The following is a 50,426-nucleotide window of genomic DNA, read 5'->3' on the forward strand; positions in this document are numbered from 1 at the left end:
CGCTCGGCGTCCTCGCGGGTGATGCCGACGACGCTCATCACGCGCTCCTGGATGTCGCGGCGGTGGATCCGGATGGACCCCGACGCGAGCTCGACCCCGTTGCACACGAGGTCGTACAGCCGCCCGTAGACCTTCCCGGGCTCCGTCTCCAGGCGCGGGAGGTCCTCCTCGCGCGGCATGGTGAACATGTGGTGCTCGGCCTCCCAGGTCCCGCGCTCCTCGTTCCATGCGAAGAGGGGGAACTCGGTGACCCACGCGAACGCGAAGCGGGACGCGTCGGCGAGCCCAAGCTCGTCGCGGAGGACGAGCCGGAGCTTCCCGAGGACCTCGCTCACGTGCCTCCGCCCCCCGGCCGCGAAGAGCAGCATGTCGCCGTCGGGCGCGCCTGCGAGCGACCGCACGGCGGCCGCCTCGTCGGCGGTCAGGAACCTCGAGATCCCGCCGGCTAGCCCTTCGCCCTCGACCTTCGCCCACGCGAGCCCCTTCGCGCCCCACCCCTTCACGAGCTCTTCCTTGCGGTCCACCTCGCTCCGGCTCCAGCCGCCGCACCCCGGGGCGCACAGGCATCGCACGACCCCGCCCGCCTCGATCGCGCCGCTGAAGACCTTGAACGCGCTGCCCCGAAGGACCTCGGTCAGATCGACGATCTCGACGCCGAACCGGAGGTCGGGCTTGTCGGAGCCGAACCTGTCCATGGCATCGTCGTAGCGCAGGCGCGGGAACGGCACGGCGATCTCCTCGCCCCGGACCTCCCGCCAGAGGGTCTGCATCAGCCCCTCGGCGACGTCGAAGACGTCGTCCTCGGAGACGAAGCTCATCTCGAAGTCGATCTGCGTGTGCTCCGGCTGCCTGTCCGCGCGCAGGTCCTCGTCTCGGAGGCAGCGCGCGATCTGGAAGTACCGGTCGCAGCCGGACACCATGAGGATCTGCTTGTAGAGCTGCGGCGACTGCGGAAGGGCGTAGACCTTCCCGGGGTGCACGCGCGACGGCACGATGAAGTCGCGCGCGCCCTCGGGGGTCTTCTTCGCGAGCATCGGCGTCTCGATCTCGAGGAACCCGCGCGCGGCCAGACAGCGCCGCGTCGCCTGCAGGGCCTTGTGGCGCGCCTCGAGGAGGCGCTGCATGTGCGGCCGCCGGAGGTCGAGGAAGCGGTACTCGAGTCTCAGCTCGTCGCTCGCCTTGATGGGCTCCTCGAGCACGAAGGGCAGCGTCTTCGCGACGTTCAGGAGCCTCATCTCGCGCGCGTGGACCTCGATCTCCCCGGTCGGGAGCTCGGCGTTCGCGGAGCCGTCGGGGCGGGCGGCGACGACGCCGCGCACGGCGATGACGTGCTCGAGCCCCAGGTCCGCTGCGGCCGCGTGAAGGGCTCGGTCGTCGTCGGGGCGAAAGACGACCTGCGTGATCCCGTGCCGGTCGTAGAGGTCAACGAAGAGGAGGCCGCCGAGGTTCCGCCTCTTGCGGACCCATCCCATGACCACGACCTCGCGCCCCACGTCGGTCTTCCTGAGAGCGCCGCACGTGTGTGTCCGGCTGAGCCCTTCCATGTGCCCGAGCGTCCTCTCCACCCGCGTGTCCTCCGACGTGCCCCTGCCCCGCCTTCGGCCGCGGCCCGGCCCTCACGCCGCCAGCAGCCGCGCGACCTCGCCCACGACCTCGCCGACGGGGAGCGACCGCTGCTCCCCGCTCGCCATGTCCTTCACGACCGCCTCGCCGCGCGCGACCTCGTCGGCGCCGACGATGACCGCAACCCGCGCCCCGAGCCGCGCCGCGTCGCGGAGCTGCGCCTTGATGCTGCGGTCCTGGTAGTCCATCTCCACCGCGGCGCGCTCGCGGAGCGCCGCCGCGAGCGCAGCGCCGGCCAGCGACGCTTCGTCGCCCATCGTGACGACGACCACGGCCGGTCCCGGCTGCGCCTCCGGCAGCGCGCCCTCGCTTTCGAGCGCCGCGATGAGCCGCTCGACGCCCGACGAGACGCCGCACGCCGGCGTGGGGTCGCCCCCCGCGTCCTCGACGAGCTGGTCGTACCGGCCGCCGCCGCACAGCGCGCTCTGCGCGCCCAGCCCATGGTAGTGCACCTCGAAGACGGTCTTCGTGTAGTAGTCGAGCCCGCGCGCCAGCGAGGTGTCCACGCGGAACGGCACCGACATCCGCGCGAGGTAGGCCTGGACGCGCTCGAAGTGCCGTCGGCACCCATCGCAGAGCGACCCGAGGATGGACGGCGCGTCCTTCAGCACCGTGAGACACGCCTCGTTCTTGCAGTCGAACATCCGGCGCGGGTTCCTCTCGAAGCGCGCGCGGCAGTCCTCGCAGAACTCCGGCAGCCGCACCGCCAACCGCTCCTTGAGCAGCGCGTTGTACGCCGGCGTGCACTCGCGGCAGCCCGCGCTGTTGACGCGGGCCTCGGTCCCGCGGATGCCGAGCCGCGCGAAGAGGCTCACCGAGAAGTGGATGATCTCCGCGTCCACAACGGGCGAGAGCGAGCCCAGGGACTCGAGCCCCCACTGCCAGAACTGGCGGTAGCGACCGGCCTGCGGTCGCTCGTAGCGGAACATCGGACAGAAGTAGAAGAGCTTGGTGACGCGGCCGCCGCGCCCCAGCGCGTGCTCCACATACGCCCGGACCACGCCGGCGGTGCCTTCGGGGCGCAGGGTGAGGCTCCTGCCCTTCCTGTCCGCGAACGTGTACATCTCCTTGCGGACGATGTCGGTCGAGTCGCCGATGCCGCGCGCGAAGAGCTCGGTCTCCTCGAACACCGGCGTCCGGATTTCGCTGTACCCGAACCGCGCGGCCGTCTCGCGGAACACGCTCTCGACGCGCTGCCACTTCCAGCTCTCGTCCGGCAGGATGTCCCTGGTGCCCCTCGGCGCCCGGTACTTCATGTCGTCACCCGTCCCGTCGTTACCCTCTCTCCAGCCGCTCCGCCACGCGTGCCGCCCACGGCACGACCCGCCTGTAGCAGTACACCATGATCAGGCTCCCGAGCACAACCCCCGTAGCGTCGGCGACCCAGTCGTGGAACTCCACGGCTCGCCCCGGCACCGTGAGCTGGTACGCCTCGTCGGCCACGGCGATCGCGAGACCGGTCGCCACGGCCAGGAGCGCCGCGGCGCTCAGGCGGGCGCCGCGCGGCAGCGACCCGCGATAGGCGATCGTGAGGAAGATCCCGAGGCCCGCGTACTCGATCGCGTGCGCGAGCTTGTCGAAGAACTTGAAGCGAAAGATGATCGGGGCGATGCCGGGGATCGAGGACACGCAGAAGATGAGGACGGTCCACGCGACCGCCGGCACCCACGCGCTGAGCTTTCGCTCGAGTTCAGGGCTCACCCGGCCTCCCCGTCCGTCGCCGCCCGCCCGGTCAGCGTGCCCCGCCCCGCGCTACGCGTACGCATGCAGCCCGCCCAGGAACCTGCTCCCGAGCATGGTGAAGATCGTCGCGGCGAACCCGATGATCGAGATGATGGCCGCGGCGCGCCGCATGCCGCGGACGAGCCGGGCGTGCAGATACACCGCGTAGATGATCCACACGACGAGCGAGCTCGTCTCCTTCGGGTCCCACGACCACGGCGCGCCCCACGCCCGCGCGGCCCACACGGCGCCCGCGAAGAGCGCCCCGATGGTGAAGAGCGGGAACCCGATGCCGATCGCACGGTACGCGATGGCGTCGAGCGCGTCGCGGCCGGCCTCGTCGCGCTCCTGCCCCTCGCTCCCCGCGTTCGCACCGGCCCGCGGCCGGCGGCGCAGGTACAGCACCGACGCCACGAACGCCACCGCGAACGCCGCCTCCGCCAGCACGGCGAGCGAGACGTGGATCCACAGCCAGTAGCTCTGGAGCGCGGGGATGAGCTGCGTCTCGATGTTCTCCGGCACGAGCGACGCCAGCACGATGAGGCCGAAGGCGATGGGCGCTCCGAAGACGGTCATGAGCTCCGCGCCCCGCCGTCGCCACAAGAGCACGAACCCCAAGACGGTCGCCCACGCGAAGAGCGTCATGTACTCGAACAGGTTCGTGACCGGCGGGTGCCCGGAGAGGGCCCACCGCACGCCGAGCGCCACGGTGTTCGCGGCGAGTCCCGCGACCGAGAGCCAGAGCACCACGGCCCGCAGGCGCGGCGACCGCAGGCCGGCGTACGCGCACGCCGCGACGGTGGCGGCCAGGTAGCACCAGAACGCTGCCCAGAAGAAGGGCATGTCGACGGCGGCGACCGGGGTCATCCGTCCTCCTTCCGTCGGCGCGCGGCCGAGGCCGGCACGCGAACCCAGTAGATCAGCGCGAGCCCCGCCGACATTGCGGCGAACCCGACGAACAGGAGCGGCGCCCCCGGCTGGCGGGAGATCTCGAAGCGCGTGAGCCCGCGCCGGAAGTCCGGCCTGTAGCCGAGGAGGAGCAGCCGGCACGGGAGCGCGGCGGCGTCGCTGTGGCCGGGGAAGGCCGCGAACACCCAACGCTCCCCGGCGAACCGCCCGGCCTCCCACACGTGCACGAGGACCGCCGGGTTCTCGTGCCTCACGGACTTGAGCGCGGCGGCCCCCGCCTCGATATCGTAGGTGAAGTCCGAGTAGAACGCCACGACTTTGACCGAGAGGTCGGTGCCGGGCACCGGCGTCTCGACGTCGAACGGCGCCTCGACGCGCACGACGCGCCCGCCGCCCTCCGGCAGGACGACCTCGAGCGTGGCGCTCGCGATCGTCGTCGGCGACGGCAGCATCTCGTGCTGATACACGCCGACGCCGCGGTGGACGAGCGGCCGGTTCACCTCGATGCGGTGGCGCTTCACCTCGCGGCCGCCCTCGAGCACCGTGACGAGCGAAACGTACTCCACGGGCTTTTCCGTCTCGGACATCGTCGTCCATGCGTCGTCGACCCGAACGGTGAACCCGCCGGCGAGCACGTCGAGCGTGCCGCCCGCCGCGAGGTACGCCGCGGATGGATAGCGGAACGAGGTCGCCGCGGACAGGAGCCCGCCGGCCACGATGACGAGGATCGAGGCGTGCGTCACGAGCGACCCGATCCGCGCGACCCGCGCGCGGCCTCGCGTCCTGGGAATGGCCGCGAACCGCCTCCACGTGCATCCCACTACCCACGCGCAGAGCGCGAGGGACACCACGATGAGAGTCAACGTGACGGCGTGCGCGCGGTCCACGTCACGCCCCCCGCTTGGCGGCCAGCCGCGCCGTGATCCACGAGATCCAGCGGTCCATCCCATCCCCCTTGAGCGCCGACAGGCGGAGGATCTCGCACCGCGGGTTCAGGACCGCGACCTCGCGCTCCGCCTTCGCGATGTCGTACGCCAGGTGCGGCAGAAGGTCGATCTTGTTGAGCACCGCGAGCGAGGACTCGTGGAAGACGGCGGGGTACTTCATCGGCTTGTCGTCGCCCTCGGTCACGGCGAGCAGCACCACCTTCGCGTCCTCGCCGAGGTCGTACGTGGACGGGCAGATGAGGTTCCCGACGTTCTCGATGAACACGACGTCGGCCGACGCGAGGTCGAGCCGCCCGAGGACGTCGGCGACCATCTGCGCGCTCAGGTGACACCCGCCGCCCGTGTTGATCTGCACACCGTCGCCCCCGCGCGCCTTCACGCGGTCGAGGTCGCGCTCCGTGCTCACGTCGCCCTCGATGACGAGCGAGCGCAGGCCCGCCGCCGGGAGCCGGTCGAGCGTGGCCTCGAGGAGCGTCGTCTTCCCCGAGCCCGGCGAGCTCACGAGGTTCAGCACGAGCGCGCCCGCCTTCGCGAACGCGGCGCGGTTCTGCGCCGCCACCCGCTCGTTCTCCGACTGGATCCTCTCCTGCACGCTCACCTTCGCCATGCGCCCTCCCTAATCGTCGATCTCAAGTTCCCTCACCGAGAGCTCCAGGCCCGACTCGATGTCCACGCTCGCCGACCCGCACGCGGGGCAGCCGAGCGCGATCTCGCGGTACTCGAAGGCCCGCCCGCACGAGCGGCATCGCCCGGCGAGCGGGATGTCGTTGATCACAAGCTCCGCGCCCTCGTACGGCCCGCCTGTGACGAGCACGTCGAACGCCTCGCGGAGAAGCTGCGGCTCCACCGTCGAGCCGCGACCGACGTCCGCGAAGATCCGGAGCAGCTTCGATCCCTCGTGCGCCTTCATGGCGCCGTCCACGACGCGCAGCATGCTCTGGCAGATGGAGAGCTCGTGCATCAGCAGATCCTCGGAAGCTGCGCGCCCTCGAGCATCACGAGAGGTCGCACGCCGCCCACCGCGGTGCGGACGTACACGCCGCGCCGCCCGCCGACGCGCCCGATCACGGCCGCCTCGCGCCCCAGCGGGTGCGCGCGCATGGCCGCGACAACCGCTTCGGCCGCGTCCTCCGGGACGATCGCAACGACCCTCCCCTCGCACGCCATGTAAAGCGGGTCGAACCCGAGGATGTCGCAGACGGCGCGCACGCACGGCCGCACGGGGACCGCACGCTCGTCGAGCGTGATGCCGACGCCCGCCGCGCCGGCGATCTCGTTGAGCGTGGTCGCAAGGCCGCCGCGCGTCGGGTCGCGCATCACTCGCGCGTCGGGGCACGCCGCGAGCGCCGCGCGCGCGACGCCGTGCACCGCGGCGCAGTCGCTCTCGATGGTCTCCGCGACCCTAAGCTCGCCACGGGCGATGACGATGGCGGTCTCGTGGTCACCGACCGTGCCCGACACGACGACCGCGTCGCCCTCGCGCACGCGGTCGGCACCGAGCGAGACGCCGTCGGGGATCACGCCGATGCCCGCCGTGTTCACGATGAGCCCGCCGACCGCCCCGCGCTCGACCACCTTCGTATCTCCGGCGACCACCGCGACGCCCGCCCCGCGCGCGGTCGCCGCCGCCGAGTCGAGCGCGCGCTCGAGGTCGGCCACGGCGAACCCCTCCTCGATGACGAGCGCGAGCGTGAGGCACGCGGGCTCGGCGCCTTTGACGGCGAGGTCGTTCACGGTGCCGGCGACGGCGAGCTTCCCGATGTCGCCGCCGGGGAAGAAGAGCGGCTGCACGACGTACGAGTCCGTTGTGAACGCGAGGCGCCCCTGGTCGAGCCGGCGGCCGGCGATGTCGGGAAGCTCCGCGGCGTCCTCGAGGCGCTCGAGCGTCTCGCCTCCGAACCTCGGCACGATGACGCGCGCGACGAGGTCGTGCATCGCCGCCCCGCCGCTTCCGTGCGCGAGCCTGATGCGGTCACCTGCCATCCGCGCCTCCGGACATCTCGTACCTGTGGAACGCCGCGCACGCGCCCTCGCTCGAGACCATGCACGGGCCGACGGGCGTCCGCGGCGCGCAGCGCGTCCCGAAGAGCGGGCAGTCCGGCGGCTGCCTGAGACCGAGCATGATCTCACCGCAGACGCAGCCGCTCTCGTCCGGGACGCGCGTCTCGGGAAGCCCCAGCCGCGCGACCGCGTCGAACGCGCGGAAGCGCTCGCGGAACGCGTACCCGCTCCGCGGGATCGCGCCGATCCCGCGCCACTCCGCGTCGCAGACCTCGAACACCTCGTCGAGCAGCCGGAGCGCCGCGGGGTTCCCCTCGGGCGTGACGGCGCGGCGGTACTGCGTCTCGACCTCCGCCTTTCCCGAGTCGTCCCGCGCGCGCTGCGCCTGCGCGAGGAGCATCGCGACGCCCGCCAGGATGTCCACCGGCTCGAACCCCGCGACGACGCACGGGATCCCGAACCGCTCCGCGACGGGCTCGTACGCCCTCGCGCCGATGATCACGCTGACGTGGCCCGGGCAGAGGAACCCGTCGAGCGGGCGCCCGGGGACGCGCGCGAGCACCTCGAGCGCCGGCGGCACGAGCTTGAAGAGCGGAAGCACCGAGAGGTTGCGCACGCCCTCGCGCTCCGCCCGGACGACCGTCGCCGCGATCGCCGGCGACGTCGTCTCGAACCCGACGCCCACGAGCACGACCTCGCGCCCGGGCTCAGCGCGCGCCGCGGCGAGCGCCTCGAGCGGGCTGTACACGATCCGGACGTCGGCGCCGCCGGCGCGCTCGCTCTCGAGCGAGGACGACGAGCCGGGCACGCGCATCATGTCGCCGAAGGTCACGACCGCGACGCCCGGGAGCCTGGCGGCCGCGATGGCGCGGTCAATCCCGGAGACGGGCGTGACGCACACCGGGCACCCGGGCCCCGACAGCAGCCGAAGCTCCTGCGGCATGAGCGAGCGGAGCCCCCAGCGCGAGATGGCGACGGTGTGGGTCCCGCACACCTCCATGAGGGAGACCGGCCGGTCCACGAGCGCGCGGATGCGCTCGACCAGGGCGCCCGCGACCTTCTGCGAGCGCAGGACGTCGAGGCCGGCGGGCGCGCGCGTCACGGGCCGTCGTCCCCCAGAAGACCGGTCATCTCGTCGAGGATGAGACCGATCTCCTCGGCGTCCTCGGTCTCGATCTCCTCGATCGCGAAGCCGGCGTGCACGAGGACGTAGTCCCCCACCGTGACGTCGGGGACGAGCGTGACGTCCACCTCGCGCGTCACGCCGTTGAAGTCGGCCTGCGCCGTGGTCCCCTCGATCGAGACGATCCTCCCCGGAATGGCGAGACACATCAGACACCCCCGTGCGCGAGCTTCCACGCCGCGACCGCGGCCTGGCCCAGGGACACGCCACCGTCGTTCGCCGGAACCTGCTTGTTGAGGAGCACGCGGAACCCGTCCGACTCGAGCGCGCGAACCAGGCTCCGCAGGAGGAACCGGTTCTGGAAGACGCCGCCCGCGAGCGCGACGCTCCCGATCCCGCGGGGCCGCGCGATCGCCGCCGCCGCCTCCGCGCAGAACGACACGACCGTGTTGTGGAACGCCGCCGCGCACTCGGCGACCGCCGCGCCGGCGAGCGCGTCCTCGGCGAGCGCGCGCACGGCGGGGGCCGCGTCCACGACGAGGCGGCCGCCCTCGACGCGCGTCTCGTGAGGATACGCCCGCGTCGTCCCGGCGTCCACGAGCGACTCGAGCTCGATGGCGGCCTGCGCGTCGTAGGTCACCTCGCGGCACACGCCGAGGATCGCTGAGGCCGCGTCGAAGAGCCTCCCCGCGCTCGACGTGTCCACGCAGTTGACGCGCTTCTCGACTTGCTGGCGCACGAGGTCAAGCTCGGCCGCCGGGACGTCGCCGAAGAGCGGGAGCGCCGCACCGATCAGCTCGTCGCCTCCGGCCGCCCGCAGGTGCGAGAGCGCGACCCGGTACGGGCGCCTCACCGCCGCGTCGCCTCCGGAAAGCGGCACCGACGCGAGATGCCCCGCGCGCTCGAATCCCACGAGGTCCGCCACGAGGAACTCGCATCCCCAAATGGTCCCGTCAGTCCCGTACCCGGTGCCGTCGAGCGCGAGCCCGACGACTGGTTCGGTCACGCCGTTCTCCGCCATCACCGACGCGATGTGCGCGTGGTGATGCTGGACGCCGACGGCCGGGACGCCGCGCTCCTTCGCGAACGACCGCGCGAACCTCGTCGCGAGGTAGTCGGGATGCAGGTCGCACGCCACCGCGCGCGGCTCGGCCCGCAGCCACCCGATGAACTTCGCGACCATCTCCTCGTACAGCTCGAGCGTCGCGCGGTTCTCCATGTCGCCGATGTGCTGGCTCACGTGCGCGCGGCCGCGCTGCAGGAGCGTGAAGGTGCACTTGAGCTCGGTGCCGCACGCGAGGATCTCGGGCGCGCCTTCGACGCCGCAGTCCAGGTCCACCGGATACGGCGCGTAGCCGCGCGACCGCCGCGCCATCATCGTCAGGCCGTCCTCGACGAAGACGACCGAGTCGTCGTTGCGGTTCTCGATGCCGCGGTCGTGGGTCAGGAAGGCGTCCACGATGTCCCCGAGCTTCTCCCGCGCCTCCGGGAGCTCCGCGACGATGGGCTCGCCCGAGGCGTTCCCGCTCGTCATCACGAGCACGGCGAGTTCGTCGTCGAAGAGAAGGTGGTGCACGGGCGCGTACGGCAACATCACGCCGAGGTACGCGTTCCGCGGCGCGACGGCGGGCGACAGCGCGCGGGCCGGGCGCGCGCGCCTCGCGAGCAGGACGACGGGCGCGGCCGCGCTGAGAAGAACACGTTCCTCCTCGGGGCCGATCTCGGCGATCTCGCGCGTGACCTCGACCGAGCGGCACATGAGCGCGAACGGCTTGGCGGGGCGCCGCTTGCGCTCGCGGAGCGCGCGCACCGCGGCGTCACTCTCGGCATCCGCCGCGATGTGGAAGCCGCCGAGCCCCTTGACTGCGACGATCCGTCCCGCCTTGATGAGCGCGCGGCCGCCCGCGGCCGGGTCGGACGCGGGATCGGCCGCGGCATGGCCGACCAGCATGAGCGCAGGCCCGCACACGGGGCACGCGTTCGGCTGCGCGTGGAAGCGCCTGTCGAGCGGGTCGTCGTACTCGGCCCGGCACCGCGGGCACATCGTGAACGAGCGCATCGTCGTGCGCGGGCGGTCGTACGGCGTCCCCTCGATGATGGAGAACCTCGGACCGCAGTTCGTGCAGTTGATGAACGGATAGCGATGGCGGCGGTCGCGCGGGTCCAGGAACTCACGCAGGCAGTCCTCGCAGACGGCGGCGTCCGCGCAGATGATGGTGCTCTCGCCGGACTCGTCGAGGCTCGGGCGGATCGCGAAGTCCCGGGCGCCGGCGGGCGCGACCGGCTCGCGCCGCACCTCGTCCACGCGCGCCAGCGGCGGGGCCCGAAGGACGAGGTCCCGCTCGAACGCGTCGAGTGCCTCCGCGGCCCCCTCGGCCTCAACGACGACGCCCCGCGCCGAGTTCGCGACGAAGCCCGCCAGCCCGTGTTCCTGCGCCAGCCGGTGGACGAACGGCCGCATGCCCACGCCCTGGACCACGCCGCGGAGGACGAACAGCGCGGCGTCCGCGGCGGTATCCCGAGTGTCAAGTGCGCCGGCCTCTGCGCCCTTCGAGGCCGGTCCGCGGGCTGTGGGTTTCGTCGGCATGAATGTATAATACTACGCGCCGACGTCACCCCGGGCAACCGTCACACGGTCAGCGAGGCGCGTCTGCCGTGCGCCGTCCCGCCGGACACGCCGCCTGCGGCCGGCCGGGCGCACAAGGGTCCGGTACGAGGTCCGAGAGGGGAAGAGGGGAAGCGAGGTCTTGAGGGTGAGGTTCGTGATCTTGCGAAGCACGCGGGCTCCAGCGCCTACGATCCGTGTGGACAACCGCTACCGACAACTGCCCGAGTGACCTCGCACTTCGTACCCACGTCCCCGACTGCCTCCTGACCTGCGCACCCGAATCCTCGTGCTGCTGCCGCCCGCGCCTTCGACACGGCTCTCGCTCGTACTCGCCCCCGGCCTGCGCTTCCTGCCAGCGGAGTGTTCGCCGTGCCGTCTGTGGCCGGGGCTCCGTGTCTGCATCCGGGCCCAGCTCCGTGGATCGGGTCAGATCGACAGGAACCAGCAAGAGCACCCTGAGTCGTCGTTCACGATACACCAGTGAGTGCGGCGTTGAGTTGATGGAGAATCGGGAACGGAGTACACTCGCTACAGAGAGGCGTGTAGCAGTGCCACGCGAACGGCGAGTCCGGTGGTCTGCTGGCCCGCCTCACCGGCACGTTCAGGGCGGTTCGCAGATCATCTTGGCCCGCGAGATCCGTCGCGAGATCGGAGGGGGGCGACATGCACTGGCGGACTCACCCTGCGTACGCTGTCCGCACCTCAGCACTCGCAGTTCTCGTCGCGCTCGCAGCTGCGGCGATGGGCCACTCGGCCGAGGTGGTCTTCAACGGCCTGGACTACTTCAGCGAGGGTGGCCAGTGGTTTGTCGCGTACGGTGGCGACACATTCCGAGTTGCGCCGCATGCGATTGACGTGAGGTTCCGCGATGGCGTTTCTGCGGCTGCTATTGACTCCGTGCTGGCAGTCGCTGGCGTCACGCGCATGCGTTCCGACCGGCGGGGGTTCCACTACCTGCGGCTCCCGGAGAGAATGGACGTCATGCAGACGGTCATGGGGCTCTCCGAGTTGCCCGAGGTCGAGCTGGCAGAGACTGGATTCGAGATCAAGCTCCTGAGCAATCCGAACGACTCGTTCTTCGACTACCAGTGGTACCTTCACAACACCGGGACGGTGCGCGGCGACACGACCGCCACGGAAGATGCGGACGTCGATGCCCCTGAAGCTTGGGAGATCGAAACGGGCGACACGACGGCGATCATCGCCATCATCGATACGGGGATCGATCGGTCCCACACCGACCTGTCCCGGAGCGTGTGGCGCAATTGGGATGATCCGCTCGGCAACTGCATCGATGACGACGACAACGGCTATGTCGACGACTTCTGGGGCTGGAACTTCGATCAGGGGAACAACAACACGCTCCCTGACTCATCGGACAGGCACGGGACGATCGTCGCGGGTGTGGCAGGAGCGACCTCGAACAACTCCAGGGGTATCGCCGGCCTGGCCGGTGGCGAGGGGAGCACTCCTCGACGGTCCTGCCTACTGATGGCGATTCGCTGTGGTGTAGACGACTCCGGCACCATCGCAGGTGCGATCGACTACGCAGCCTTCAACGGGGCCCGGGTCGTGAACATGAGCTGGTACACGGCTCCGTCTCAGTGCGTGTCGGAGGCCATCAGTCACGCTTACAGTCACGGGGTCCTGCTGGTTGCGGCTGCCGGGGCCCCAGGCGAGTCGTGGCCCGCGGCGCACAAGGACGTCATGGGTGTCGGCGGAACGAACTGGAATGACGGGTACGGCGGCTACCAGAAAGGCGCTGAGATCTGGGCGCCAGGGTTTGCGGTGTCTGGCCATCCATACTCGAGGATCTACACGACGGACTACTCAGGAGGGCCTCCTGACCAGTACGAGTACTACGAAGGCACCTCACTGGCGGCTCCTCAGGTCGCAGCCATGGGCGCCCTCCTGTTTTCGAAGCACCCTGAGCTGACAGCCGAGGAGTGCCGGCAGTTGATCATTGCCGGGGCGGACAGCCTGGGGACCATCGGACGCATCACGGTTCGCCGCGCGAACGCGAGGGGTGCGCTGGATGCTCTCTGCGATGCGTCACGGATCGATCCCCACCTGTCATCGGTCACGTTGTCCGATAGCTCATGCGTGGTGCTTTGTCCGGCCTCGGACCTTGACACGCTGGTTGTTCAGATCACCCTCAGGACTGGCTGCGGGGAACCCATCGCGAATGTCCCCGCGAACAACATCACCGTCTCTCTTCTGTTGAACGCGCTCTACGACTTCCAGCTCTGCTGTGGAGGCAGCCCGGGCGAGCTGAATGCGGATGCACCCACGGATACCAATGGAATGACGACCGCGACCATAACGGCGGGAGCTGGTGTTGATCCTGCCGTGGTCGTCAGAGTCACAGCTGCCGGTGTGGTTCTCGATGATGAGCCAGTCGTCGATCTCCGATCGGTCGCTTACGACGGGCAGTGCGTCGTTCCGGATCCGGAGGAGGACGTCTTGCCGGACCTGGACTGCGACGGGATTCCGGATGGTCTGGGTGACCACGCACTGGTCGAGGCGCACTACAATCACCAGTGCCCGTCCCGCGGTGAGGGCGACCGCGCCGTTGAACCAGAGAGGGTCGCCAAGAGGCTCTCGGCATCGCATGCCTTCCCCAATCCCCTCTCGTCCGCGGGCAGCGTACGGTATGAGCTGCCGTGCGACACGTACGTAGAAGTCTGCGTCTACGCCATGACTGGCCGGCGTGTGAGGGTGCTGGAGCGAGGCCGTCGAACGGCCGGATCTCACAGTGCGACGTGGGACGGTCTGGATGAGCATGGCCGCCCCGTAGCCTCCGGCGTGTACTTCATCAGGATCTCCACTCCGGAGGAAGACGTACTGAGAACGGGGGTGATTGTGAGATGAGACGGCTTGTGTCAGGCCATGGTCGGATCAGGTCCGACGACTGCTCCCCTAGCCGAGGTCACGCCACGCGACTCATGCTGTGCGGGCTGGTGCTCCCGCTGCTTGGGCACGTCCCCGTGGCTGCCGGCTCGCTGAGCTGGGAGCAGCTCGGGCCCGATCTCGAAGTGAATGTCGTTGCAGTGGCTCCCGCGACCGGAGATACGATCCTCACAGCGGCCTTCCTGGACGGCACCCGGCGGGCATATCGGACCGATGACGGGGGCTCATCCTGGTCACCGCTCCCTGAGCTCGCGGGCATGCATGACGTCGTGGTCGATCCCCGGCGTCCGACGTTCATGTATGCGGTCGGCGGGGCTGTGTATGTCTCCAGAGATGGCGGGGTCACCTGGGAACCGAGGACCGCAGACATCGCAGCGACGGTGATCACGCTGGATCCCGCGAATGGCAGGCGTCTGTATGTCGGGACGAATCGCTGGAGGGGGGCGTTCGGCACGATCCTCCGAAGCGAGAACTGGGGGAGTACCTGGAGTGACATCGGGGTGAATCTCCCGTTGGGGTACAATGAGGGGATCTCGGACATCGTGGTTGATCCGACCGACAGCAGCACCGTGTTCGTGTCGACCTACGATTATGAGCCGGGGGGAACGGGGGTCTACAAGACGGAGGACTCCGGAGCGACCTGGGAGTGGCTTGGGTGGCCGGGTGACGAGGGCGTCCCGCCGGGTCTCATCCGGCAGGTCTCTCGCCTGCACATCTCGGCCGTCGATCCCAAGCGGCTGATTGCCGGATCAGGCGTGTACTTCGGCGCCGCTGTGACCGGTGCTATCTACGAGACGGCGGATGGCGGGGGAACATGGAACACGCTCTGTGTTTCCGGGGTGCCCGACATCACGTACCTCAGGACGAAGGCGCTCGAGCCGCTGTCTCTGAGGCAGGACACCGTCTTCCTCGGAGTTGACCACGTGTACTGGCCCGATTCCGATCAGCTCTTCTACAGCCTGGACTCCGGGCGAGGGTGGTGGCCGCTCGTTGACGAGATCCTGGACGGCAGCAGGTACGGCTTTGACATCGCCACGGACGACTCGATGCGCGTGTACTACACGACCCAATCCGGCATCGTCAGATCGAGCGTCCCCAGGGGACCATCCGTCGTCTACGCAGGGTGCGTGGTCGATGACTCCGCCGGGGGCAATGGCGATGGGCGGGTCGACCCGGGGGAGGCTGTCTCCCTCGAGGTCGAGTTGCGGAACCTGTTCGCCCGTGCCTCCGCGGTCTCTGCGACGCTCTCGACGGACGACGTCTTCGTCTCCGTGACACAGCAGTCTTCGGCCTACCCCGATCTCGTCTGGGGTGAATCAGCCACATCGCTCACACCCTTTGGATTCCAAGTCGATCCAGCGCGTCCCCCGGGCCCGCTGGAGCTCACCCTTCAGATCGTGGCCACGGGCTTCTCTGCCTCCGAGACCTTCTTCGTCGAGCCGAGGATCCTGCTCGTCGACGACGACGACTTCTTCGGTCCCTACGAGACCGCCTACGAGCAGTCGCTTAAGGAGAACCACCTTGCCTACCGCACGTGGCACATCGTGCCCGACGGCGCCGTCACGGCGGACCTTCTCGCCGAGCATGACGCCGTGATCTGGTTCACCTCAGCGACGCGGCGGGGCGTGCGCGGGACGACATTGAGCCCCGAGGAAGAGGGTCTGCTGTCCAGCTATCTCGACGGCGGCGGCAGGCTCTTCCTCTCGTCCCAGGACTATCTCAGTGAGGCGCCCGTCGGGGTCCCGGACTTCGCCGCCCGGTACCTGCACGTCAGCGGGAGCTTCAAGGACTCGTCCAAGCCGGGGGTCGCGGGGCTGCCGGGAGACCCGATCGGGGACGGCCTCGTGTTCAACCCGCTGGAGTATCCCTTCACGAACCGGTCCGACTCCGTCTTCCCCGACGGCCTCGCCGCACGAGTCATGAACGGCGTGCCGGGGCCGGGGGCCGCTGCGATTCGCTACCCGGCGGAGGTCGACACCTCCGCGTTCAGGACCGTGTTCTTCGCGTTCCCGTTCGAGGCCGTTCCGGAGGGCGGGGAGCCTCCATGCACCCGCGCAACGCTCATGAGGCGCGTCATCGAGTGGCTGGTGCCTGAGGGAGGTCTGGTGTCGACGGGAGTAGCGGCCCAGCCCGCTCCAGCCGGGACCGCCGGAGGCCCCACGCTGCTCTGCAGCCCCAACCCCGCCCGCGGTTCCGTCCGCCTGGACATCACATCGCCAGGCGATCGCGGCGACGTGCGCGTCACGATCTACTCAGTTGACGGCAGGCGGATCTGGGGACCGTGCGTTGCGGGGACGAGTTCGGAAGGGACAGCTTCGGTGACGTGGGATGGGTGCTCGGAGGCCGGGACTCGAGCGGCGTCCGGTGTTTACCTGGTTCGCGCATCTGCGGGCGGTCGCCGCACCCACGGGAAGCTCGTCCTCATCGAGTAGCTCCCACGCAGCGCGGTCGCCGCTCGTCGCTCTGGCCCGGTTCCGGTGGAAGTGCGTGGTCCGGGCGCTCGTGGAGGGCATCACGCTCGACGCGGCGTCGGGGAGCGAAGAGATCAGCATACGGAAGCTCCCAGAACCTGGCATTGCCGGCGCTGGGAGCTCTTTCCAGGCGGTGGCGGGGGACGAGTCCGGCCCAGCGACCGAAGAGGGTGACCCATGACGATTCCCGATGAGCTCCGCCGCGCCGCCGAGTTCCACACGCACCTGGGGCCCTTCCTCGTGGTCGGCCTCCGCATGGGCCGCGTGGTGACGCGAGAGCTCGGGTGCGAGCCCTTCACCATCAGGATCACGGCCAACACGGGGCCCGTCCCGCCGCACTCCTGCTGCGTCGACGGCCTCCAGCTCTCGACGCCGTGCACCGTCGGAAACGGCGGGCTCGCCGTCGCCGACGCGCGCGACATGAGCATCGAGGCCGTGAAGGACGGCGCGGTGCTCACCATCCGGCTGCGCGAAGACGTCTGGCGCCGCATCGAGAACGAGTGCACCGAGGAGAACCAGGAGACGTTCGCCTGCGGCATCTGGGAGATGCCCGAGCCGGACCTCCTCGTCGTGACCCGCGGCGCCTGAGTCCGCCGGCCCGGCTGCGCGTGTTCCGACGGCGACGGGCCGACGCGGCCGCCGTGAAGTCAGCCTTTCGCGACCAATCTTCAAAAAGACCTGTTCCCCGCACAGCCGACGGCCTATCATCGTGAGGCGACGGCGCGGATGCCCGCGCCGCCCCGGTCCGCCTGAACGCCTCACCCTGCTCTCGGGACCGGGACGCGAGCCGCGCGTGAGGGCCGCCCATGATCGGCGAGACCGTCTCCCACTACCGGATCATCGGAGAGCTCGGCTCCGGCGGCATGGGCGTCGTCTACAAGGCCGAGGACACGAAGCTCGGTCGCACGGTCGCCCTCAAGTTCCTCACCAGAGCGCTCACGAGCGACGCCGACGCGAAGGAGCGGTTCCTCCGCGAGGCGCGCGCCGTCTGCGGCATTGACCACCCGAACATCTGCACGATCCACGAGGTCGACGAAACCGACTCCGGCGCCACGTTCATCTGCATGGCGTGCTACGAGGGCCGCTCGCTCAAGGAGCGGCTGAAGGCGGGCCCCCTGCAGATCGCCGAGGCCATCGAGGTCGCAGTCGGCATCGCGCGCGGGCTCCGGGCCGCGCACGCCGCCGGCATCGTGCACAGGGACATCAAGCCGGGCAACGTCATGCTGACGGAGCCCAGCACGCCGCGCATCATCGACTTCGGTCTCGCCAAGCTCTCCGGTCGGACGAGCATCACGGCTGCCGGAAGCGCGCTCGGGACGATCGCCTACATGTCCCCCGAGCAGGCGCGCGGCGGCGAGGTGGACGCCCGCACCGACATCTGGTCGCTCGGGGTCGTGCTCTACGAGATGGTGGCCGGCCGGCCGCCGTTCGAGGGCGACCACGACCAGGCCGTCATCCACTCCATTCTGAACGCGGTCCCGCCTCCGCTCTCGCGCGAGCGGCCCGGCGTGCCGCCCGAGCTGGACGCCATCGTCAGGAAGGCGCTCGCCAAGGACCCGGCTGCCCGGTATCAGAACGCGGCCACGCTCGTCGACGACCTCCGCGCGCTCACGCGCGTTCTCGACTCGGCCGCGGACGCGACGGCGCGTACCTGGGGGTTCGCGGACCCGAGGAGGCGCGCGGCGCTTCGCGCCACCGCGGTCGTCGCGCTCTGCGTCGCCGCCGGAGCCGTCGCGTGGGGTGCCCTGCGCGGCAGGGACGGCGGCCCGATGCCTACGGGAAGACCGCTCCGAGTGACGGCCGCCTCGGGATGGGAGGACCAGCCCGCGGTCTCGCCGGACGGCGCGAGAATCGCGTACGTCTCCGACGAATCGGGGAACTACGACATCCACGTGACCGACGTCCGCGGCGGGAGCACGCTCCGTCTCACCGACGATCCGGCGATAGACGACTCGCCGGCGTGGCTTCCGGACGGCACCGCGATCGTGTTCGTCTCGGATCGCAACGGGCGAAGCGACGTCTGGAAGGTGAGCCAGTTCGGCGGAGGCGCCACGCTCCTCGTCGAGGACGCGGAGTTCCCAGCGATCTCGCCCGACGGCGCACGCATCGCGTTCGCGCGCGTCGGAGCGTCGGGCTGGAGGCGCATCCACGTCGCGCCGCTGTCGTCTCCCTCGTCCGCCGAGGCGCGGACCGGCGACAGCGACGGCGTGTGGGACCACTACGCGCCCGCGTGGTCGCCGGACGGCCGGACGATCTGCTACGCGACGCGCCACAATCTCTGGACGGTCCCCGCGGACGGCGGCGCGCCGCGTCCGCTCACCGACGTCGGCGCCGGCGACGCGAGCCCGGCCTGGTCGTCCGACGGCAGGCATGTGTACTTCTCGTCGAACCGCGGCGGGACCACGGCCCTCTGGCGCGTGCCTCGACGGGGCGGCAGGCCGGAGCGGCTCACGGCCGGCTCGGGGTTCGAGGGGGAGCCCAGCGTCTCCAGGGACGGCTCCAAGCTCGCCTACTCCTCCGCGACCACGGAGACGGACATCATCGTCGCCGACCGAAAGACCGGTGTCGCGAGCGAACTGCCCGTGCTCAAGGGGACGTGCATGGGCGCCTTCGTGCCGGGAACCGAGGACGTTGTGTTCGTCTCGACGCAGTGGGGCGCGCGCGCCGAGCTCGGCGCGCTCTCGCTGCGCGGCGCAACGCCGACAGGGACGCCGCGGCGCCTGACAGACCAGCCGGGTGAGGCCTCGCAGCCTTCGGTATCGCGCGACGGCAGGTGGATCGCCTACTACCGGATCGTCGGCGGGGAGCGGGATCTGTGGGCCCTGCCTGCTGGCGGCGGGGCGGCCGTCCGTCTGACCGACGACCCCGCGTCTGACATCCACCCCGCGTGGTCGCCCGACGGGAAAGCGCTGGCCTTCGCGTCCGACCGCGAGGGAACGTGGGACATCTGGGTGCTCCCCATGTCGAACGGGCGGCCCGGCGGCGAGCCGAGGCGCCTGACGCGCGGCGAGGTGTCCGCCTACGCGCCGGCCTGGGCGCCCGACGGGACCGAGATCGTGTTCATCGGCGCGGACACCAGCGAACGGGATGTCTGGAGCGTGACCGCGGACGGAAGCGGTCCCGCGCGGCGAGTGACGGCGGGGATCGGCGCGGTTCGCGTTCGCTGGGACCCGACGGCGACGAGGCTTCTCGTGAGCGCGCTGAACGGGACCGACCGCGTGACGCTCTGGTCGCTGCCGCCGACGGGTGGACGGCCAGCCGCCGTCGAGCCCGTCGTCGACTTCGGCCCCATGAGCGCGGAGGCGGTGTTCGATGTCTCGCAGGACGGCGAGCGCGTCCTGTTCCAGAGACAGACCCTGAGAGGCGACGTCTGGGTGCTCGAGGCGAAGAAGGGGACGTACTGACGGGTTTCCGGCGCTGCCGCGCGTCACGCGGCGCGGCCGGACCGGAAAGGAGAAGGACCATGCCGCACCTCACCGTGGGAGAGGTCAGGACCCACCTCGCTCAGTGCAGGGCGAACGCGCAGGCTCTCCTCACCAAGGTGCAGGCGCTGCCGCCCGGGAGCCGCGTGACCGGAATCGTCAGCGGCCCGGTGCCGCTGCCGATGGCCATCTGCAAGACCGTCACGGCCCCGTACCTCGTCGCGGCTGACTACGCCGAGGGCCTCGCGGGCATCATCCAGTGGCTCGACGATCTGACGGCGACCCTTCAGGCGCCGGACAGCGGGCCTTTCGCGCAGGAGAAGCTCGCCTAGCGCCTGCGCGGCGAACGTGCGAGCCGGCGATGGCCTCATCGGAAGCCGTTGAGGCGCTGCGCGTCGTCCTGACGGCGCGGTGCAACCTCCGGTGCGCGTACTGCTACCAGACCGCGCGCCGGCCCGGCCGCATGTCCTGGCGGACGCTGCGGACGGTCGTTGACGTCCTCTGCTCGTCGTCGGCAGCCGAGGTGGAGCTGGCCTTCCTCGGCGGCGAGCCTCTTCTGGAGTTCGAGCTGCTCCGACGCGCAGTGCTCCGCGCCAAAGAGCGCTTCGGGGAGGGGCGGCGCGTTCGCGCGTCGGTCCAGACCAACGGCACGCTCATCACCGAGCGGATCGCGGAGTTCCTCGCGGCCGAGGACGTGGAGACGCAGTTGAGCTTCGACGGCGTCCGACGCGCGCAGCGGGGGCGACAACCGGGCACCTTCGACGTCCTGGACCGCCTGCTCGACCGCCTGCGAAAGCGCCGGCCGGACTTCCTCCGGGACCGCGTCGCGGTCTCGCTCACGCTCACCCCGACCAACGTGAGGGACCTGGCGGCGTCGCTCGCGTACTTCGCCGACAAGGACGCCCGCCGCGTCGTCGTGACCCCGCTCATCACGCCCGCGCCCGAGTGGCGCCTCCGGGACATCGAGGAGCTGGACCGGCAGTTCGCCCTCATCGCTGAGGACGCGAGGCGCCGGCGGCAGCCGGGCCGCGGCTCGCCGCTCGCGCTCGCGGCAGGGCCCCGCCGCGGGGCCGCGGACCGCATGATGTGCGACATCCGCACCGACGGCCTGGCGGTGGACGTGGACGGCGCCGTGGTCGCGTGCGGCGCGTTCGCAGCGTCGTGCCAACGTCCCGCCACACCGCTCATGAAGGCGGCGGTCGCGGCGGCGAGGATCGGGCGCCTCGGCGACGGGGACCTCGGGCGGCGACGACTCGAGGCGGCGCGCGCGCTCGAGGGGTTGGGCGCGTTCACGCGCAGGGAGCGCAAGCGCTCCGGCTATCGCGCGTGCGCGGCCTGTCCTCACATCGAGCGGTGCGCCGTGTGTCCGGCTGCCATCGCGCACGGCGGAGACGACCCCGACCTGGTCCCTGACCTCTGGTGCGCCTGGAACCAGGTATCCCTCGGGCACCCCGAGGCCTTCGCGGCGACAACCGCGCGCGAGCGAATCCGCGGAGCGCGGCACGACCCGGCGCGCGCGGGATGGAGGCACCTCGCCGCGACCGCCGCCGTCGTGTACAATGGACCGACGCCCAGCGAGGAGGTGCAGCCATCGCGACAATCCGCTCACGAAGAACGACCACCCGAACGCTGACCGCGACCGCCGTCCTCCTCGCGCTCGGCGTGATGCTCCCCATCGCGTTTCACGCGGTGCCGCTCGGCGGCCGCATCCTCCTGCCCATGCACATCCCGGCGCTCATCGCCGGGCTTCTTCTCGGCCCGGCCGCGGGCCTCGTCGTCGGCGCCGGCTCGCCCGTGCTGAGCATGCTGCTCACCGGGCGCCCCACGGTCTTCTACATGGTCCCGATGGTCTTCGAGCTCGCGGCCTACGGAGTCGTCGCAGGCGTCGTCAGGCCGCTCATCGGGCGTGCGCTCGCGCGCCGGCCTTACCTGGCTCTTGTCCTCGCGCTGGTCGCCGCCATGCTCGTCGGCCGGATCGTCTGGATCACGGCCGTCGTCTGGCTGGCCCCCGTTCTGGGCATCCAGGCGCGGACGGCCGCCGCCGCGCTCGCCGCGCTCGGCGCCGGCTGGATCGGGGCCGCGCTCCAGCTGGCCGTCATCCCGCCCATCGTGCGCGCCGTTGAGCGGCCGCGCGCAGCGTGATAGAATGACCACGCACCACCGGGCGGCGCCGGCCAAGGTCCGGCGGCCCAGCGGTCCGCCCGCGACGCGTCCCGAGAACCAGCGACACCAGACACCGAGACACCGACCATGCGCATTCTGCTCATCCACGCCGGCCGATTCAGCTACCACGTGACCGACCGCACCGCCGCCGTCTCGTCCGCGGCGGCGCTCGACGCGTCGCTCGAGAAGGCGTCGCTCGGCGACGCGCTCGTCGCGTTCATGGCGTCCGAGAAGACGGACGAGAAGGGCATCGAGTCGGTGGCGCAGCAGGCGGCGGCCGCCATCGTCGAGCAGGCGAAGCAGGTCCGCACGAAGGCCGTGATGCTGTACCCGTACGCGCACCTCTCGAGCGACCTCTCCTCCCCGCGCGTCGCCACGAAGGTGCTCGACCGCGTCCGTGAGATCGTCGCCGCCGGAGACCACGGCCTTAAGGTCCACCATGCTCCGTTCGGCTTCTACAAGGGCTTCGAGATCGAGTGCAAGGGGCACCCGCTGTCGGAGCTCGCGCGCACCATCGCGCCCGCCGAGGGCGGCGCGCAGGCGGGGGCCGGCGGTGACGCGCCGGACGCTGCGGCCTCGGCCGCGCTCAAGGCCGAGAAGGCGCTTCGCTCGGAGTGGCGCATCCTCTCGCCGGACGGCACGGAGCGCCGCGCGGCGGAGTGCGACCTGTCCGGCAACCACCGCTTCCAGTGCATGTACGAGTACGAGATGTCGGGCACGCGCGTCTCGACCGAGCCGCCCGCGCACATCGAGCTCATGAAGCGCCTCGAGCTCGTGGACTACGAGCCCGCGTCCGACCCGGGCAACTTCCGCTGGTACCCGAGCGGCGAGCTCGTCAAGCGCCTCCTCGAGGACCACGTGAGCGCGCTCCTCTCGCGCTACGGCGCGATGCGCGTCGAGACGCCGATCATGTACGACTACCAGCACCCGAACCTCATGAGCTACATGAACCGGTTCCCGGCGCGGCAGTACGTCGTGCTGTCGGACAAGAAGGAGTACTTCCTGCGGTTCGCGGCGTGCTTCGGCCAGTACCTCATGCAGCACGACATGCAGCTCTCGTACCGAGCCCTTCCCTCGCGGCTCTTCGAGATCAGCCACTACTCGTTCCGACGCGAGCAGACCGGCGAGCTCTCCGGGCTCCGGCGCCTCCGCACGTTCACGATGCCCGACCTCCACACGCTCGCGCGCGACCGCGACTCCGCGCGCGAGGAGTACCTCCGGCAGATGGACCTCGCGATGGAGTGCATGAGGGACTTCGGGCTCGAGTACGAGGTCGCGGTGCGGTTCGTGCGCGAGTTCCTCGACGAGGACCCGCAGTTCGCCCGAGAGATCGCGAGGCGCGCGGGGAAGCCGGTCCTCCTCGAGATCTGGGACGAGCGGTTCTTCTACTTCGTCTCGAAGCTCGAGTTCAACTTCATCGACGCGCAGGGCAAGTCGTCGTGTCTCTCGACCGTGCAGATCGACGTCGAGAACACCGAGCGGTTCGACATCAAGTACGTGGACGAGGACGGGCAGAGGAAGCACCCCATCCTCATGCACACGTCGGTCTCCGGGTCCATCGAGCGGGTCGTCGCGGCCATCCTCGAGGAACAGGCGATGAAGATCCGCGACGGCAAGACGCCGTCGCTTCCGCTGTGGCTTTCGCCGACGCAGGTCCGCGTGATCCCCGTTGCGGAGCGCCACCACGCCTTCTGCGAGGCGCTCCTCGCGAAGCTCCCGTACCGAGCGGACTTCGACGACCGCGACATGTCCATGGGAAAGAAGATCCGCGAGTCCGGGCGCGCGTGGGTCCCCTACACGCTCGTCGTCGGCGACCGCGAGACACAGGGCACGGAGCTCTCCGTCAGGGTCCACGGCGGCGAGCAGAAGTCGCTGACCGTCGAGCAGCTTGTCGCGATCATCGGCGAGGCGACCGCCGGAAAGCCGTACGCTCCGATCAACGTCCCCGTCCGACTCTCCGCGAGGCCGATCTTCGTCGGCTGAGGGATCGAACATGGCCACCGACCGGCCGGGACTCGGGAACCCCGAGGTCGTCGACTTCCAGAACGGCGTGCACGCCGTGCTCGGGATGGAGACGGTCGACGGGGTGCACGCGGCCAACGTCGGCGTCATCACGACGCCGCGCACCATCGTGTTCGTCAACTCGGGACAGACCGAGGCGCAGGCGGACTTCGTGTGGAGCCTCGCGCAGAGCCGCGCGCCCGCGCGAGAGATGCTCTACCTCGTCCTCACGCACCATCACCTCGACCACTGCTTCGCCGCGAGCTTCTTCGACGAGCGTCACGCGCTCATCTACGCGCACAGGTCGTTCCTCGAGTGCATGGCCGAGATGCGCAAGCACCTCGGCGCCGCGGACTACCAGGAGATGCTCTGCGCGTTCCTGAAGATCGACGCCGACAGGTGCCGTCGCATCGTCGGCCCCGTCCACCCCGTCACGCCGCATCGCCACGTCGGCGAGGAGGTCTCGCTCGCGATCAACGGCGAGGAGGTCCAGATCCTGCACCTCCCCGGCCACGCCCGCTGCGAGCTCGTCGTGTACCACCCGAGGACGCGGACGCTCTTCGCGGGCGATGCCGTCAACGAGAAGGCCGGGCCCGTGACGCTCTTCGGCGACTCGAAGGACTGGCGGCGCTGGGTCATCGGGCTCGAGAGGCTCAGGAAGCTCGAGATCGAGAGGATCGTGCCGGGCCACGGGAAGGTCTGCGGCCCCGGCGTGCTCGACGCTCACATCGAGACGCTGGAGAAGAGGATCGCGGCGGCTGGATAGGCGGCGCGGGCGGCCCCGGGGGGGCTCTCCGCAGGCCGCCGGCCGGTCCCAGGCAGCGGTCACGCGCACTCATCGCGAAGTGAATGACATCGGCGAGGGAACCGGCCAGCGGCTGACTGCCCCGGCGGCGCGACGGCCTGTAGCGCCGCAATGCGGCAACTGAGGGCGGCGCCGGGGCGCGCGCGATGCGCGCTGGTCCCGCGGAGGACGCGGGGGATCCGCGCACCCCGGCCCGCATGCGAGTCGTCCTCGGCCGCCGTGTCGCGCTCCATCGCTGTGCTTCTCGCTGCTGGTCCGCGGAGCGCGGAAGGCGCTGCTCTCGCGACGCCGCACCATCGTCGGGCCGACGGCCCGGGGGTGTCCGGCGTCAGGCGGCCTGTCGGACCGGACGCGCCCGTTCGGGGGCGCCGCCCGGGCGACGACTCACCTCAGAAGGATCATCTTCCTTTCAAAGTGCGACTCCGCGCCGACCATGCGGACGAAGTACGCGCCTGCCGACACGTCCCGCCCGAGGTCGTCGCGGCCATCCCATACGACCCTGAACGAACCCGCCTCGAACTCCCCGTCGGCGAGCGCCGCGACCCGGCGTCCCGCGACGTCGTACACGGCCACCGACACGCGGCCGCCGCGCGCGAGGACGAACGCGATCTCGGTCGAGGCGCCGAAGGGGTTCGGCGCGTTCTGCGCCAGCGCGGTCACACGCGGCGCCTCGCCGGGCACGTCGGTCGTCGCCGTGATCGCGACCGTCGAGGCGTGCGGGATGTGGTTCTGCGCGGTCACCACGACCGTCGCCAGACCGGCGTTGTCCGTCGGGAACGGAAGGAGCACGGCGCCGCCCGCGTCGGTCGCCCCCACTTCGTAGATGCCGAGCTCGGGCGACGACACGCACACCGTCGCGCCCGCGACCGCCGCGCCGCCGCTTCGGACCTCGACCGAAAGACCGCCGCCGCACCCGATGCTCACGGCGTCCGGGCAGACGACCGACAGCGGCGCGGGCGCGTCGGTCCAGATCGGCATCTCCGGGTCCCCGAGCAGGTTCAGCACGTACATCGCGTAGCGCATGTAGTTGTCGGTGCGCGCGACGCCGACGTACTGGTGCTTCGCGTCCGCGTGCACGAGGCCCGCGTGCGAGAGCCCCTTCACGAAGAGCGAGTTGGCGAACTGCTGGCTGTAGAGGTCCGACACGCACTGGCCCGGGTAGCCTGGGCAGCCCCACCCGTACCGCGAGTTCCCCACGTACGCCACGCCGCCGCCCTGTGGGTTCGTGATCCAGTGCTCGCCGAACGTGTCGTGGTCGATGGCCGCGGACCAGCAGCCGACGGAGTACCACACGCCGGCCCGCGGCGCGTTCCTGAGCGCGTCGAGGTGCGGGATGGTGAGCGCGTCCGGCCCCACGCTGGCCACGCCGATGCTCGCGTGGCCCTCGTGGAACACGATGCCCGCGCCGGCAGAGAGCTCGTCCGAGGCGAGCGCCGCGCTGAGGTTCCCGCGGCTCTCGTAGAGCTTCGTGATCGGGCTGAACCGCGGCGGCACGTATCTGCTCTCGATGAGGTCGAGCGCGACGCCGCCGTCGGTGTACGGGCTCGGCGAGTCCCACAGGACCTCGCCGAGGAACAGCATCCGGAGCTGGTGGTCGGTCGGCATCCCCTCCAGACCGCCCTCGTAGAGCAGGACCTTCTGGACGAACGCCGCCGTCTCCGCCGCCGTCCGCACCGGGGCGCGCCCGACGTACACGTCGGCGTACATGTCCACGTTGTCCTGCGCCACCTCGCCCCAACGGCCGTCGCCGTCGTCGTTCCAGGTGCCGTCCAGGTCGGCGTAGTACAGGTCGGACGGCAGGCCCTGGTTGTAGATGAAGTCGTACGCGTGGCGCGCCGGGACCACGCCCGTGTCCCCGCCCAGCAGCACCCAGGTGAGGCCGCGCCCGGCGCGCAGCGCGGCGATGCAGTTCCGGATCTCGGCCGCGGCGTCCACGCCGGAGTACGCCGGGTCGGCGTCGATGTCCTCCAGCGTCACGATCTCGGCGCGGACGCCCTTCATGGTCTTCCACTCGGCCAGCGGCGCGAACGCCGCAGCCAGGCGCTCCGGGCAAACGATGACATAGTCCAGCGGCTCGCCGCTCCTCGAGGCCGGGGCGCCCGCGTAGCCGGCGAGCGCCTCGGGGTTGACGACCGCGCCGGCCAGCGCCGAGCGCGTCGCCGCCGAGACGGCGAGAGCGGGGATCGCGCGCGCCGCCCCCGCGACGCCTTCGGCGCGCACGCTGATCTCGATGCGGGTGTGAAGGAAGAGCTCCCCCGTCGCCGGTCGGTACTGGAGCGGAGAGACGATGACGGTCGCGATGGAGTGACCGCTCCAGGAGCCGACCCCGGCCAGCCGGACAATCCCACGCGGGTACGGCAGCACCGAGCTGTATGTCTCGGTGTCTCGCTGGGGAATCTCTGCCGCCTGATCGGAGGAGAATGTGGCCGGCCGGGGCGTGGGAGCGATGGCGAAGCGTCCGGGCAGTTGCACGACCGCGCCGCCGTCGACATCCAGCGCTGCCGACACGGCGCCCGGGGGGAGGAGGAAGCGCACGGTGATCGCCGGGAGCATGGGCTCTCCCGGCTCGGTGGCGACTTCGGCGCCCTCGAGGAAGACCAGATCGAGGCCGTCTCGCCTTTCGAACGTGAGCTGCGCAGGGTCGAACGACAGGGCCTTCGCCGCGGTGATCGCGGCCGAGCTGAGAGCAGGGAACGTGAGAACCAGCAGAAGCGCCCCGATCCGTCCCAGAGTCCTCGCCGCCACGTCGCCCTCCTTCACCGTGCCCCCCACCCGTGGTCGCCTCGCCAGAAAACAAACAGGGCCCTTGACCTCATGTTCCAGGTCGAAGGCCCTTGATCCCCAGCTACTTACTACAGTATCACAGGTTGTTCAGGCTGTCAACAATAAATGCGCACGTGCTCCACGATCACGCAGGACGCCCAAGAAGTGGCCTCTGCCTGCAAGTGGGCCTGTTCACCCCTTGAACAGCGCCTTGATGGCGCCCCAGCTGGTGGTCTCCACGGCAGGCTCGGTGTACCAGGGGGTGTAGATGACCACGCCCTTGATGTTGACGTCGTCGACGTTGTCCCAGATGCTCGCGCGGATCCCCTGGTCCCCAAACTCGACGCTCGTCCCCCACCAGTTGTACTCGGCGTTGATGTACACGAAGCCGCCGCCGTCGTAGTTCGCCAGCCGGACGTTGTACGCACCCCCGCTGCGGTTGTCCAGATAGCAGTCGTGGATCTCCGGCCGCGTCGACTTGAACTGGCACTGTATCCCCGCCACCGTGCAGTTCACGATGCTCGTGCCCGTGATCGACGGGCTGGAGTACTGGAGGTAGATCCCGGTCTGGCAGTTGCTGAAGGAGCAGCGCTCGATCTGGGCATCGCCGGCGATGACGCGCAGTCCCTCGGTCGCGTACTCGAACACGCAGTGGCGGAATGCCGAGGACGACGACGAGTCCACGACCGCCACCATGTTCCAGCTGCCGACCGTGGGGCTCGGGAGATTGGATGTGAACGTGATGCGGTTGTCGTCCGTTCCGAGCGCGACGATGGACGGGGCGGGCTTCGTGTTGTCCGTCTCCAACCGGTAGAACCCGTCGAACGCCACCGTGGCGCCCGGCTCGATGGTGAGCGTCGCACCAAGCCGCACCTGGACGTTCCTCTTGATCACCCAGGGGCTCCCCGCGACCGTCCACGTCGTGTCCGTGAGGATGTTCGCGGTGACATCGGTCGCCCGCGCGGCCCCGCCTGCGCACGCCATCACTGTCATGAGCACCGCCACCACCCGCCGCGTCATCGCTTCCCTCCCACGTCCCCGGTCGTCACCAGGTGCTCGTACCCGAGCCTCGCCAGGGGCTCCTCCCGCCCGTCCGCCCGGACCAGCGTGCATCCCCTGGCGGCCGGCACGACCTCGCCGATGCGCGTGACCTCGGTCCCGGTCACCGCACTCACGTGCTCGATGGTCCTCTCGGTCTCGGGCGCCGGGATCGCGACCAGGAGCTCGAACTCCTCGCCGCTCCCGAGCGCGAGCTCGAGCGGCTCGCACCCGAGACGCCGCGCGACCTCCGTCGCGGCCGCGGCCAGCGGGATCCGCGCCTCCGAGACAGCGACGCCGACCGCGCTCTCTTCGGCGAGGTGCCACAGCTCCGACGAGAGCCCGTCGCTCACGTCTATCATAGCGTGCGGCGTCGCGACGTCAATGAACGCCTGCGCCTCGGCGATCCGCGCCGTGGGAGCCAGGTGCCGCCGCTTCGTCTCGACGACCGGCCCGTCGTCCGGAAGGCCGCAGAGGAACGCCCGGAGCCCCGCCTCCGCGCCGCCGAGCCGCCCCGTCACGAGCAGCGAGTCCCCGACCGCCGCCCGCGCCCGCGTCACGACGCGCTCGCGGCCCACGGTGCCCAGGAGCGCGACGGAGACCACGAGGCCCTCGCGCGACGAGACGACGTCGCCGCCGACGATCTCCGCGCCGCAGCGGCGGCAGACCGCGAGCATGCCCGCGTAGAGCTCCTCGACGTCCTCCGCGCCCATGCCGGGCGGGACGCACAGGGCGACGGTCGCCTTCGTCGGGAACCCGCCCATCGCCGCGATGTCGCTCACGTTGGCGGTCATGCACTTCGCGCCGATGTCGGCGAGCGACGCGAAATCGCGACGGAAGTGCACGCCCTCGACGAAGGCGTCGCAGGTGAAGAGCTCAAGCTCGCCGGCGGGCTCGAGCACGGCGGCGTCGTCGCCGATGCCGACCACCGTCCCGCGCCCCGGCGCGCCGATCACCCGGCGCAGGCGCTCGATGAGCCCCCGCTCCCCGATCTCCACGCTACGCTCTCTCCAGGAGCATCACGGCCGCGCGCGCCATCACGGCGGCGCCCGCCCAGAGTCCCCGCTCGTCGAGGTCGAAGCGCGGGTGGTGCCACGGGTGCGTGAACCCCTTCTCCTTGTTCCTCACGCCGAGGCGCATCATCATCCCGGGGGCCGCGTTCAGGAAGTACGCGAAATCCTCGCCGCCCATGGACGGCTCGTCGATCTCGACGACCCCGCGGCGGCCCAGCACGTCGCGCGTCGCCTCGCGGACGAGCTCGGTGACGCCGGGATCCGAGATGAGCACGGGGTATCCGCGCTCGTACTCGTACTCGTATCCGCCGCCGCCCGACTTCGTCACGTGCGCGAGCGTCGTTCCGATGAGCTTCTCGACCTCGGCGCGGTCCTTCGCGTTCAGCGTTCGCGCCGTGCCCTCGACGTCGACGCGGTCCGCGATGACGTTCCTGCGGTACCCGCCCTTGATGGTCCCGAGCGTCAGCACGACGGGATGCACCGGGTTGATGCGCCTGCTCGGAATGGTCTGAAGCGCCTGGATCACCTGCCCCGAGAGCGCGATGGCGTCCACGCCGAGGTGCGGCTTGGCTCCGTGGGACGCTTCGCCGAGCACGGCGAACCGGAAGTCGTCGGCGGCGGCCATCATCGGGCCATCGCGGACGCCGATCCTGCCCGCGTCGATGGACGGGTCAACGTGAACGCCGAGGACGGCGTCCACCTTCGGGTTCTTCATGACGCCGGCGTCGATCATGGGCTGCGCCCCGCCCGGCGGCGCCTCCTCGGACGGCTGGAAGATGAACTTCACGCTGCCGGCCAGTTCGCCCCTGCGCGGCACGAGGAGCATGGCCGCGCCGAGCACGATCGTCGTGTTGCCGTCGTGGCCGCACGCGTGCATCACGCCGTCCACGCGGGAGCGGTAGGGCACGTCGTTCTGCTCGGCGATGGGAAGCGCGTCCATGTCGGCGCGCATCGCCACGGTCTTCCCCGCGCGCGCGCCCCTGAGGAAGCCGACGACCCCGGTCTTCGCCACCCCGGTCTTGACCTCGAGCCCGAGGCCCTGGAGCGTCTCGGCGACGAGCGCCGAGGTTCTGCGCTCCTCGTACCCGAGCTCCGGGTACATGTGGATCTGTCTTCGGATCTGCGAGAGCTTCCCCGCGAGCCGCTCGGCCTCCGCGATGAGCTTCGCTGCCATCGACCCCTCCCGTTCAGCCGGCCGCCCCGCGCGGTCGCGCAGCCCCTCACTCGTCGGGACCTACCGCGCCCGCTCCAGCTCCATGAACGCGCTCGGCAGCGCGTCCACGACGTCCCCGGCGATCATCCCCACGCTGCCCTTCCCGGCCGCCGCGATGTCGCCGGCACGGCCGTGGACGAACGCCCCCAGCGCGGCCGCCGTCGTTCGCGGCACCCTCTGCCCGAGCAGCGCCGCGAGGACGCCCGTCAGGACGTCTCCGGTGCCGGCCGTCGCGAGGCCGCTTCCGCCGGTCGGGTTGAGATAGAGCTCGCCGCCGGGATCGACCGTGACGGTGCCGGCGCCCTTGAGCACGACCGTCGCTCCGCTGCGCGCCGCGACGTCGCGCGCGATCTCGTCGCGGTGCGCCTGGACGTCGGCCGCGGAGCGACCGGTGAGGCGCGCCATCTCGCCCGGGTGGGGGGTGAGCACGATGGGCGCTCCGCCGGAGCGCCCCTTCACGCGCTCGATCGAGAGCGCGTTGATCCCGTCCGCGTCCACCACGCACGGCACGCGGACCTCCTCGATCACGGACTGGACGAGCGACTGCGTCTCGGGGTCGCGTGAGAGCCCCGGTCCGATCGCGAGCGCGTCCGCGGTCTCGAGGAGCGCGCGCACCGCCGGGAGCGCGTCCCTCGACAGCGCGCGGCCGGCGGTCTCCGGGAGCGGCCGCGTGATGACCTCGGTGAGCTTGGCCTCGAGGGCGTCGTTGAGACTTCCGGGCGCGCCGAGCACGACGAGCCCGGCGCCGGCCCGCAGCGCCGACAGCGCCGTGAGCGCCGCCGCGCCCGTGTACCCCACGGAGCCGGCGACGACGACGACCGTGCCGAAGGTGCGCTTGTTGGCGTCGTGCGGCCTCGCGGGAAGCAGCGCCGCCGCGTCGCGCGCCGTGAGCACGTTGTCGCGCACGCCCGCGGCCTCCACGGCCTTCGCCGGGATGCCGATGTCCACGACGTGCACCTCGCCGACGAGCTCCCTGCCGGGCGAGAGGTAGAACCCCCTCTTCGGAAGTCCCATCGTGCAGGTCCAGCTCGCCCGCACGCACTCGCCGGCCGCCTCACCGGTCGTGGCGTTGAGCCCGGACGGCACGTCCACGGCCAGCACCGGACGGCCGCACGCGTTCATCTGCCCGATGACGGTGCCCGACAATCCCAGCGGCGCGCCGCTGAACCCCGTGCCGAAGACCGCGTCGACGACGAGGTCGCTTCTCATGGTCGCGGCGGCGAGGCTCCCGACCGCGCGGCCGTCGGCCAGCTCGACGACGACGCCGGAGCCCAGCCGTTCGAGGCTCGCCCGCGCGTCCCCGAGCACGTCGTCCCTGTGCCCCGCGACGTAGGTCTCGACGACGGCGCCGCGCGCGCGCAGCTCGCGCGCGATGACGAACCCGTCGCCGCCGTTGTTCCCCTTCCCGCAGACGACGGTGATCGCCTTGCCGGCCGGCGGCCCGAGCCGCTGCTCGATGAACCGCACCGTGCCGGCGCCGGCGGACTCCATGAGCTTGAGCCCCGGGATGCCGACGACGTCGATGCAGTGAGCGTCGATCGCCCGCATCGTCTCTGAGGTCGCGAGCTTCATCCCCCGTCCTCGATCACGACGACGGCGTGCGCCGAGCGCGCGGAGTGCGAGAGGCTCACGTGCGCCCGTCCCGCGCCGAGGCGCTCGGCGCATCGGCGGCGCGCCACGACCGTGGGCGCGCCGCTGCGCTCGTGCACCACCTCGACGTCGGTCCAGCGCATGCCGGGCGAGAGCCCGGTCCTGAGGGCCTTGAGGAAGGCCTCCTTCGCCGCGAACACCGCCGCGTACGAGGCCATCCTGTCCCTGTGCCGCTCGCAGTATCGGATCTCTTGGTCGGTGAAGAGCCGGTGGAGGAAGCCGGGCCGCGACCGCGCGACGACTCGCTCGAAGTGGTCGATGTCCACGACGTCGGTTCCGACCGCGCGGACCATCGCCCTCCTCCTATCGCTTCGCCATGAGCGCGTCGACGATCCGCGGGAGCTCGGAGATGTCGTCGATCTCGTAGTCCGCTCCGGACACGGCCGCGCCGGAGGTGTCGCCGTACTTCGCGTACACGGTCTTGATGCCGACGTTGGCCGCGCCCGCCATGTCGCGCTCGGGCCAGTCCCCGACCATGACGACCTCGTCGGGCCGCATGCCGAGAAGCGCGATCGCCTTCATGAACGGCGTCGGATCGGGCTTCCTCACGTGCGTGTCCTCGAACGTGATGACGTGGTCGAAGAAGTGCTGGAGCTGGAGATAGCAGAGCCGCGACCACGCCTGGTACCGGGGCGCGTCGGAGAGAATGACCAGCTTAAGGCCGCGGCGCACGAGCTCGATGAGGGTGCGCCTGACGTGGGGATACAGCACGAGGGTGTACTCGCGGCCGCGGCGGTAGCCGAGGATGGCGGCCGTGTGGATCTTGGGATCGATCTCCCCGAGCTCCTCCTTGAGGAACTTATCGAAGACGCGCTGGTCCTCGATCCCCTCGCGATCGTAGAGCTCGAAGAGCCTGCGCTTCGCCTCGTCGCGCGTCATCCGGAGGCCGGCGTCGATCATCTCCTCGACGGCGGCTTCGATGGAGACCGTCTTCATCCGCATGAAGTCGGTGAGCGTGTTGTCGAGGTCGAAGATGACCGCCCGAAGCGTCATGGCATCACCTGTGGGAAGCGAGCACGGGTGGGACCTGTGCATTCAAGCCGACACACATCCCCGCCCACATCCTGGAGCCCGGTGGATCACTTGGCCGCTTCGTTGACCCTCGTGCCGCGGCTGATCTCGCCGTTGTCGATCCGAACGTGGAACCCGCAGTTGGGATTGGAGCATACCCACGCCTTGTAGGTGATGGCCGCCCCGTCCCGTCCGTAGTCCGAGAGTGGAATCAGAACGCCCTTCTCACACATGCGGCAAGCCGGAAACGTATTGGGCATCTCGACACCCCCCCTCCCCGTATCGTCTGGCTCCACCCGTGCTCTCCTTCCTCGACCGCACAACCCCATCCACCGCGGCGGCGCTACCGCCTCCGCTCCCGTTTCGCCCGTTCGGCCTCGATGTCGGCCAGCCGGGTCGGCTCGGGAGTCCGGAACCCCCGCGTCGCCGCCAGGACCCGCGCGGCCGCCGTTTCGACCGTGACGCGGTGACCCGGAGAGACGAAGAGGGGCCTCGTGTTGTCGCGCGTGCGGAGGACGACGCCGACCTTCCGCCGCTCGTAGCTGAGCGTCCGCATCGAGCCGCGCTTCTGCTTCGGCTCCTTGAACTCGCCGACGAGACGCGACTTCGCGCAGCCGATGGACGGCTTGTCCAGGAGAACGCCCAGGTGCGAGGCGAGGCCGAGGCCGCGCGGGTGCGCGATGCCCTGACCGTCGAACATCAGGAGGTCGGGCTCCGACGACAGCCTCTCGTACGCCTCGAGCACGACCGGCCCCTCGCGGAACGTGAGGAGGCCGGGCACGTAGGGGAACGTCGGCTGCTGGACGGCGGAGACCGTCTCGACGGGCGTGAGCGCGCCTGCGTCCAGAACGACGATCGCCGCGTAGAGAAGCTGCTCCTCGCTGGAGAAGGCAACGTCAATGCCGGCGATCGTCGCGGGTTCGCCCGGATCGTCCTCGAGTCTGATCCTGCTTCTGAGGTCCTGCTGGATCCGGAACGCTTCCTGGACGGAGACCGTCCAAGGGTGAGACCCCGCCGCCATCATCCGCATCTCCCGGACACCACAGCGGAAGCGTATCGCACGGCTGGCTGGAAGTCAACGGCCCGGAGTGGTAGCATTCTGCGCCCGGCACGCATGTTCCACCACGCAGGAGGTTCCCATGAGACGCTGGATGTGGATCGTGGTCATCGTGGCGGCGGCGGCCGCCTGCCTGTGGGGCCTGCCCAGGGTCCGCGCGGCGCAGGCCAGGAGCGCCGCGAGAGCCATCGAGTCGATCGAGGACGACGCACGGAGGGCGGAGCGCGCGCTTGCGCTCCTTGCGGACCATCCCGATCTGCCCGACGAGCTCCGGACGAACGTCCTCTCGGTCGGCCTGCGGGCCGCCAGGGCGCAGGGCGGCGCCGCGGCCGTCGCGTTCTGCGACAGGGCGCTCGAGCTTCCGCTCTCGAAGGTCGAGCGCGCGATGGCGCTCGCCGCCCTCGACGGCGCGCTCCTCGAGACCGGCGACCCCGACGACGCCGCGAGGGCGGACGACCTCGCGCGCGGCGTCGCGAAGGACGGCAAGTACCCCGCGGGCACCTATCTCCGCATGGTGCGGCAGCGACTCGGAAGCGAGAACCAGATGGCGGACCCGTGGGTGGCCGTCGAGCTCGCCCTCGCCGGCGCGGCGGCGGGCGACGAGGTCCCCCGCGACGCCTGGGCGAGCGCGTTCGACGGCGCGTACGGGGCGGTCATCAACGCCGCTGCGATGGAGCGAGGGATGGACGGTGTGCACGCCGTCGCCGAGTCCGTCATCGTGCGGGCGAAGGACCCGCGCGTCCCGGGCGCCATCTACGCCAACGTGTACCGCCTCGTCGTCGAGGACGACCCCGACGCCGCGGTGGACTACGCGCAGAGCCTGGCCATGCTGCCTGGCTACACGGGCTCGACGGTCATGAACGAGATCGCGTACGACATGGCCCTGCGCGGGCTCGAGCCGAACCTCGCCGTGAAGCTCGCCGAGACGGCCCTCGGACTCGCGGCGTCGAGGTACGACTCGCTGAGCATCCTCGACACGGCGGGCTGGGCCCACCACCGCGCTGGCAACCACGCCGTCGCCGTCGAGCGGCTCGTCAAGGCGTTCTCGATGCTCGACGAGACGCCGTCGTGGGGGAACGAGATCGTGCGGCACCTCGCGGCCGCCTACGAGGCCGCGGGGAAGCTCGACGCGGCCGTCGACCTTCTCGCGCTCGTCGTGTCGCGCTCGGTGGACGCCGGCGATCCGGCGCGCGCGGAGCTTTCGCGGCTTCTCAGAAGGCGCGACGGCAGCGACAGGGCGCTCGATGAGCTCGTGCGGGAGAGTCTCGCCGCCGGACGCGAGGAGGCACCCGCGTTCGCGCTCAAGGGCAGGGACGGGAAGACCGTCGAGCTCGCCGCCCTGCGCGGAAACGTGGTGCTCATCTGCTTCTGGTCCTACGGCTGAGGACCGTGCCGCGCGGAGTTGCCGCGCCTCGTCGAGCTGGAGAGCCGCTTCAGGGACCGCGGACTCACGGTCGTCTCCATCGACCCCGGGCCGAAGGTGAAGGCCGCCGAGGAGTTCCTCAGGAAGGAGAACGTCGTCCACCCAGTGCTCACCGACCCCGACGGCAGCGTGTTCGTGCGCTACCGTATCCACGCCATCCCGGTCACGCTCGTCATCGACACCGAGGGGCGCATCGTCTTCAGGCACGTCGGCTTCGCGCCGGGCGACGAGGAGCGGCTCGCCCGCGAGATCGAGTCGCTTCTCCCGGGGAAGGACCATGAGGCGTAGGGCTTTGGGCGCCGTCCTCGCCGGACGCGAGAGACGGCACTACCCGTGGATGAGAACGGAGTACCTCTACGGTCTTCTTCCCATCCCGGCGCAGAACGCGCTCGTCGCGCGGCACGGGCGGCGCATCCGGCGGGAGCGGTTCGGGCCCGAGTTCGACCGGCTGAGCGCCTTCCTCGAGGACTCGGAGCGCTGGTCGCGCGAGGAGCTCCGCGCGTACCAGGAGTCGCGCCTCCGCGAGATCGTGCGGCACGCGTGGGAGGCCGTCCCCTACTACCGGGACCTCTTCGGCAGACTGCGCCTCCGCCCGGAGGACGTCTCGACCGTCGAGGACCTCAGGAAGCTCCCGCCCCTCACGCGCGCCGACGTCGCGGCGAACGCCGACCGCTTCCTGTCGAGCGCGTTCGACCGCCGGTCGCTTCGGAGCGGAAGCACGTCCGGCACGTCCGGGTCGCCGATGACCGCGTACTGGGACCGCGGGATGTGCCTGATGAACAACGCCTGCTACCAGCGCGCGCGCCGGTGGGCCGGCGCGCCGTTCGGCGTCCGCTACGCGACGATCACGGGGCGTTCGCTCGTGCCGATCCGCCAGAGGCGTCCTCCGTTCTGGCGGCACAACCCCGCGTGGAACCAGGTCATGTTCTCGTCGCTCCACCTGTCGGAGGCGAACCTCGTCCACTACGTCCGCGCGCTCCGTGAGCACGGCGTCGAGGCGCTCGAGGCCTACCCCTCGTCCGTCTACATCCTCGCGCGGTTCCTCGAAGCGAGGGACGATCACCTGCCGCTGAGGTCGATCATCACGACGGGCGAGCCTCTCTTCCCCGAGGAGCGGCGCGTGATCGAGGAACGGTTCGACACGAGGGTCTTCGACGCGTACGGGCAGGCGGAGCGCGTCGTCTTCACGAGCGAGTGCGACCGCCACGAGGGGCATCACCTCTTCGAGGAGTACGGCATCACGGAGTTCCTCGACGACGAGGGCGAGCCCGCGGCCCCGGGCGTCCCGGCGCGGATCACGGGAACGACGCTGCACAACATGGCGATGCCGCTTCTCCGCTACACGTTCGGCGACGTGGGGGCGCTCTCGCCCCGTGCGTGCTCGTGCGGGCGCGCGCTGCCGCTCCTGGAGGGTCTCACGACGAGGGACGAGGACATCCTCGTCACACCGGACGGACGGCTCATTCCGCCCATCATGGTGAGCTGGGCGCCGCGGCTCATCCCAGGCGTGACCGATTGGCAGCTCGTCCAGGAGCGCGCCGAGGAGCTCACCGCGACCTTCGTGGTCGATCATCCCCTCAGCGAGACCGACCGCGAGTGGCTCCTGACGTACTTCGCAGGGCGGCTCGGCACGGAGATGCGGGTGACCATCGAGCAAGTCGATGAGATCCCGCGCTCGGCCCGGGGCAAGCGGAGGCGCGTCATCTCGAATGCGCCCCTTCCGTGGCGCGAGCCCGAGGACTCGACGCGGGGAGAGGGCGCCACGCATGCCTGATCCGCGCGGCGCTTCGCCGAGCCGGCGGCGGGCGTACGCGGCGCTGGCGCTCGGCGTGTTCGTCTTCGGGCTGGGCGCGATCTTCGTGCGATGGGCGAACGCCCCCGGCGCGGCGACCGCGTTCTTCCGCATGGGGATCGCCGCGGTCCTCATGGCGGTCCCCTTCACGGCGCACGCCCGACGCGCGGCGAGACCGCTCAGACGCCGCGGCGTCGCGATCGCGGTCGGCGGCGGCGTGTGCCTGGCGGCCGACCTTGCGCTCTGGTCCGAGGGCATCGTGCTGAGCGGCGCGACCGCGCCGACGCTCATGGCGAACACGGCGCCGTGTTCCTGCTGCTCGTGTGCCTCGTCACCCGCACGCCGCTCTCCGGCTACTCCCCGACGACCTACCTGCTGTTCCTCGCGCTCGCCGTGCTCGTCCAGGTCGCCGGCTGGATGAGCGTGAGCTACGTCCTCGGGCACCTGCCCGCGGCCGTCGTCTCGCCCACGCTCCTCGGGCAGCCGATCGTCACCGCGCTCCTCGCCGTCCCGCTTCTCGGAGAGACGTTCTCCGCGCGCCACCTCGCGGGAGGCGCGGCCGTCCTCGCCGGGATCCTCCTCGTCCACCGCAGCCACGCCAAAGACGCCGCTTGACACGGGAGCCTCCGCGCGTGATATTAAGCACTTGCTGAAATACTTCAGATCACGCCGGCGGGGGTCACGTCATGTCGCACGGTCGCTGGGAGCTCTTCAGGATCCTCGGGGTGGACACCCGCCTTCGCATCATCGAGCTGCTCGCGGACGGAGGGCCGCTGGGCACGGCGGCCCTGGCGGAGAGGCTCGGCGTGACGCCGGCCGCGGTGTCGCAGCACCTCACCGTGCTCAGGGGCGCGGGGTTGGTCACGAGGGAGCGGCGCGGCTACCGCGTCCCCTACTCCCTGAACCCGGGGGGGCTGGACGTCTGCTGCGGCCACCTCGTCGAGGTCTGCTCGTGCGGGTGCGGACACCACCGCGAGGACGAGGGGAGGCACGAGCCGCGGACGACGGTCGCGGCGCTCAAACGGAGGGCGCGCGAACTCCGCGCGGAGCTTGAGGCTGTCGAGGAGAGGATCGGGAAGCTCGAGCGGGTGAAGGAGCCGGAACGCCGACGAGACGGAAAGGAGACGCGCGATGAGCTGCTGTGAGACGGGCGGCGGGCACGGGATGAGCCACGGGCGCGGGTCGGACGACTGCTGCTGTTGCTGCGGGTGCGGAGCGTCGTTCCACCGGAGGTTCATCTCCCGCAAGGAGGAGCGGGAGATGCTCGAGCGCTACCGGGATGAGCTCAAGCTCGAACTCCAGGGACTCGAGGAGCGGCTGAAGGAGCTGGGGGCATAGCGGTGACGCTGACCGCCTTGGACGATCGAGCGCCCCGGGGAGACCCGGGGCGCTTCGATTCGCGACGCGCGCACGCGCCGACCAGTCCGGCTCTCTCTCTCGTTCATCTTCGCGAGGAAGCTGTTCGCCCCGTTCAGGATGGCGGACAGCGACCGCTGGAAGACCTCCTTGAAGTCATCGGGGGACGCGATGAAGAGCTCGACGGTCACCCAGACGTCGTCGTTCACGAGGTAGATCTTCGAGACCTTCGACTTGCCGTTCGAGTCGTCGGCGGCCGCGTACGCGCGCTGCCGCTCGATCTCGTTCCCGATGTGCCGGGCCGCGGCGCGCACTTCAGTGTCCGCGCGGCTCGATCATGCTCCTGGCCGCCGTCTGCCGGACCTCCTTCGCCCGCCTGATTGACAGACTGGTCATCGTGTGCGATAATTGAGCAACGAACCAGCATCGGGACGCCGCATCCGTCCCTTCATGAGGAGGGAGCATGTCCGCACCGCTGACCGCCAGCCCGGCGCGCCGGCAGCCCTGTCCGCTGACCGCCGTCTTCGTCCTCGCCATGCTCGCGGCCGCTGGGCCGGCAAGGGCGCTCCCCGTCCCCGAGGTCACGGTGCTCAGGGACACGGCCTCCGAGGTCGTCGTGAGGTGCGAGCCCCGCGCGGAGGCCGGTGGACCGTCCCCGTCGGAGGATGCCCGCGTCGTCCTCGTCCGCGTCCCGGACCGCGGGCGCATCTCCTTCCGCTGCGAGCCCGAGGGCCGCGCCTTCGTGTCCGAGCCGGCCGTCCTGAGAGATCTCCGCGTCGTTCAGGTGACATTCGACATCCCGGCGTACGACCCGCAGCCCGTCACCGTCACGATCACCACGGAGCCTGGGGCCGGGGTCAACGAGAGGGACGCCCGCGCTCGCCCCAGGTGTCCCGCCTTCGAGTCGCTCTATCGTCACGCGGTGGCGAACTACAGGCCCGACCCGGCCGCGCACAGGCCGGCCGCCGGCGGGGGCCGCGCCCAGGGCGCGCGGTATCTCATCATCGCGAACCCGTCGTTCGTCTCGCAGATCCAGCCGCTCGCGGACTGGAAGCACCGGAAGGGCGTGAAGACATCGGTCGTGACGCTCAACGAGACCGGCTCGTCGGCCGCCGACATCAAGGCCTACATTCAGAACGCGTACGACACGTGGGAGATCCCGCCCGAGTACGTGCTGCTCGTGGGCGACACCGAGGTCGTGCCGGCCTACTACAGCGAGACGTGGACGGACGACTACTACGCGACCCTCGAGGGCGCCGACTACTTCGTGGACGTGATGGTCGGCCGGCTCTCCGCCGACACCCAGTCGCAGTGCGCGACGCTCGTCGCGAAGGTGCTGAGCTACGAGCGGAACCCCGTGCAGGGGAACCCTCAGTGGCCCGCGAGCGCGCTTCTCACCGTCGCCGACGACTTCGATGGCGGAGATGCGATCTACTACAGGAACACGTGGTTCATCTACGACCTCATGGAGCCCGCCGGGTTCGCGCCGATCGACACGCTGTTCAAGCGCAACTACGTCACGCAGTCGCAGGTGTATCAGTCCATGAACGCCGGCCGCGGGTTCATCAACTACCGCGGCGTCGCAGGAACAGACTGGATGCCGCCCTTCAACATCAACCCCTCGAGCCTCACCAACACGCACAGGCTCTCGGTCGTCATCTCGGCGACCTGCGGGACCGGCACGTACCAGGACGACGGGTTCCTCTGCGAGACGATCACCCGCGCCGGGTCGGCGGCCAACCCCATCGGCGCCGCGGCGTTCCTCAGCACGAACACGTCCATCGAGAGCAGCCAGACGCTGTCGCGCAGACGCGGAGCGGCGGACCAGGGCTTCTTCGCGCAGGCGTTCGGGCCTGACGGGGGCGTCATCGGAGCGGCGACGGTCGCGGCGAAGACGGCCATCTACAACTTCGACCAGATGCGGCAGGAGTACGAGGGGTGGAACCTCCTCGGCGACCCCGACATGATGCTGTGGACGGGGCAGCCGGGCACCCTCCAGGCGTTCCACGGCTCCTACTACCACGCGAGTCAGGACAGCTTCGTCGTGACCGTCTTCGCGGCCGGCCAGCCGCTTCAGGGCGCGCTCGTCGCGTGCGTGAAGGGCAGCGACGTCCACGAGTGGGACTACTCGGACGCGGACGGGCGCGTCGTCCTCGCGCCGGATCCGTCGAGCGCGGGCACGATGGCGGTGACCGTCACGGCGCGGAACCGCTACCCGTACGAGGGCGAGGTCACCGTCCTGGACAGCGGGCCGTTCGTCGTGTGCACGGAGGTCGAGGTGGACGACGCCGTGGGCGGGAACGGCGACGGGTTGTTGAGCCCGGGCGAGTCGGCCGCCCTTCTTCTTCGCCTGACGAACGTCGGCGACGGGGACGCCGTGAACGTGACGGGGACGGTGCGCACACCGGACCAGCACGCCTCGATCCCGGACAGCGTCGCGTCGTTCGGCACGATCCCGCCGGGCGGCCACGCGTGGTGCGTGACACCGTACGCCATCGTCGCCGACGCCGAGTGCATCGTCGGCCACCGCGTGCACCTCGCCATGGACGTCACGTTCGGCGCGTTGACCATCGGGATCACGCCGCCTTCGGTCCCGCTCGCGACCGCCGACATGAGCCTGGCCGCGCTCGTCCTCGACGACGGTCCGCCCGGCGGCGACGGCGCGGGCGACCTCACACACGGCGAGACCGTCGCCATCGAGGTCACGCTCGAGAACGTCGGTCCCCTGGATGCCGGGGATGTCGTCGCCGAGCTCGAGTGCCTGAGCCCGCACGTCGCCGTGACCGCCGGGACCGCGCACCTCGGACTCGTGCGGTCGGGCAACGGCGCGACGAATGCGCCGACGCCGTTCCTGTTGTCCGTCTCGCCGCCGGCTCCGAACGGACACGTCGCGGAGTTCCGGCTGCACCTCTCGGGCGTGGGCCACTCCTACCTCTACGAGGAGACCATCGCGTTCGCGCTCTCGGTCGCCGGCCTGACCACGACCCTGCCGTCGGGGCCGGACGCGTACGGGTACTACGCGTACGACTCGTCGGACACGGGGTACGCGTGCGCTCCGGCCTTCGAGTGGTACGACATCGCTCCGCCCGGGCCGGGCAGCCTCATCGCGCAGATCACGAACAACGATGACAGGATCACGACGATCTCGCTTCCCTTCGCAGTGAAGTACTACGGCACCTCGCACACGCAGGCGTCGGTCTGCTCGAACGGCTTCGTCGCGATGGGCGTCGAGGACTATCGCATGGGCACCAACTCACCCGTCGGCAGTCCGGACGGGCCGGACCGGATGATCGCGCCGTTCTGGGATGACCTGAACCCTGCCGCGGCGGGAGACATCTATCGCTGGATGGACACGGAGAACCACAGGTTCATCATCCAGTTCGACGGGGTGCCCATCTACGGCACGAGCAGCTTCCAGACCTTCCAGGTCGTCTTCCGCCACCCCGCGTACTACCCGACGCCGACCGGCGACACGGAGATCCTCTTCCTCTACGAGACCGTGATGAACCCGACCGGGTGCACCGTCGGCATCGAGAACCCGGAGCAGACCGACGGCATCGGCTACCTCCATAACGGCGCGCATGACGTGAACGCGGCGCCGCTCGCCGACGGGCTCGCCGTGCTCTTCACGACCGTCGCGGCGGAGGACCCCGCGCGCCCCTGGCTCACGCTCGACGCCGTCGCGCTCGACGACGCGGCCGGGAACGGCAACGGCGTCGCGGAGCCCGGCGAGATCGTCTCGCTCGCGCTCACTCTCGCGAACCACGGAGTGATCGGCGCCACGGGCATCGGCGCGCTCCTCACGGCCGAGGAGGGCGTCGCGGCCGTCATTGACGGCGCGGGCGTCTTCCCGGACGTCCCGCCCGGCGGCAGCGCGTCCAACGCCGCCGACCCGTTCGTCATCCAGATCGTCGCCGCCCCCGCCGACACGGTCCTCACGCTCTGGGCGCACGTCGAGGCCAACGACGGGGCGTACTCCGTCCCCGTGCGCTGCGACGTTCGCATCGCCGGCTCGGGCACGGGCGTCCCCGAGTCGCCCATCGTCTTCGCGGTCCATCACGCAACGCCCAATCCGTTCACTGGCGCGACGAGCCTCGCCCTCGCGCTGCCCGACCCGGCGCAGGTCGCGATGTCGGTCTACGACGTCGCGGGAAGACTCGTCAGGCGGGTGGACCACGGCGTGCTCGCCGCCGGCAGGCACGCGCTCCTGTGGGACGGGCACGATGCGGGCGGCCGCCCGGTCGCAAGCGGCGTGTACTTCTTCAGGGTCGCCGCAGGCGAGCGCGTCGTGGACCGGAAGGCTGTGTTGCTGCGGTAGTCTCAAGCCCCACAATAGGTTCGCTCATCCTCGCGTGCGCCGCAAGCGTGCCCCTCGATCATCACAGATGGAGCATCCACTTCACCCGCAGCCCCGCGGCGCACGCCGCCTTGCTGTCCTGGGAGGCCACTCCGGTGTCGTCCTGCCGACGGTCATGATCCTCATGTGCGTGATCCTGATCCTCGCGCTCGGCGTCTTCCAGTTCGCGTCCCTTGACGCCAGTCTCGCCACGCACCATCTCAGCCGGTCCCAGGCGTTCTACATTGCCGAGGGCGGCCTGGACAGGTGCCAGACATGGCTTGAAGCGCAGATCGATCCTCCGGCCGGCGCCGACACGCTGTACCCGTCCGGCTTCGCACCCTACCAGTTTGCAGACGGAGCCGTGCTCCAGTGGATCGTCCCGGACGCGGCGGCGCCCGGCACCTACACGGTCGTCTCCGAGGCCACCGTGGGCACCCACACGCGGCGCCTTGCGGTGGATGTGACGGCAGGCCTCTTCAGCGACTTCCTGTACTTCACCAACACCGAGCACATGCCCGGAGGGGGCAATCCGCTCTGGTTCTGCACGGGCGATGTCGTCGACGGCCCGCTCTTCACGAACGATCAGATCAGCATCTGCGGCGACCCCCGCTTCCTGCACGGCGTCGCGAGCGCCTACGGCGGCCCGGGCGACAGGAACCGGAACCACAACGCCGCGTTCTACTACAGCAACGGCACGGGGCAGGGGAACAACGGCATCGAGTCCACGGCTGAGAGCAACCCCCCGCACGACAACCCGTACTTCGGCGACGGGTACGTGCTTGGGGCGAACTGGGTCATCTACCCCCGGCTGCCGTCGGTGTTCGACTTCCGAGCGCTCGCGAGGAGCGGGGGCATTGACCTCGCCGGCAGCTACGAGGTGGTCTTCGCGAGGCCGCATCCTGTGACGGGCCAGCCGATGCACGGCCACGTGAGCTATCGGAAGTCCGGCCGGCCGTGGAGCGACGTCAGCATCGCCTCGACCAACGGCATCATGTTCGTCAACGGCGGCGTATCGGTGCAAGGCGTGCTCGACGGCCGGTTCACCATCGTCACGAACGGCGCCATCACGATCACCGACGACGTCCGCTACCGCGCGAGCGACGCGAACGGCCCGCTGGACGGCTGCGACGACATGCTCGGGCTGCTCTCGGGCGGCGACATCGTCATCGCCAACAACGCGGCGAACCAGGACAACTGCGTCGTCCACGCCGCCATGATGGCTCTCTGCAACTCCCTCTACGCAGGCAACTGGAACACGGGGAGCCCCCGGGGCAGCCTCACGGTGTGGGGGAGCATCGTGCAGAGCTTCCGCGGGTCGGTGGGGACGGCGACCCTGTCGAACGGGCAGGTCGTGGTGCTCACGGGCTACGCAAAGGACTACCACTACGACTGGCGTCTCCAGGAGGAGTACCCGCCCGGGTTCTACCGCTTCCTCAAGACGGGGATGTTCCGGCGCACCGGCTGGCTGGAGATCCCGCAGGCCGAGCTCGGGTACGCGCCGACCAGGAACGCGGGGTAGCCGGCGCGGCTGGGGCACGCGTCCGACGGCGGCGCCTCCCGCGGCCCCCTACTCCACCATCACCATCCGCTTCGCGACCGTCCTGCCGTCCGTCTCCAGACGGTAGAAGTACACGCCGCTCGAGACGGGCGCGCCGGCGTCGTCCCTGCCGTCCCACGCCACGGTCCACCGGCCCGCCGGCTGCCGGCCGTCCACGAGGACCCGCACCAGCCTCCCGCCGACGCTATAGACCCTGAGCAGCACGGCGCTCTCCACCGGGAGCCCGTACTCGATCCCGGTGCCGCCGCGGAACGGGTTCGGGAGGTTCTGTGAGAGCGACGCGCGCGTCGGGAGCCCGTCGCCCGGCACGCCGGTCGCGGGCACGATGTCGTCGTCGCTCCGCGGCTGGATCCTGCGGAGGTCATCGAGCGAGCCCACGATCCCCGTCACGTGGAGTTCGTCGTCGAGCACCGGCGTGTACGCGTACCCGGCCCATCTCCCCACGTGGCAGATCCCGTTCGACGCCACCAGCCAGTCGTCCGGGTTGTCGCCCACGACCGTGACGTTCTCCACCCTGACGAGCACGCCCTCGTAGGCCTCGCTCGATCCGACCTCGCCCGGGTCGAGCACGGTGGGCGGCGGAAGCGGGTTGCCGCCGCTCGTGACCGCGATCGTGCTGACGAGATCGATCTCCGTGAGCGCGCCCGTCTCGACGACCGTGCCGGTCACGGTGACCGCATCGCCGAGCACGACCACGCCCGGGTCGCGCACGAAGACCCCGTTCCACGGCCCCTCACCGTCCTGGATCGCAATGCGGTCGGGGTAGGTGTCGCTGCCCGCGGTCGCGATGCCGCTCACCGTCACCACCTGCCCGGTCAGCGGCGACGGGCCGGTCGGATCGTCCGTGTACTGAACCTCGGCGATCGTCGCCTCCATGGGCGGCTGACTCACGAAGTACACGGTGACGCCGCCCTCCGCGACCCCATTCCCCCAGAACCAGCCGTTCACGTACACGGCGTGGCCCGGCTGGAACGACACGCCCTCGGCCGCCTGCACGATCAGCGAGCAGGGCTGGCATTGCCCGGGGGGGAGGTCGAACGGGGGCTCCGGCTCGAGCCACGCGCTCGCGCCCGCCGGCAGGTCCTTCGTGCAGATGCAGGCGGCCGCCGTGCGGAACGGGAACGGCACGGTCGGCTCGACGCACATGGTGACCGGGAACGCGTACCGCTGGCCCGATCGCGACGCGGTGACGGCGCTGGGTGCGGGCTGGACGTCGATGTTCTCCTGGGCCGTGTTGTTCGCGGGGTTGGTGTCGGGCGGGTAGGCCGCCGTCACGCGGAAGCACTTGTGGCCGTCCATGCCGGGAGGCGGCGTGTAGGGGATCGTCGCGACCACGCTCCCGTCCCACGGGACGCTCACCGTCGTGCTCGCGATCGGCAGCCACGGGGAGCCCCATCCGAAGTTCATCACGTCGAACGAGACGACGACGCCGGCCGCGGGACCGCCCTTGGCGAAGATCCTCGCGTTCAGCGTGTTGGGATCCCCCACCCTCACGGGATAGTGCCCGGCCCAGATGCTCTGACTGCTCCACGTCCCAGGCACCCACGACTTGACCGACACGTCCACGGGCAGGACCGCGTTCACCGTGTTCGCCGCGGACACGATGCCCCAGCCGTACTGGTGGTTCCAGACGGGATCGAGGAACGGATAGGTGGGCGCGCCACGCGGCTCGGCGTTCAGGCGCAGCATGTCATCGACCTGCGTCGGCGTCAGCCCGGGGTACTTCTCGAGAAGGAGCGCGACGACGCCGGACACGTGCGCGGTTGCCCACGACGTTCCGGTGCCGGGATGCTGCCAGAAGCCGGTGCCGCCCTGCCCGGGGTCCGAGCCGCGGCACGTCGTGATGTTCCGCATGTACGCGGCGACCTCGGGCTTGAGGTCGTTGAAGCCCGTGACGTACGACGGGGGCGGGGCGTTCCTCGGCCCGTACTTCGCGACGACGTCGTACACGTCGTCGCCGCGCAGCACCGTTCCCCCGTCGTCCACGCCGCCCACGCAGATGACGGCGTCGCCCGATCCGGGTGAACTCACGCCCCACGTCGCGGGGTAGTTGCCCGCCGAGGCCACGACGACAACTCCGGACGCGGCCAGCGCGTCGGCCGCGCGCGCGACATTGTCCGTGCCGTCGTCGTTGAACCCGCCGAAGCTCATGTTCGCGACCTTGATGCCGTAGGTCGAGGCGTTCTGCATCACCCACTGCACCGCCGCGACCATGATCGAGGGTGCGCTGTTCCCCTGCGGGTCGAAGATCTTGACGTCAACCAGTCCCGCGCCGGGGGCGACGCCCATGTACTGCTGCGTGGGGTCGTTGCCCAGGATGATGCCGGCGACCGCCGTGCCGTGGAACCAGTTGGGGATGTCGTCGTCGGGGTTGACGCCGGGGCCGCCCTGCCCGGTGAACCCGTCGTAGCCCGCCACGAACTTGCCGGCAAGCGCCGGGTGGCCGTCGTCAACGCCGCTGTCGATGATCGCGACGGTCACGCCATTGCCCATGTACCCGACCGACGGGTTGAGGTCCCACACGGCCTGTGACGGATACGGATAGGTCGGGCTCGAGCGCGCCTGGATGGCGCAGGCGCTCACGTCCAGGTGAAGTTGGAGCGGCTGGTCCCACTCGATGAGCTTCACGCGGGGGTAGGCCACGATGTTGTAGCAGTCCGACACGACGACGCCCCGCACGGCGATGGCGTCGATGAACCGGAAGACCCCGAACACCGTACCGTACCCGGCGAGGAAGGTGCTGTCTGCCGAGGTCGGGGTCGAGCAGAAGTCCACGATGATGTCCACGAGGTCCGTGGGGTTCATCGCATCGATGCGATCGTCCACGCGGTTGGGCCAGCCGGGGCCGGCACCGAAAGAGTCGTAGAGGTAGGCGTGGGCGTTCTCCGGGAGAGCAAGGCCGGCGACCACCAGGGCGAGGGTCGCGACAAGCAGCGGGCGGGTCGGGCGCATGGCGCACCTCCATCGTTCAGGCAGGACCTGCTGCGGGGCTCTCGGCGCTGCCGCGGACGCGGCAGTCGAACCACAGTCGAGATTGTATCACGGTTCAGGCACGGCGGGGAAGCGCCGTCTTGACCCGGGTTCAGCCCGGGCGTAGCGTCATGCTGAGTGGCCTTGCGAGACAAGGAGGCGCAGGATGAAGGTCATGGACTCAAGGGTGGCAGGCCGACGGCTCAATTGCAGGCCGGTCATGGTGGTCGTAGCACTCGTGCTGCTCGCGGCGGTGGCACACGCGGCGCAGCGCGCCGCGGAGTCGGTGAACTCGGGCGGCGCGGCGGCGGCGTCCGCGTCGTACCGCGCGCACGACTCCATCGGACAGCACGCGATCGGCCCGATGGGCCAGGGCGCGACCCTCCGCATCCACGATGGGTTCTGGCTCGGGCTCCCGGGGGTGAACGTCCCGGTCGAGGGCACCGTCTTCGCCTCGCTCACCGAGTGCGGCACCGCGCTGCTGCGCTGGACGATCGGCTCTCTCGCCGGCGTCGTCGGGATCAACGTCTACCGCGCGAACGCCGAGCACGGCGACTACGCGAGACTGAACGCGGCGTCTCTGCCGGTCGAGTCGCCGGGGAGCTACGAGGATGCGACGCTCTGGCCCGGCTCGACGTTCTGGTACGAGGTCAGGGCGGTCCACGCCGACGGCGCGGAGGAAGCCGTCGCGGGGTCGCCGACCTTCGTCACGACCCCGGGTGTGCTCGTCCTGAGGCTCTACCCGGCGATGCCGAACCCCGGCGCCGGCGCCCGCACGCTCCGCTTCGACGTTCCCGAGCACGAGGGGACGGTGCTGCTTGCGGTCTACAATATCCGTGGACAGCTCGTGCGATCGCTTGTGGACGGGCCGCTCGAGCGGGGCCGCCACGAGCGCGTCTGGGATGGCGCCGACGGGCGCGGCGCAGGCGTGGCGGCCGGCGTCTACTTCGCCCGGCTCGAGGTGGAAGGTCGGTCGTTGACCGAGAAGGCTCTCGTCGTCAGGTAGCGCCGCGGCGCGCGAAGGGAGAACGTGATGAACCGCCGGATGCTCGTGCTCATGCTCGTCGCGGCGTTGCTCGCGACGGCGGCCGTCTCGACGGCCGCGGTCCCACAGAAGATGAACTACCAGGTGATGCTCACCAACGCCTCCAACGAGCCCCTCGTCAATCAGGCCGTCACGATTGTCTTCAGAATCTACACGCTCGCGTCCGGAGGCTCGCTCCTCTGGAACGAGACGCAGAACGTCACGACGAACTCCATTGGCGTCGTGTCGGTCGTCCTCGGCAGCGTGACCCCGCTCGCGGTGGACTTCAGCACCACGCGGTGGCTCGAGGTCGTGGTCAACGGTGAGATCATGACTCCGCGGCGCGAGCTCGTGGCCGCGCCGTACGCCCGGCAGGCGCACAACGCGGACAACCTCGGCGGGACGGCGGCGGCGAGCTTCGCGCTCTCGTCCACGCTGAGCGCGGCGGGGACGATCAACTCGCCGGGGAACCCCGTGGACTGGACGAAGCTCAAGAGCGTGCCCGCAGGGTTCGCGGACGGGACGGACGACGCCGGCGTGGGCGACGGGAACTCGCTGGACGCCCCCGACGGCAGTCCAGTCAACGCGGTCTACGTGGAGAACGACGGGGATGTCATCGTGGGAGGCCCCACGGCACGGCCCGGGCAGCTCCAGGTCTCGAGCGTGGGAAGGTCCGGTGCGCGGATCGCCGCCGACGCCCGCTACATAGACACCCCGGCGCTGTTCGTCGAGGCTGATTCCACGAGCAGCATCGTCGGGAACACCGGCGCGCCGATCGGCGGCATGACGGTCCCCCTCGTGCCGTCGGCTGTCGCAGGCGTAGGCTACGCCACCGCGAACGGGGCATACTTCCTGTCACAGGGGACCGGGTACGCAGCGGACTGCCGGAGCTCGGGCACGGGCAGCGCGGTTTACGCCAAGGCGCTCGGCTCCGGCTACTCCGGTCAGTTCGTCGGTGGGCTGGGCGTGGAGATCGTCCGGGAGGGTGGGTACCCTGTCCTTGAGGTGACAAACACCAGGTCTTCCTCGTACGCAGACGGCCTTTGGGTGGCGTCCCCGGAGGGGGTGGCCAGCGCCACGTGGACGCTGTACTCGCGTACGTACCAGGGAAGAAGCGGCTACTTCGACAAGTCCGTCGACGACAACGTGTACGCGGTGTACGCGTCAGGCGCGTCCTCGTCCTCGGAGGGGTTGTACGTCTTCGGGACGATCCTCCATACAGGACTCGCCGCGCGCACCGTGCCGACGTCCCGCGGCACCGAGGCGGTGTTCGGCGTGACGGCCGCGGACGTCGAGGTGATGGCCTCGGGCAGCGGGCGGCTTGCGGCCGGCGCGGCCCGCATCGACTTCGACCGTCTCTTCGCCGAGTCCATCGCGGGCGCCGCCGACCTCCGGGTCACGGCGACGCCGATCGGCGCATGGAGCGCGCTCTACGTCGCGCGCATCGACAACGGCGGCTTCGACGTGCGGTCGGACGCGGGTGACAAGGCCGTGGAGTTCCACTGGGTCGCCGT

Annotated in this window: 41 protein-coding genes; 19 read left to right on the forward strand and 22 right to left on the reverse strand. The window is 70.5% G+C overall.

The genetic code is table 11. The annotated features are described in order from the left end of the window. The 11 genes from aspS to hypF all read right to left on the reverse strand — a co-directional run. On the reverse strand, positions 1 to 1,565 hold a 1,565-nt coding region (gene aspS / locus FJY74_04465), incomplete at its 3' end, for an aspartate--tRNA ligase (GenBank protein MBM3307555.1). Positions 1,566 to 1,616: 51 nt separating this feature from the next. Continuing rightward, positions 1,617 to 2,879, reverse strand: coding sequence for a histidine--tRNA ligase (locus FJY74_04470; GenBank protein MBM3307556.1), 1,263 nt, complete (start codon positions 2,877 to 2,879; stop codon positions 1,617 to 1,619). Positions 2,880 to 2,898: 19 nt separating this feature from the next. Then, positions 2,899 to 3,324: a VanZ family protein gene (locus FJY74_04475; GenBank protein ID MBM3307557.1), complete on the reverse strand. Its 426-nt coding sequence runs from the start codon at positions 3,322 to 3,324 to the stop codon at positions 2,899 to 2,901. Between the two features lie 51 nt (positions 3,325 to 3,375). Continuing rightward, entirely contained in the window at positions 3,376 to 4,212 is an 837-nt protein-coding gene (ccsB, locus tag FJY74_04480; protein MBM3307558.1) for a c-type cytochrome biogenesis protein CcsB, read from the reverse strand. Then, positions 4,209 to 5,141: a cytochrome c biogenesis protein ResB gene (locus tag FJY74_04485; protein ID MBM3307559.1), complete on the reverse strand. Its 933-nt coding sequence runs from the start codon at positions 5,139 to 5,141 to the stop codon at positions 4,209 to 4,211. The genes ccsB and FJY74_04485 overlap by 4 nt, the downstream gene beginning before the upstream one ends. A 1-nt stretch (position 5,142) precedes the next feature. Continuing rightward, the gene (hypB, locus tag FJY74_04490; protein MBM3307560.1) at positions 5,143 to 5,808 is read right to left on the reverse strand and encodes a hydrogenase nickel incorporation protein HypB; all 666 of its coding nucleotides are present in this window, start codon (positions 5,806 to 5,808) and stop codon (positions 5,143 to 5,145) included. 9 nt (positions 5,809 to 5,817) lie between these two features. Next, entirely contained in the window at positions 5,818 to 6,162 is a 345-nt protein-coding gene (locus FJY74_04495; GenBank protein ID MBM3307561.1) for a hydrogenase maturation nickel metallochaperone HypA, read from the reverse strand. Beyond that, complete coding sequence (hypE, locus tag FJY74_04500; protein MBM3307562.1) at positions 6,162 to 7,184, reverse strand: hydrogenase expression/formation protein HypE; 1,023 nt, start codon at positions 7,182 to 7,184, stop codon at positions 6,162 to 6,164. The genes FJY74_04495 and hypE overlap by 1 nt, the downstream gene beginning before the upstream one ends. Beyond that, positions 7,174 to 8,274, reverse strand: a complete 1,101-nt coding sequence (gene hypD / locus FJY74_04505) for a hydrogenase formation protein HypD (protein MBM3307563.1) — start codon at positions 8,272 to 8,274, stop codon at positions 7,174 to 7,176. The genes hypE and hypD overlap by 11 nt, the downstream gene beginning before the upstream one ends. Before the next feature lie 26 nt (positions 8,275 to 8,300). Continuing rightward, the gene (locus FJY74_04510) at positions 8,301 to 8,534 is read right to left on the reverse strand and encodes a HypC/HybG/HupF family hydrogenase formation chaperone (GenBank protein ID MBM3307564.1); all 234 of its coding nucleotides are present in this window, start codon (positions 8,532 to 8,534) and stop codon (positions 8,301 to 8,303) included. Then, complete coding sequence (gene hypF, locus FJY74_04515) at positions 8,534 to 10,912, reverse strand: carbamoyltransferase HypF (protein ID MBM3307565.1); 2,379 nt, start codon at positions 10,910 to 10,912, stop codon at positions 8,534 to 8,536. Before hypF ends, FJY74_04510 begins: the two co-directional genes overlap by 1 nt. A gap of 684 nt (positions 10,913 to 11,596) precedes the next feature. On the opposite strand from hypF, the gene FJY74_04520 reads away from it, so the two are divergent. From FJY74_04520 to FJY74_04560, 9 genes are all read left to right on the forward strand, one after another. Further along, positions 11,597 to 13,804, forward strand: a complete 2,208-nt coding sequence (locus FJY74_04520; GenBank protein MBM3307566.1) for a S8 family serine peptidase — start codon at positions 11,597 to 11,599, stop codon at positions 13,802 to 13,804. Between the two features lie 539 nt (positions 13,805 to 14,343). Then, positions 14,344 to 16,275, forward strand: coding sequence for a hypothetical protein (locus FJY74_04525; GenBank protein MBM3307567.1), 1,932 nt, complete (start codon positions 14,344 to 14,346; stop codon positions 16,273 to 16,275). 216 nt (positions 16,276 to 16,491) lie between these two features. Continuing rightward, positions 16,492 to 16,902 (forward strand): formylmethanofuran dehydrogenase subunit E family protein, encoded by a 411-nt coding sequence (locus FJY74_04530; protein MBM3307568.1) that lies wholly within the window; start codon positions 16,492 to 16,494, stop codon positions 16,900 to 16,902. A 218-nt stretch (positions 16,903 to 17,120) separates the two neighbouring features. Continuing rightward, complete coding sequence (locus FJY74_04535; GenBank protein ID MBM3307569.1) at positions 17,121 to 19,718, forward strand: PD40 domain-containing protein; 2,598 nt, start codon at positions 17,121 to 17,123, stop codon at positions 19,716 to 19,718. Positions 19,719 to 19,777: 59 nt separating this feature from the next. Next, the gene (locus FJY74_04540; protein MBM3307570.1) at positions 19,778 to 20,068 is read left to right on the forward strand and encodes a hypothetical protein; all 291 of its coding nucleotides are present in this window, start codon (positions 19,778 to 19,780) and stop codon (positions 20,066 to 20,068) included. A gap of 29 nt (positions 20,069 to 20,097) precedes the next feature. Next, positions 20,098 to 21,369 carry a radical SAM protein gene (locus FJY74_04545; protein MBM3307571.1) on the forward strand — a complete coding sequence of 424 codons (1,272 nt, stop codon included), beginning with the start codon at positions 20,098 to 20,100 and terminating at the stop codon, positions 21,367 to 21,369. A gap of 29 nt (positions 21,370 to 21,398) precedes the next feature. Next, positions 21,399 to 21,878, forward strand: a complete 480-nt coding sequence (locus FJY74_04550; protein ID MBM3307572.1) for an ECF transporter S component — start codon at positions 21,399 to 21,401, stop codon at positions 21,876 to 21,878. Between the two features lie 108 nt (positions 21,879 to 21,986). Then, the gene (locus FJY74_04555; protein ID MBM3307573.1) at positions 21,987 to 23,882 is read left to right on the forward strand and encodes a threonine--tRNA ligase; all 1,896 of its coding nucleotides are present in this window, start codon (positions 21,987 to 21,989) and stop codon (positions 23,880 to 23,882) included. 10 nt (positions 23,883 to 23,892) lie between these two features. Next, on the forward strand, positions 23,893 to 24,666 hold the full coding sequence (locus FJY74_04560; GenBank protein MBM3307574.1) for an MBL fold metallo-hydrolase: 774 nt from the start codon (positions 23,893 to 23,895) through the stop codon (positions 24,664 to 24,666). A 423-nt stretch (positions 24,667 to 25,089) separates the two neighbouring features. Here FJY74_04560 and FJY74_04565 read toward each other — a convergent pair whose 3' ends face one another. From FJY74_04565 to nfi, 9 genes are all read right to left on the reverse strand, one after another. Further along, complete coding sequence (locus FJY74_04565; protein MBM3307575.1) at positions 25,090 to 27,450, reverse strand: hypothetical protein; 2,361 nt, start codon at positions 27,448 to 27,450, stop codon at positions 25,090 to 25,092. Positions 27,451 to 27,660: 210 nt separating this feature from the next. Then, complete coding sequence (locus tag FJY74_04570; GenBank protein ID MBM3307576.1) at positions 27,661 to 28,488, reverse strand: right-handed parallel beta-helix repeat-containing protein; 828 nt, start codon at positions 28,486 to 28,488, stop codon at positions 27,661 to 27,663. Next, the gene (gene thiL, locus FJY74_04575) at positions 28,485 to 29,504 is read right to left on the reverse strand and encodes a thiamine-phosphate kinase (protein MBM3307577.1); all 1,020 of its coding nucleotides are present in this window, start codon (positions 29,502 to 29,504) and stop codon (positions 28,485 to 28,487) included. The genes FJY74_04570 and thiL overlap by 4 nt, the downstream gene beginning before the upstream one ends. 1 nt (position 29,505) lies before the next feature. Continuing rightward, complete coding sequence (locus tag FJY74_04580) at positions 29,506 to 30,693, reverse strand: amidohydrolase (protein ID MBM3307578.1); 1,188 nt, start codon at positions 30,691 to 30,693, stop codon at positions 29,506 to 29,508. Between the two features lie 60 nt (positions 30,694 to 30,753). Further along, a complete protein-coding gene (locus FJY74_04585; protein ID MBM3307579.1) occupies positions 30,754 to 32,304 on the reverse strand; it encodes an NAD(P)H-hydrate dehydratase in 1,551 nt (516 codons plus the stop codon). Further along, on the reverse strand, positions 32,301 to 32,675 hold the full coding sequence (gene acpS / locus FJY74_04590; GenBank protein MBM3307580.1) for a holo-ACP synthase: 375 nt from the start codon (positions 32,673 to 32,675) through the stop codon (positions 32,301 to 32,303). Before acpS ends, FJY74_04585 begins: the two co-directional genes overlap by 4 nt. 10 nt (positions 32,676 to 32,685) lie before the next feature. Beyond that, positions 32,686 to 33,375 carry an HAD-IA family hydrolase gene (locus tag FJY74_04595; protein ID MBM3307581.1) on the reverse strand — a complete coding sequence of 230 codons (690 nt, stop codon included), beginning with the start codon at positions 33,373 to 33,375 and terminating at the stop codon, positions 32,686 to 32,688. Between the two features lie 86 nt (positions 33,376 to 33,461). Next, positions 33,462 to 33,653, reverse strand: coding sequence for a hypothetical protein (locus tag FJY74_04600; protein MBM3307582.1), 192 nt, complete (start codon positions 33,651 to 33,653; stop codon positions 33,462 to 33,464). 83 nt (positions 33,654 to 33,736) lie between these two features. Further along, positions 33,737 to 34,414 carry a deoxyribonuclease V gene (gene nfi, locus FJY74_04605; GenBank protein ID MBM3307583.1) on the reverse strand — a complete coding sequence of 226 codons (678 nt, stop codon included), beginning with the start codon at positions 34,412 to 34,414 and terminating at the stop codon, positions 33,737 to 33,739. A 118-nt stretch (positions 34,415 to 34,532) separates the two neighbouring features. On the opposite strand from nfi, the gene FJY74_04610 reads away from it, so the two are divergent. From FJY74_04610 to FJY74_04635, 6 genes are all read left to right on the forward strand, one after another. Further along, complete coding sequence (locus tag FJY74_04610; GenBank protein ID MBM3307584.1) at positions 34,533 to 35,834, forward strand: hypothetical protein; 1,302 nt, start codon at positions 34,533 to 34,535, stop codon at positions 35,832 to 35,834. A gap of 18 nt (positions 35,835 to 35,852) precedes the next feature. Continuing rightward, entirely contained in the window at positions 35,853 to 36,161 is a 309-nt protein-coding gene (locus FJY74_04615; GenBank protein ID MBM3307585.1) for a TlpA family protein disulfide reductase, read from the forward strand. Beyond that, complete coding sequence (locus FJY74_04620) at positions 36,151 to 37,647, forward strand: phenylacetate--CoA ligase family protein (GenBank protein MBM3307586.1); 1,497 nt, start codon at positions 36,151 to 36,153, stop codon at positions 37,645 to 37,647. The genes FJY74_04615 and FJY74_04620 overlap by 11 nt, the downstream gene beginning before the upstream one ends. Positions 37,648 to 37,971: 324 nt before the next feature. Continuing rightward, on the forward strand, positions 37,972 to 38,280 hold the full coding sequence (locus FJY74_04625) for an EamA family transporter (protein ID MBM3307587.1): 309 nt from the start codon (positions 37,972 to 37,974) through the stop codon (positions 38,278 to 38,280). 71 nt (positions 38,281 to 38,351) lie between these two features. Further along, positions 38,352 to 38,810, forward strand: coding sequence for a winged helix-turn-helix transcriptional regulator (locus FJY74_04630; GenBank protein MBM3307588.1), 459 nt, complete (start codon positions 38,352 to 38,354; stop codon positions 38,808 to 38,810). Then, on the forward strand, positions 38,797 to 39,003 hold the full coding sequence (locus FJY74_04635) for a DUF5320 domain-containing protein (GenBank protein MBM3307589.1): 207 nt from the start codon (positions 38,797 to 38,799) through the stop codon (positions 39,001 to 39,003). The genes FJY74_04630 and FJY74_04635 overlap by 14 nt, the downstream gene beginning before the upstream one ends. On the opposite strand, the gene FJY74_04640 is transcribed toward FJY74_04635, so the two are convergent. Further along, positions 38,937 to 39,335 (reverse strand): hypothetical protein, encoded by a 399-nt coding sequence (locus tag FJY74_04640; GenBank protein MBM3307590.1) that lies wholly within the window; start codon positions 39,333 to 39,335, stop codon positions 38,937 to 38,939. The genes FJY74_04635 and FJY74_04640 overlap by 67 nt on opposite strands. Before the next feature lie 149 nt (positions 39,336 to 39,484). Here FJY74_04640 and FJY74_04645 point away from each other — a divergent pair, with 149 nt between their 5' ends. Further along, a complete protein-coding gene (locus tag FJY74_04645; protein ID MBM3307591.1) occupies positions 39,485 to 43,339 on the forward strand; it encodes a hypothetical protein in 3,855 nt (1,284 codons plus the stop codon). A gap of 154 nt (positions 43,340 to 43,493) precedes the next feature. After that, positions 43,494 to 44,879 carry a hypothetical protein gene (locus FJY74_04650; GenBank protein MBM3307592.1) on the forward strand — a complete coding sequence of 462 codons (1,386 nt, stop codon included), beginning with the start codon at positions 43,494 to 43,496 and terminating at the stop codon, positions 44,877 to 44,879. A 48-nt stretch (positions 44,880 to 44,927) separates the two neighbouring features. Here FJY74_04650 and FJY74_04655 read toward each other — a convergent pair whose 3' ends face one another. Further along, entirely contained in the window at positions 44,928 to 47,870 is a 2,943-nt protein-coding gene (locus tag FJY74_04655) for a S8 family serine peptidase (protein MBM3307593.1), read from the reverse strand. A gap of 238 nt (positions 47,871 to 48,108) precedes the next feature. Between FJY74_04655 and FJY74_04660 the strand changes: the two genes are divergently transcribed. Beyond that, positions 48,109 to 48,894, forward strand: coding sequence for a T9SS type A sorting domain-containing protein (locus tag FJY74_04660; GenBank protein ID MBM3307594.1), 786 nt, complete (start codon positions 48,109 to 48,111; stop codon positions 48,892 to 48,894). Between the two features lie 27 nt (positions 48,895 to 48,921). Further along, a partial coding sequence (locus FJY74_04665) for a hypothetical protein (GenBank protein MBM3307595.1) occupies positions 48,922 to 50,426 on the forward strand: 1,505 nt, incomplete at its 3' end.

This window comes from Candidatus Effluviviaceae Genus I sp. (genome assembly GCA_016867725.1).
Classification (GTDB): domain Bacteria; phylum Joyebacterota; class Joyebacteria; order Joyebacterales; family Joyebacteraceae; genus VGIX01.

Excerpts from the sequence above, each read along its gene's own strand:
- FJY74_04470 (MBM3307556.1), bottom strand. The coding sequence starts at position 2,879 with ATGAAGTACCGGGCGCCGAGGGGCACCAGGGACATCCTGCCGGACGAG.
- FJY74_04520 (MBM3307566.1), top strand. The coding sequence starts at position 11,597 with ATGCACTGGCGGACTCACCCTGCGTACGCTGTCCGCACCTCAGCACTC.
- hypB (MBM3307560.1), bottom strand. The coding sequence starts at position 5,808 with ATGGCGAAGGTGAGCGTGCAGGAGAGGATCCAGTCGGAGAACGAGCGG.
- FJY74_04535 (MBM3307569.1), top strand. The coding sequence starts at position 17,121 with ATGATCGGCGAGACCGTCTCCCACTACCGGATCATCGGAGAGCTCGGC.
- nfi (MBM3307583.1), bottom strand. The coding sequence starts at position 34,414 with ATGGCGGCGGGGTCTCACCCTTGGACGGTCTCCGTCCAGGAAGCGTTC.
- FJY74_04595 (MBM3307581.1), bottom strand. The coding sequence starts at position 33,375 with ATGACGCTTCGGGCGGTCATCTTCGACCTCGACAACACGCTCACCGAC.
- acpS (MBM3307580.1), bottom strand. The coding sequence starts at position 32,675 with ATGGTCCGCGCGGTCGGAACCGACGTCGTGGACATCGACCACTTCGAG.
- FJY74_04585 (MBM3307579.1), bottom strand. The coding sequence starts at position 32,304 with ATGAAGCTCGCGACCTCAGAGACGATGCGGGCGATCGACGCTCACTGC.
- FJY74_04655 (MBM3307593.1), bottom strand. The coding sequence starts at position 47,870 with ATGCGCCCGACCCGCCCGCTGCTTGTCGCGACCCTCGCCCTGGTGGTC.
- ccsB (MBM3307558.1), bottom strand. The coding sequence starts at position 4,212 with ATGACCCCGGTCGCCGCCGTCGACATGCCCTTCTTCTGGGCAGCGTTC.
- FJY74_04610 (MBM3307584.1), top strand. The coding sequence starts at position 34,533 with ATGAGACGCTGGATGTGGATCGTGGTCATCGTGGCGGCGGCGGCCGCC.
- FJY74_04540 (MBM3307570.1), top strand. The coding sequence starts at position 19,778 with ATGCCGCACCTCACCGTGGGAGAGGTCAGGACCCACCTCGCTCAGTGC.
- hypE (MBM3307562.1), bottom strand. The coding sequence starts at position 7,184 with ATGGCAGGTGACCGCATCAGGCTCGCGCACGGAAGCGGCGGGGCGGCG.
- FJY74_04660 (MBM3307594.1), top strand. The coding sequence starts at position 48,109 with ATGGTGGTCGTAGCACTCGTGCTGCTCGCGGCGGTGGCACACGCGGCG.
- FJY74_04630 (MBM3307588.1), top strand. The coding sequence starts at position 38,352 with ATGTCGCACGGTCGCTGGGAGCTCTTCAGGATCCTCGGGGTGGACACC.
- FJY74_04645 (MBM3307591.1), top strand. The coding sequence starts at position 39,485 with ATGTCCGCACCGCTGACCGCCAGCCCGGCGCGCCGGCAGCCCTGTCCG.
- FJY74_04635 (MBM3307589.1), top strand. The coding sequence starts at position 38,797 with ATGAGCTGCTGTGAGACGGGCGGCGGGCACGGGATGAGCCACGGGCGC.
- FJY74_04620 (MBM3307586.1), top strand. The coding sequence starts at position 36,151 with ATGAGGCGTAGGGCTTTGGGCGCCGTCCTCGCCGGACGCGAGAGACGG.
- FJY74_04580 (MBM3307578.1), bottom strand. The coding sequence starts at position 30,693 with ATGGCAGCGAAGCTCATCGCGGAGGCCGAGCGGCTCGCGGGGAAGCTC.
- FJY74_04530 (MBM3307568.1), top strand. The coding sequence starts at position 16,492 with ATGACGATTCCCGATGAGCTCCGCCGCGCCGCCGAGTTCCACACGCAC.
- FJY74_04555 (MBM3307573.1), top strand. The coding sequence starts at position 21,987 with ATGCGCATTCTGCTCATCCACGCCGGCCGATTCAGCTACCACGTGACC.
- FJY74_04650 (MBM3307592.1), top strand. The coding sequence starts at position 43,494 with ATGATCCTCATGTGCGTGATCCTGATCCTCGCGCTCGGCGTCTTCCAG.
- FJY74_04570 (MBM3307576.1), bottom strand. The coding sequence starts at position 28,488 with ATGACGCGGCGGGTGGTGGCGGTGCTCATGACAGTGATGGCGTGCGCA.
- FJY74_04545 (MBM3307571.1), top strand. The coding sequence starts at position 20,098 with ATGGCCTCATCGGAAGCCGTTGAGGCGCTGCGCGTCGTCCTGACGGCG.
- FJY74_04560 (MBM3307574.1), top strand. The coding sequence starts at position 23,893 with ATGGCCACCGACCGGCCGGGACTCGGGAACCCCGAGGTCGTCGACTTC.
- hypF (MBM3307565.1), bottom strand. The coding sequence starts at position 10,912 with ATGCCGACGAAACCCACAGCCCGCGGACCGGCCTCGAAGGGCGCAGAG.
- FJY74_04510 (MBM3307564.1), bottom strand. The coding sequence starts at position 8,534 with ATGTGTCTCGCCATTCCGGGGAGGATCGTCTCGATCGAGGGGACCACG.
- FJY74_04600 (MBM3307582.1), bottom strand. The coding sequence starts at position 33,653 with ATGCCCAATACGTTTCCGGCTTGCCGCATGTGTGAGAAGGGCGTTCTG.
- FJY74_04495 (MBM3307561.1), bottom strand. The coding sequence starts at position 6,162 with ATGCACGAGCTCTCCATCTGCCAGAGCATGCTGCGCGTCGTGGACGGC.